The 55,961-nt window shown below is 57.4% G+C and carries 53 protein-coding genes, 1 tRNA gene and 3 pseudogenes (2 of these 57 cut by a window edge); 22 read left to right on the forward strand and 35 right to left on the reverse strand.

The features are described from left to right. The 10 genes and pseudogenes from ACR0I0_RS00530 to ACR0I0_RS00575 all read right to left on the reverse strand — a co-directional run. A protein-coding gene (locus ACR0I0_RS00530) for an AbrB family transcriptional regulator (protein WP_170449511.1) crosses the window boundary here: on the reverse strand, window positions 1–561 show its 5' portion. The gene continues 507 nt to the left of window position 1, outside the view; 561 of the gene's 1,068 nt are visible here — the first part of the coding sequence; its start codon is at window positions 559–561; its stop codon lies beyond the left edge, outside the window. A 9-nt stretch (window positions 562–570) separates the two neighbouring features. Continuing rightward, window positions 571–831 (reverse strand): annotated as a pseudogene (locus tag ACR0I0_RS00535) (hypothetical protein); the annotation flags it as partial. A 149-nt stretch (window positions 832–980) separates the two neighbouring features. Further along, a complete protein-coding gene (locus ACR0I0_RS00540; RefSeq protein WP_170449515.1) occupies window positions 981–1,808 on the reverse strand; it encodes a citryl-CoA lyase in 828 nt (275 codons plus the stop codon). Beyond that, window positions 1,805–3,001, reverse strand: a complete 1,197-nt coding sequence (locus ACR0I0_RS00545) for a CoA transferase (RefSeq protein ID WP_170449517.1) — start codon at window positions 2,999–3,001, stop codon at window positions 1,805–1,807. The genes ACR0I0_RS00540 and ACR0I0_RS00545 overlap by 4 nt, the downstream gene beginning before the upstream one ends. After that, the gene (locus ACR0I0_RS00550; protein ID WP_170449520.1) at window positions 3,001–4,446 is read right to left on the reverse strand and encodes an aldehyde dehydrogenase family protein; all 1,446 of its coding nucleotides are present in this window, start codon (window positions 4,444–4,446) and stop codon (window positions 3,001–3,003) included. The genes ACR0I0_RS00545 and ACR0I0_RS00550 overlap by 1 nt, the downstream gene beginning before the upstream one ends. Continuing rightward, window positions 4,443–5,138, reverse strand: coding sequence for a hypothetical protein (locus ACR0I0_RS00555; RefSeq protein WP_170449522.1), 696 nt, complete (start codon window positions 5,136–5,138; stop codon window positions 4,443–4,445). Before ACR0I0_RS00555 ends, ACR0I0_RS00550 begins: the two co-directional genes overlap by 4 nt. Then, window positions 5,135–6,145 carry an agmatinase family protein gene (locus tag ACR0I0_RS00560; RefSeq protein ID WP_170449524.1) on the reverse strand — a complete coding sequence of 337 codons (1,011 nt, stop codon included), beginning with the start codon at window positions 6,143–6,145 and terminating at the stop codon, window positions 5,135–5,137. The genes ACR0I0_RS00555 and ACR0I0_RS00560 overlap by 4 nt, the downstream gene beginning before the upstream one ends. Next, the gene (locus tag ACR0I0_RS00565) at window positions 6,142–7,017 is read right to left on the reverse strand and encodes an arginase family protein (RefSeq protein ID WP_170449527.1); all 876 of its coding nucleotides are present in this window, start codon (window positions 7,015–7,017) and stop codon (window positions 6,142–6,144) included. Before ACR0I0_RS00565 ends, ACR0I0_RS00560 begins: the two co-directional genes overlap by 4 nt. After that, window positions 7,017–7,691, reverse strand: a complete 675-nt coding sequence (locus ACR0I0_RS00570) for an arginase family protein (protein ID WP_170449529.1) — start codon at window positions 7,689–7,691, stop codon at window positions 7,017–7,019. Before ACR0I0_RS00570 ends, ACR0I0_RS00565 begins: the two co-directional genes overlap by 1 nt. Next, complete coding sequence (locus ACR0I0_RS00575; RefSeq protein ID WP_170449531.1) at window positions 7,684–8,433, reverse strand: arginase family protein; 750 nt, start codon at window positions 8,431–8,433, stop codon at window positions 7,684–7,686. The genes ACR0I0_RS00570 and ACR0I0_RS00575 overlap by 8 nt, the downstream gene beginning before the upstream one ends. Window positions 8,434–8,539: 106 nt before the next feature. Here ACR0I0_RS00575 and ACR0I0_RS00580 point away from each other — a divergent pair, with 106 nt between their 5' ends. After that, window positions 8,540–9,247, forward strand: coding sequence for an IclR family transcriptional regulator (locus ACR0I0_RS00580; protein WP_170449533.1), 708 nt, complete (start codon window positions 8,540–8,542; stop codon window positions 9,245–9,247). Window positions 9,248–9,255: 8 nt separating this feature from the next. On the opposite strand, the gene ACR0I0_RS00585 is transcribed toward ACR0I0_RS00580, so the two are convergent. The 9 genes and pseudogenes from ACR0I0_RS00585 to ACR0I0_RS00625 form a co-directional block, all read right to left on the reverse strand. Then, a complete protein-coding gene (locus tag ACR0I0_RS00585) occupies window positions 9,256–10,059 on the reverse strand; it encodes an ABC transporter permease (RefSeq protein ID WP_170449536.1) in 804 nt (267 codons plus the stop codon). A 10-nt stretch (window positions 10,060–10,069) separates the two neighbouring features. Then, window positions 10,070–10,972, reverse strand: coding sequence for an ABC transporter permease (locus ACR0I0_RS00590; protein WP_170449538.1), 903 nt, complete (start codon window positions 10,970–10,972; stop codon window positions 10,070–10,072). Then, entirely contained in the window at window positions 10,969–12,057 is a 1,089-nt protein-coding gene (locus ACR0I0_RS00595) for an ABC transporter ATP-binding protein (RefSeq protein WP_170449540.1), read from the reverse strand. The genes ACR0I0_RS00590 and ACR0I0_RS00595 overlap by 4 nt, the downstream gene beginning before the upstream one ends. 57 nt (window positions 12,058–12,114) lie before the next feature. Continuing rightward, window positions 12,115–13,173: an ABC transporter substrate-binding protein gene (locus ACR0I0_RS00600; protein WP_170449542.1), complete on the reverse strand. Its 1,059-nt coding sequence runs from the start codon at window positions 13,171–13,173 to the stop codon at window positions 12,115–12,117. A gap of 675 nt (window positions 13,174–13,848) precedes the next feature. Further along, on the reverse strand, window positions 13,849–14,421 hold the full coding sequence (locus ACR0I0_RS00605) for a zinc-binding dehydrogenase (protein WP_480471908.1): 573 nt from the start codon (window positions 14,419–14,421) through the stop codon (window positions 13,849–13,851). A 72-nt stretch (window positions 14,422–14,493) separates the two neighbouring features. Beyond that, window positions 14,494–14,883: pseudogene (locus ACR0I0_RS00610) on the reverse strand (alcohol dehydrogenase catalytic domain-containing protein); the annotation flags it as partial. A 127-nt stretch (window positions 14,884–15,010) separates the two neighbouring features. Continuing rightward, window positions 15,011–16,516, reverse strand: a complete 1,506-nt coding sequence (locus ACR0I0_RS00615) for a tripartite tricarboxylate transporter permease (protein ID WP_170449546.1) — start codon at window positions 16,514–16,516, stop codon at window positions 15,011–15,013. A gap of 3 nt (window positions 16,517–16,519) precedes the next feature. Then, window positions 16,520–17,008 (reverse strand): tripartite tricarboxylate transporter TctB family protein, encoded by a 489-nt coding sequence (locus ACR0I0_RS00620; RefSeq protein WP_170449549.1) that lies wholly within the window; start codon window positions 17,006–17,008, stop codon window positions 16,520–16,522. Continuing rightward, window positions 17,008–17,982 carry a Bug family tripartite tricarboxylate transporter substrate binding protein gene (locus ACR0I0_RS00625; protein ID WP_480470251.1) on the reverse strand — a complete coding sequence of 325 codons (975 nt, stop codon included), beginning with the start codon at window positions 17,980–17,982 and terminating at the stop codon, window positions 17,008–17,010. Before ACR0I0_RS00625 ends, ACR0I0_RS00620 begins: the two co-directional genes overlap by 1 nt. Window positions 17,983–18,074: 92 nt before the next feature. On the opposite strand from ACR0I0_RS00625, the gene ACR0I0_RS00630 reads away from it, so the two are divergent. Further along, complete coding sequence (locus ACR0I0_RS00630) at window positions 18,075–18,752, forward strand: IclR family transcriptional regulator (protein WP_170449553.1); 678 nt, start codon at window positions 18,075–18,077, stop codon at window positions 18,750–18,752. Between the two features lie 189 nt (window positions 18,753–18,941). On the opposite strand, the gene ACR0I0_RS00635 is transcribed toward ACR0I0_RS00630, so the two are convergent. After that, window positions 18,942–19,142, reverse strand: coding sequence for a hypothetical protein (locus tag ACR0I0_RS00635; protein WP_170449555.1), 201 nt, complete (start codon window positions 19,140–19,142; stop codon window positions 18,942–18,944). A gap of 2 nt (window positions 19,143–19,144) precedes the next feature. Next, window positions 19,145–19,357, reverse strand: a complete 213-nt coding sequence (locus ACR0I0_RS00640; protein WP_040103945.1) for a helix-turn-helix domain-containing protein — start codon at window positions 19,355–19,357, stop codon at window positions 19,145–19,147. A gap of 158 nt (window positions 19,358–19,515) precedes the next feature. Here ACR0I0_RS00640 and ACR0I0_RS00645 point away from each other — a divergent pair, with 158 nt between their 5' ends. Continuing rightward, window positions 19,516–20,157, forward strand: coding sequence for a hypothetical protein (locus ACR0I0_RS00645; RefSeq protein ID WP_170574424.1), 642 nt, complete (start codon window positions 19,516–19,518; stop codon window positions 20,155–20,157). Between the two features lie 2 nt (window positions 20,158–20,159). Here ACR0I0_RS00645 and ACR0I0_RS00650 read toward each other — a convergent pair whose 3' ends face one another. After that, on the reverse strand, window positions 20,160–20,474 hold the full coding sequence (locus ACR0I0_RS00650; RefSeq protein ID WP_040103946.1) for an Arc family DNA-binding protein: 315 nt from the start codon (window positions 20,472–20,474) through the stop codon (window positions 20,160–20,162). Between the two features lie 84 nt (window positions 20,475–20,558). On the opposite strand from ACR0I0_RS00650, the gene ACR0I0_RS00655 reads away from it, so the two are divergent. Genes ACR0I0_RS00655 through ACR0I0_RS00665 form a run of 3 tightly spaced genes read left to right on the forward strand, consistent with a single transcriptional unit; the run spans window position 20,559 to window position 21,997 of the window. Then, window positions 20,559–20,753 carry an Arc family DNA-binding protein gene (locus ACR0I0_RS00655; protein WP_024096636.1) on the forward strand — a complete coding sequence of 65 codons (195 nt, stop codon included), beginning with the start codon at window positions 20,559–20,561 and terminating at the stop codon, window positions 20,751–20,753. A 24-nt stretch (window positions 20,754–20,777) separates the two neighbouring features. Next, window positions 20,778–20,969 carry a hypothetical protein gene (locus tag ACR0I0_RS00660; RefSeq protein ID WP_024096637.1) on the forward strand — a complete coding sequence of 64 codons (192 nt, stop codon included), beginning with the start codon at window positions 20,778–20,780 and terminating at the stop codon, window positions 20,967–20,969. Then, on the forward strand, window positions 20,966–21,997 hold the full coding sequence (locus tag ACR0I0_RS00665) for a tyrosine-type recombinase/integrase (protein WP_170449559.1): 1,032 nt from the start codon (window positions 20,966–20,968) through the stop codon (window positions 21,995–21,997). The genes ACR0I0_RS00660 and ACR0I0_RS00665 overlap by 4 nt, the downstream gene beginning before the upstream one ends. Window positions 21,998–22,065: 68 nt before the next feature. On the opposite strand, the gene ACR0I0_RS00670 is transcribed toward ACR0I0_RS00665, so the two are convergent. Continuing rightward, a tRNA-Cys gene (locus ACR0I0_RS00670) sits at window positions 22,066–22,139 on the reverse strand. A gap of 225 nt (window positions 22,140–22,364) precedes the next feature. On the opposite strand from ACR0I0_RS00670, the gene ACR0I0_RS00675 reads away from it, so the two are divergent. From ACR0I0_RS00675 to ACR0I0_RS00685, 3 genes are all read left to right on the forward strand, one after another. Then, window positions 22,365–23,018, forward strand: coding sequence for a protein-L-isoaspartate O-methyltransferase family protein (locus ACR0I0_RS00675; protein WP_480489765.1), 654 nt, complete (start codon window positions 22,365–22,367; stop codon window positions 23,016–23,018). A gap of 95 nt (window positions 23,019–23,113) precedes the next feature. Beyond that, the gene (locus ACR0I0_RS00680) at window positions 23,114–24,532 is read left to right on the forward strand and encodes a TolC family outer membrane protein (protein WP_480489767.1); all 1,419 of its coding nucleotides are present in this window, start codon (window positions 23,114–23,116) and stop codon (window positions 24,530–24,532) included. A 73-nt stretch (window positions 24,533–24,605) separates the two neighbouring features. Further along, a complete protein-coding gene (locus ACR0I0_RS00685; protein ID WP_480489769.1) occupies window positions 24,606–25,379 on the forward strand; it encodes a hypothetical protein in 774 nt (257 codons plus the stop codon). A 3-nt stretch (window positions 25,380–25,382) separates the two neighbouring features. Here the strand turns inward: ACR0I0_RS00685 and ACR0I0_RS00690 are convergent, their stop codons facing one another. After that, window positions 25,383–26,840, reverse strand: coding sequence for a cobyric acid synthase (locus ACR0I0_RS00690; protein WP_480489771.1), 1,458 nt, complete (start codon window positions 26,838–26,840; stop codon window positions 25,383–25,385). A gap of 62 nt (window positions 26,841–26,902) precedes the next feature. On the opposite strand from ACR0I0_RS00690, the gene ACR0I0_RS00695 reads away from it, so the two are divergent. Continuing rightward, a complete protein-coding gene (locus ACR0I0_RS00695) occupies window positions 26,903–27,472 on the forward strand; it encodes a cobalamin biosynthesis protein CobQ (protein WP_480489773.1) in 570 nt (189 codons plus the stop codon). Between the two features lie 87 nt (window positions 27,473–27,559). Here the strand turns inward: ACR0I0_RS00695 and ACR0I0_RS00700 are convergent, their stop codons facing one another. Next, window positions 27,560–27,880 carry a DUF6280 family protein gene (locus tag ACR0I0_RS00700; protein ID WP_037310273.1) on the reverse strand — a complete coding sequence of 107 codons (321 nt, stop codon included), beginning with the start codon at window positions 27,878–27,880 and terminating at the stop codon, window positions 27,560–27,562. 218 nt (window positions 27,881–28,098) lie between these two features. On the opposite strand from ACR0I0_RS00700, the gene efp reads away from it, so the two are divergent. After that, on the forward strand, window positions 28,099–28,662 hold the full coding sequence (gene efp / locus ACR0I0_RS00705) for an elongation factor P (protein WP_170346480.1): 564 nt from the start codon (window positions 28,099–28,101) through the stop codon (window positions 28,660–28,662). Window positions 28,663–28,715: 53 nt separating this feature from the next. On the opposite strand, the gene ACR0I0_RS00710 is transcribed toward efp, so the two are convergent. After that, the gene (locus tag ACR0I0_RS00710; protein ID WP_480489775.1) at window positions 28,716–29,657 is read right to left on the reverse strand and encodes an ABC transporter transmembrane domain-containing protein; all 942 of its coding nucleotides are present in this window, start codon (window positions 29,655–29,657) and stop codon (window positions 28,716–28,718) included. 113 nt (window positions 29,658–29,770) lie between these two features. Next, the gene (gene ygfZ, locus ACR0I0_RS00715; RefSeq protein WP_480489777.1) at window positions 29,771–30,508 is read right to left on the reverse strand and encodes a CAF17-like 4Fe-4S cluster assembly/insertion protein YgfZ; all 738 of its coding nucleotides are present in this window, start codon (window positions 30,506–30,508) and stop codon (window positions 29,771–29,773) included. A 73-nt stretch (window positions 30,509–30,581) separates the two neighbouring features. Between ygfZ and ACR0I0_RS00720 the strand changes: the two genes are divergently transcribed. Continuing rightward, window positions 30,582–31,256 (forward strand): TIGR04283 family arsenosugar biosynthesis glycosyltransferase, encoded by a 675-nt coding sequence (locus tag ACR0I0_RS00720; protein WP_171633584.1) that lies wholly within the window; start codon window positions 30,582–30,584, stop codon window positions 31,254–31,256. A 7-nt stretch (window positions 31,257–31,263) separates the two neighbouring features. Here ACR0I0_RS00720 and ACR0I0_RS00725 read toward each other — a convergent pair. Next, window positions 31,264–32,019 (reverse strand): annotated as a pseudogene (locus tag ACR0I0_RS00725) (hypothetical protein); the annotation flags it as partial. Between the two features lie 103 nt (window positions 32,020–32,122). Between ACR0I0_RS00725 and ACR0I0_RS00730 the strand changes: the two are divergent. Continuing rightward, on the forward strand, window positions 32,123–32,893 hold the full coding sequence (locus ACR0I0_RS00730) for an alpha/beta hydrolase (protein ID WP_480489778.1): 771 nt from the start codon (window positions 32,123–32,125) through the stop codon (window positions 32,891–32,893). Between the two features lie 98 nt (window positions 32,894–32,991). Next, window positions 32,992–33,831 (forward strand): EamA family transporter, encoded by an 840-nt coding sequence (locus ACR0I0_RS00735; RefSeq protein ID WP_480489780.1) that lies wholly within the window; start codon window positions 32,992–32,994, stop codon window positions 33,829–33,831. A 39-nt stretch (window positions 33,832–33,870) separates the two neighbouring features. On the opposite strand, the gene ACR0I0_RS00740 is transcribed toward ACR0I0_RS00735, so the two are convergent. Further along, window positions 33,871–34,218 (reverse strand): hypothetical protein, encoded by a 348-nt coding sequence (locus ACR0I0_RS00740; RefSeq protein WP_480489782.1) that lies wholly within the window; start codon window positions 34,216–34,218, stop codon window positions 33,871–33,873. A gap of 144 nt (window positions 34,219–34,362) precedes the next feature. Between ACR0I0_RS00740 and ACR0I0_RS00745 the strand changes: the two genes are divergently transcribed. Beyond that, the gene (locus ACR0I0_RS00745) at window positions 34,363–34,974 is read left to right on the forward strand and encodes a hypothetical protein (RefSeq protein WP_171633575.1); all 612 of its coding nucleotides are present in this window, start codon (window positions 34,363–34,365) and stop codon (window positions 34,972–34,974) included. A gap of 83 nt (window positions 34,975–35,057) precedes the next feature. On the opposite strand, the gene ACR0I0_RS00750 is transcribed toward ACR0I0_RS00745, so the two are convergent. The 3 genes from ACR0I0_RS00750 to parE all read right to left on the reverse strand — a co-directional run bounded on the left by ACR0I0_RS00750 (window position 35,058) and on the right by parE (window position 39,148). Beyond that, window positions 35,058–36,026: a UDP-glucuronic acid decarboxylase family protein gene (locus ACR0I0_RS00750; protein WP_480489784.1), complete on the reverse strand. Its 969-nt coding sequence runs from the start codon at window positions 36,024–36,026 to the stop codon at window positions 35,058–35,060. 337 nt (window positions 36,027–36,363) lie between these two features. Continuing rightward, the gene (locus tag ACR0I0_RS00755) at window positions 36,364–37,185 is read right to left on the reverse strand and encodes a hypothetical protein (protein ID WP_480489785.1); all 822 of its coding nucleotides are present in this window, start codon (window positions 37,183–37,185) and stop codon (window positions 36,364–36,366) included. Between the two features lie 4 nt (window positions 37,186–37,189). After that, entirely contained in the window at window positions 37,190–39,148 is a 1,959-nt protein-coding gene (gene parE, locus ACR0I0_RS00760; protein WP_480489786.1) for a DNA topoisomerase IV subunit B, read from the reverse strand. Between the two features lie 354 nt (window positions 39,149–39,502). On the opposite strand from parE, the gene ACR0I0_RS00765 reads away from it, so the two are divergent. From ACR0I0_RS00765 to ACR0I0_RS00790, 6 genes are read left to right on the forward strand one after another with little or no spacing between them, the layout of a single operon-like run. Continuing rightward, window positions 39,503–40,246, forward strand: a complete 744-nt coding sequence (locus ACR0I0_RS00765; RefSeq protein ID WP_480489788.1) for a hypothetical protein — start codon at window positions 39,503–39,505, stop codon at window positions 40,244–40,246. Window positions 40,247–40,294: 48 nt separating this feature from the next. After that, window positions 40,295–44,524 (forward strand): PKD domain-containing protein, encoded by a 4,230-nt coding sequence (locus ACR0I0_RS00770; RefSeq protein WP_480489790.1) that lies wholly within the window; start codon window positions 40,295–40,297, stop codon window positions 44,522–44,524. 16 nt (window positions 44,525–44,540) lie between these two features. Further along, a complete protein-coding gene (locus ACR0I0_RS00775; RefSeq protein WP_209833547.1) occupies window positions 44,541–45,938 on the forward strand; it encodes a S8 family peptidase in 1,398 nt (465 codons plus the stop codon). Window positions 45,939–45,968: 30 nt separating this feature from the next. After that, the gene (locus ACR0I0_RS00780; RefSeq protein WP_171633556.1) at window positions 45,969–46,424 is read left to right on the forward strand and encodes a hypothetical protein; all 456 of its coding nucleotides are present in this window, start codon (window positions 45,969–45,971) and stop codon (window positions 46,422–46,424) included. Next, complete coding sequence (locus ACR0I0_RS00785) at window positions 46,417–47,391, forward strand: polyprenyl synthetase family protein (RefSeq protein ID WP_480489792.1); 975 nt, start codon at window positions 46,417–46,419, stop codon at window positions 47,389–47,391. Before ACR0I0_RS00780 ends, ACR0I0_RS00785 begins: the two co-directional genes overlap by 8 nt. Before the next feature lies 1 nt (window position 47,392). Next, window positions 47,393–49,615 carry a geranylgeranyl reductase family protein gene (locus ACR0I0_RS00790; protein WP_480489794.1) on the forward strand — a complete coding sequence of 741 codons (2,223 nt, stop codon included), beginning with the start codon at window positions 47,393–47,395 and terminating at the stop codon, window positions 49,613–49,615. 168 nt (window positions 49,616–49,783) lie between these two features. Here the strand turns inward: ACR0I0_RS00790 and ACR0I0_RS00795 are convergent, their stop codons facing one another. From ACR0I0_RS00795 to ACR0I0_RS00805, 3 genes are all read right to left on the reverse strand, one after another. Continuing rightward, window positions 49,784–54,073: a thiopeptide-type bacteriocin biosynthesis protein gene (locus ACR0I0_RS00795; protein ID WP_480489795.1), complete on the reverse strand. Its 4,290-nt coding sequence runs from the start codon at window positions 54,071–54,073 to the stop codon at window positions 49,784–49,786. 38 nt (window positions 54,074–54,111) lie between these two features. Continuing rightward, window positions 54,112–54,504 (reverse strand): hypothetical protein, encoded by a 393-nt coding sequence (locus ACR0I0_RS00800; RefSeq protein ID WP_171723560.1) that lies wholly within the window; start codon window positions 54,502–54,504, stop codon window positions 54,112–54,114. 253 nt (window positions 54,505–54,757) lie between these two features. After that, window positions 54,758–55,429 carry a GntR family transcriptional regulator gene (locus ACR0I0_RS00805; protein WP_171633543.1) on the reverse strand — a complete coding sequence of 224 codons (672 nt, stop codon included), beginning with the start codon at window positions 55,427–55,429 and terminating at the stop codon, window positions 54,758–54,760. A 128-nt stretch (window positions 55,430–55,557) separates the two neighbouring features. Between ACR0I0_RS00805 and ACR0I0_RS00810 the strand changes: the two genes are divergently transcribed. After that, on the forward strand, window positions 55,558–55,961 hold the 5' end (the start) of the coding sequence (locus tag ACR0I0_RS00810; protein WP_171723559.1) for a class II glutamine amidotransferase domain-containing protein. Its footprint extends 541 nt past the window's final position; only the first 404 of its 945 coding nucleotides appear in the window; it begins with the start codon at window positions 55,558–55,560; its stop codon lies beyond the right edge, outside the window.

The following is a 55,961-nucleotide window of genomic DNA, read 5'->3' on the forward strand; positions in this document are numbered from 1 at the left end:
ATAGCCTGCGCTCAGAGTATCCCCATCCGGGGTCATGCCCTGAGACAGGTCCAACCCCATCAGCGCTGCGAGCGCCGGAACTGCTAGTGTTAGCAGCAGTACCCGTACTGATTGTACAACAGTTACCTGCGTCAGATTTACGCCGTGAGTCTCGCCCAAGGCTATCACGAAACTTAGGTGGCCCGGTGCAGACGCCAAAACCGCACTGCGCTGATCAAATCCGAATCCATTCACCAACAAGGTGCGGCACAAGATCATGGCCAGAACCAGCATGATTGCCAATGCCACAAAGGCAAGCGGCCAACTCAGCATCGCAGCTGCCGCCTCTGCATTCACGCCGGCCCCAATACCAATTCCTATAAACAGGAATGCGATGTCGCGCAGCAGCGGCGCAATACCAAGGCGCATCCCGAACAGCGACAGGACCGAGACCAGCACCGCTGGTCCCGTCAGCATATAGAGCGGGAGATTAACCAAGTAGCCAACCAAAGCTCCGGCAGCACCAACCGCAAGCGATAGAACCGAGAGCCCGAGGGCTGGCAATGTTGGCAGTGTTAGCATGGCGTGTCCCTATCTATTTTTCCACTTCTTTTGGAAAGTGGAAAGCCTGCCAGCTGCGTCGGCGCATGTCGGGTTTGAAGTAGGTCCAAGGGTCCCCGTGGGCAACGGGCCTTTGTTCCGACTGCCTTGCTGGGTCTTCTCCCAGGCGTGTACCAGGATGCCCACTGACCGAGACTGGCAGAACAGCCCACGCGCGAGTTGGGCTTTAAAGCCAAGCTCGGCGTAAATTGCGGCGGTCGCGCCATCGATGTTCATAGCGATTACGCGACCTTTGATACCTGACAGGTGCCCCTCGATCTGCGGTGCGCAGCCTGGCACAGGCCACAACTTCAACCGCGTCATATTTTGCCAGTGTTTTAAAATAGATGTCGCTGATCCGACCGCAAACGATAACTGCGGTCTTCAGAGGTTTCATCGGTTTAGCTCTCCGATTTGACACCAATGTATTCCGGCAGATACCGCGGGGGCATTGGCCCTTTGTTCCGGCCGCCCTGCTGCATTTGTTCCCAGCCATGAGACAAGACGCCTACCGAGCGGGAGAGACAGAACAGACCGCGGGAGAGCGGGGGTGGAAAGCCCAGCTCGCAAAAGATAACAGCCGTGGCCCCATCTATATTCATTGCGATCTCAGTACCGCGCTTGCGTCCGATTTCCGCCTGAACCGCCTCACCGATGTCGGCAAACCGCCCATCCACCGTACCAGACTTCGCGGCCTCGCGTACCAGCTCCATCAACCTTGGTGCGCGGGGATCGACGGGTTTGTGGAACCGGTGGCCAAAGCCCGAGACAATTTTGCCATTTTCCTCACGCCAGACGGCGATACCGTCGCGGACGGCAGCGTCCTGTTCGGCGCCGTCATCGATCCGTTTGGCGACGTCGAGATAAAGTTCGGCGCATTGTTCACCAGCGCCGCCATGCACGTCACCCAACATGTTGACCCCGGTGGCCATGACGTTGTTGAGCCCAAGCCCGCAGGTCGCTGCCATGCGGGCGGCAGCTATCGAAGGCGCTTGCGGACCGTGATCCACGCCCGCCACCAGCGCACATTCAAAAAGTGCCGCCTGTTCTGACGTGGGCATATCGCCCCGCACCATGAGCCAGATCATCTGAGCAAAGCTGACATTTCCTATAAGGTCCTGGATCGGGTGGCCGCGAAAGGCGATCCGCCCTGGCGCCATGTCGATAATTGCGGTGCGCCACCAGTGGCGCATGTCATCGGCATCTTTGCGTCCTGCGGTGTCCGTCATATCGCGCCTTCCTTTGCCAGTTTTTCAATGTCTTCCGGTGAAAGCCCTAACTCACTCCAGATTTCAGTGTTGTGCTGCCCCAACGTGGGCGGTGGCGCATCGACGGTGGGCGCGCTGCCGTCCAGTTTGATGCCGGTCGTGGCGACCTGAATGTCTCGTCCGACGCCGGGTACATTTTCAAACTGGCCAAGAAATCCGCGGTCTGCAACCTGCGGCATTTCCAGTACCTCCGGCACTGTCAAAACCGCTCCCGAGGGCACGCCGATACTATTGAGCTCCTTGGCCCAGTCGCGCGGTGGTCGGGTCTTTAGCACGGCCTCAAGCTCCGTTTTCAGAGCCAGCCTGTGGCGTTTGCGATCCTCACGCGTGGCATATTCAGGACGTTCGCGCAACGCGGCCAAACCCAGGTGGTCAGTCAGAAGCTCCCATTGCTGGTCCTTGTTGGCGGCGATGTTGATCAACCCGCCCTTTGCCTCAAACGCGCCGGAAGGCGCCGAAGTGGGATTCTCATTGCCGTTGGCGGTCGGATTGACGCCTGCGATCAGATAGTTCGACACCACCCAGCCCATTGTCGCCAGCACCGATTCCAGCATCGAAACATCAATGAACGTACCGCGCGGATTGGCGTTTAGAGCAGATGAAATCGCGAATGCTGCGGTGATACCGCCCACCGTGTCTGCCACCGGATACCCAACGCGCAATGGCGCGCTTTCGCCACCGCCGGTGATCGACATCACACCCGAGGTGCCCTGGATGATCTGATCATAGGCCGGGCGGCGGATCCACGGGCCCTCCTGGCCAAAGCCCGAGATGGCACAGTAGACCAGCGTCGGATTGACCTCTTTTAGGGTCTCGTAGCCCACGCCAAGGCGCTTCATGACACCGGGCCGGAAGTTTTCCACCACAACATCTGCCGTTTCGACGAGTTTTAGAAAAATCTCTCGGCCCCGTGCGTTCTTCAGGTTGACTGTGACCGATTTCTTACCCGCGTTCTGGGCCAGAAAAGACACACCCATGTTGGCCTTGTTCAGCTCTGGGTCAGCCCCCAGTTGGCGGGCGAGATCGCCCCGCCCAGCGGCCTCAACCTTGATAACTTCGGCCCCCAAGTGCGCCAAGTGGTGGCAGCAGAACGGACCGGCCAGCACATTGGTCAGATCAAGAATGCGAATGCCCTTCAAAGGTGCCTGCGTCATTATCCGCGCCCTTCGTGTACAACTTTGGCTGCCGTGAAAAACTCGCGGCAATAGCTGCCTTTTTCCGGCGCGCCATAGGATGATCCTTTTCGGCCGGTAAATGGCGCGTGAAAATCCATGCCTGCTGTGGGCAGATTAACTTGTATCATGCCTGCCTCGGCGTTCTGTGTGAAATGTTCGATCTTGGCCGCATCCCGCGTGACGATGCCCGCTGACAAACCAAATTCGCAGTCGTTGGAGGTAGCAAGGGCAGCATCATAGTCCGACACGCGCAATACAGCGGCGATGGGTCCAAAGATTTCGTCCCGCGCCACGGCTGCCTGTGGTGACACACCCGTAAACAAGGCCGGAGCAAAGTAATGTCCGGGGGTTTTGGATCTGACTTCGCCGCCACCTGCGGCAAGCGTTGCGCCTTCATCCATGGCTTGAGAAACGTATCGTTTGTCGATAGCCAGCTGCGCCTCGCTGGCCACCGGGCCAATCTGGGTTTCTGGCCCGCGCGCATCACCGATCCTGAGATCTTTCATGGCCGCACAAAGACGGTCGACAAATGCGTCGTGAATTCCCTCAGTGACGATCAGGCGGGACGACGCCGTGCATCGTTGCCCGGTCGAGAAAAAGCTACCCTGTAAAGCGCAGTGAACCGCCAGGTCCAGATCCGCATCATTGAGGACAACCAGCGGGTTCTTGCCCCCCATTTCAAGCTGCATTTTGGCCCCGCGGGCGAACAGCGCAGCCCCCATATTGCGACCGACAGGTGTGGAGCCGGTGAACGTGACCCCAGAAACTTTGGGGTGTGAAACGATCGCCTCCCCGACCTCACGGCCTTTGCCCATTACAAGGTTGAACACACCCTCGGGCAGGCCCGCACGGGCAATGATGTCGGACAACATCCACGCAGAACCGGGCACCAGTTCGGCAGGTTTGAACACGACCGTATTGCCATAGGCCAGAGCGGGCGCAATTTTCCATGCCGGGATCGCCAGTGGGAAATTCCAGGGCGTAATCACGCCGACGACGCCGATCGGCTCGCGTACAACCTTAAGCGACACACCTTCGCGCAGAGATTGGTAAGCGTCGCCCGTAGCACGATACGCCTCAGACGCGAAATATTTGAACAAATGCCCGGCACGATGCGCTTCGGCCTTGGCCTCGGACAGGGTTTTGCCCTCTTCGCGGGCCAGCATGTCGCCCAGTTCGTCCACACGGGCAAGGATTTCCGACCCAATCCGGTCCAGTGCTTCGAACCGGACCAGAGGCGATGTCGCGCGCCATTTCGGAAAGGCGGCAGCCGCGGCTTCGATCGCTTCAACCGTCTGGTTGGCACTTGCCTGCGCGTAATTGCCAATCGTGTCATTCAGGTCAGATGGGTTGATGTTTGGAACAGCATCGCTGCCAGCGGCCCATGTTCCGGCGATATAGTTGGGAAAGGGGTCTACAGTCATTGCACTTCCTCAAGAACTGGTCGCCAACCGATATCTTCATGCCGGTGGTCTACAGTGTTCACATAAAAATAGGTCGGGCCGTGATAGCCCCGGCATACCCGCCCATCGGCACGGTTGGCGACAGGTTCGGCGGTCCAGCTGACCGCCCCGAACCAATTCCACAAACGGTTATGAGGTGAGGTCAGGTGATCCGGGCGAAGCGGGGCTGCACCATTGGCTGGGTCCGGTTGGGGCGCGTTTGACACGGCGGCACCGCCCACCAACGCATCCCATTCATTGGGCCCAGTCGCACCCTGATAGGGGTCATTTCGGGGCGTATCACCACCGGTCAGCAACCGGCATCGAAACGTAGTGCCATCGATGGACACCTCTGTGCCATAGACATACCCGGCATCGTCCAGATCCTGCCAGCTAACGCGGCTCATTAGCATCCGGTCGGCCACCAGATACCGGGTGCCTCCCTGTTGAAACACATGCCAGTTCAGGCGTTTGGTCGGGTCTTTTGGACTGTCAGTGAGCGCCCAGTTGTCCCAATCCGGGTCATGTTCAAATTCCGGGAGGTTACCGGGTTGCAGACCCTCGTAGGGGCAAAGCGCTGCAAGATCCGTGATCCAGGGTCGGGTTGCCGGGGCAAGGATTTGCCCTACATGTGATAGCCCACCCAGTTGACGGGTTCCGATATAGTCCATCATTGCTCTGTCACCAGCCCTTTCAAAGGTCGAGTGCGGAAGCGGCGCAGAACCCGGAACAGCATTTCCGCCGAAAGGAATTCCGTGCGCTGTGAGGGATCAAGCGGGGGTGAGACCTCGACAATGTCCAACCCGCCCAAGGGGGCCTCGGCCAGTCCATCCAGCAGATCGTAATACTGACGCGGTGTAATGCCGCTATGCACGATGGAGCCTGTGCCGGGAAGGTAGCCCGCGTCCATCGCGTCGATGTCGATGGACAGATAAAGCTCGTCACAGCCCTGCATGGCATGCGCAAAGGCCTGGCGCATCACCTCGGGCGCTCCGAGTTTTTGCACATCGCCAGCTGAAAACACCCGACCGCCCTGTTCTTCGATGAGCGCGAGATCACCGCCATCGACCCAGCCCGTGATGCCGATCCAGACCATATTGGACACATCAATGTTGGGCAGTTCAGAAATCCGGCGTGCATTGGTTGCGTGGTTGTGGCTGCCCCACGCGCCCAGCCGGTCGGAGAAATCCAGATGACCGTCGATCTGGATATAGCCAAAACGCGCGTTTGGTGCACGTTTAGCCAGCCCGCGGGAATAGCCCAGACAGGCCGGGAAGCTATTGTAGTGATCACCACCCAATGCCAGAGGGATCGCCCCTGCAACGGTCAGCGTTTCAGTCATTGTGGCGATGGCTTCGGTCGTTGCATCAACGTCTTGCGCTGTGATCTCTGCGTCGCCGCAATCGATCAGCCAGTCGGTCGCAGGCACGGTGCGGCGGCTTGTGTCTGGATCAAAGCTGGCTCCCTGCGGACGCAAAGATTGCAGAAGACTTGTCGCCCTGCGCAATGCTTCGGGGCCGAACCTTGTGCCAAGGCGGCTGGAATGTGTCCAGTCGCTCGGCATGCCCACCACGCCGATCTGATCCGCATTGACGTCGGTCACGTCACGCAAAGGCCCATCAAACAGCCGATATCCCGGTTGAGCCAGGGGCGGGTGGAATGTTGTATTAGCTGCAGTCATGTCAGTACATTTTCCTTGGAAGTTAGGCGACCCGGATGCTCAATCCCAAATCCGAGGCGCGCATAGATAAATGCCAGAAGAGCCGTAACCATCAGTCGTTGGCCAACCTTCACCACACCCATTCCGGGCCTGTTCGGGTTCAGACCGGTCAACATGATGGCACTGACCTCGTGCTGACCCAGAGCGCTGAGCCATTGCACCACCGTATCCAGATCAAGCCCCCCCAAACGGGGCCGATCACACAGCGCGCTGATCGACGTTTCAAACACCGAGAGATCAAACCGCACAAACAGCGGCTTTGATATATCCCGCCACCTTGAATACGCTGCAAGCTCCGCAGCAGTATCCAAGCTGCAGGTCATACCCGCCCCATTTGGCAAGGGTGCCACATGAAAGTCGCGCGCATTATCTGGCGTACCGCCAAGCTGCGCTGTCTGACAATGAGGCAGCGCGCTCTGCACTGTCTCGGACATGCGATCCGACCCACCCAGTATTATGGCGCAGGCACCATTGCGGCTGATCTGACGCGTTGCTGCTCTCAATGCCGCGTGGATCGCGTCCTCAGACCCTGCTGCTATATCTCCGAGGTCACAGAGCCGCTCGTGCAGACCGTCGGTACTGATGTCCTGACGTGCATCGACATCTACCGGGTGACTGAATTGTGGGTTTGCATGCCAACCGAAATAGACCGAGGTTTCGCGCAACGCACGCGGCGCCAGGGACTGCCCGGCATGCGGCGCGCTGGTGTCTTCAAACGGGACGCCCAGCACTGCCAGATCGCCGGGCCTGACTTCTCCGATTGCTTTGGTTTGTGCGCGCATGAACGACAGTTGCCCTGCCATGCGCGGCAATGGGGCCGATCGTAAAGGCATCAGCCAGCTCCTTTCTCAAGACGCTCTGTCACCGCCTGTAAGATCGCCAGCGCGGCGCAGGTTTCAGTTCTGCCACGATCGTCCAACGCCGGGGCAAGTCCGAAAACTGCTGCGGCGGTGACATTGCCTGGGGTAGTGTCAATTTGCGCGATCATCTGTGCAGGTGACATCCCGGTCAGGCGACGTGGGTGCGACACCCATTTGCCCGCAAGCTCTTGTAAATCCACAGAAAGGATGACCGGTTGAGCGTGAGACAATTGCCCCGCAACGCCCCCTGTGACCGGAATAACAGGAACATCCGCACCTGTGACTTTTTGTGTCGCGATGCTAAGCGCCTTCAGTCCGCTGGAATCTCCGCCAACCAGCACCATCCGCGCACCGGTTTCCAGAACCGCCTCGCATTGCGAGACAATTGCGGAAAAATGCTTATCCGGCTCAAGCGGAAATACATTCACGTCCCCCAGGTCAATGGCATTCGCGGGGGCCTTTCCGGGCCGGGAGGCGTATCGTAATTGCCTCGCGAGGTAGCGTTGCTCTGCCGCTGGTCGGTCGAGATTGTCACAAAAATATCCTGCTACCGCGACTTGCCCAGGCACGAGGTCTTCCAGATCGCCAACAGGCATGCCCAGAAAACTGGGGATCCCGTCAAACTGTATTTGCGCCGCATCACCCATGACGCAAAGCCGCGTTCAGGGTTTCAATGGCCGCCAATTCCGACATGCCACGCGTGTCGCGGGCAGGCGCAAGGCCAGTGATCACAATCGCCTGCCAGCGGCAGGACATTGCCCCAATGACGGAAACCAAGGTTTCGGGTTTCATTCCGCCGGGGTTAAGGCCGATAGCACCGGCTGCATGCCCCAGATCAACGACCGATATGTCGATCCAGAGAACAGTGCGCTCGGGCGTGTCAGAAAAGTCTGCGTGCCCTTCATCCAACCGCCGGGCGGTACGCCAATCCATCGTGCGCTGAGCGATCTGATCCCAAACATCGGCAGGTTGCCCGCCATTCAAACCCACCCAAATCGTGTTTGCTGGTCGTTCTGTAAGATCACGCCGAGCCAGTGGCATGGCCGCGACAACCGGCAGATCAGGCAAGGCCCCCAGTACAGCAGAGGCGACATCAGACGCGCCACCCAGAACGACGGGCACAATGCCGCGATCCACCATTTGCGCCACAAGCTGTTTCAATACGCCGGACCAATCGCCCGACAGGTCCAGATTACCCAGATCCCGGCCGTTTACAGGCAGGCTAGTTCCAAGCTGTCCGGTCATCTTGCGCAGCGCATCCGGTGCCAAGGAGGCGCCGGAACGTGGCCCGCTATCGACTTCGCTTGGAACACCCAAAAGCCCGACAGATCCTGCATCGCATTGCGAAATCTCGCCAAATGGCAGGCCAGCATAACCAGTTGTTATCATTTGTTTCTGCGCGCTATTCATTGCCAGATGCCTTCATTATTTGCGATTTCCAATTGCGTTCAAACCAGCTATAAAAAGTGACGGATTTGCGTCGAAAGGTCTGCCCATGCCCGACAAGCCCCGAACCCCCGACACGAATGGTGGTGTCGAAGCGGTCGAACGCGCATTGCGTGTGCTGGACAGCTTTGAGCCCGGCGATGCGGGGCTGTCTCTGAAAGAAGTTGCGGACCGTAGTGGCGTCAATAAAGCAACAATCTTGCGGCTGAGCGTCTCTCTTGAAAAGTTTGGCCATATCACGCGAGACGGCGAAGGCCTGTTTCACCTCGGCCCGTCTTTGTGGCGTCTTGGATCCGTATTTCGCCAGAACCTCCGCATGGGGCCTATTGTGCGCCCTGTGCTGGCGAACCTGGTGAATGCAACGGGGGAAAGCGCGTCGTTTTATGTGCAACGCGGCAACTCCGGCGTTTGCCTCTACAGAGTCAACTCGCCTAGGCTTGCGCGGGATCATATTCAGGAGGGCGAGGTCATTCCGCTGGGCATTGGCTCGTCGGGCCGAGTGCTGGATGCCTATTCTATCAGGCAAGGCAAACAGGCCGCCAACATTCGGAAGGCCGGCTATTATCTCAGCCTTGGTGAACGTGATCCGGACGTTGCTGGATTGTCGGTTCCGGTTCTTGGGCTTGAGGGCGAGCTGCTGGGTGCAGTCAGCCTGTCGGGCCTGCGCGTTCGCTTCGACGAAACCACTGTCGAAGGCTATCGCGCCGCGGTGCTCGATGCCGCCCGCCAGATCCGGGCCGAGATTGGTCAGATATAAAGAGCCCATCATTTGTCAGCATTCTTGCTGCGGCCAATCAACTGCACGCCGATGAGCGCCGAGATTGACACGATAATCAGGCAGGTCGAGATCGCTGCAATGGTCGGATCTAGCTGATCGCGCAGCGAATTGAACATGCGACGAGTGATTGTGGCCTTTTCGCCACCCGAGACCAGCATCGAAATCACCACCTCGTCCAGCGATGTGATGAAGGCCAGAAAGGCCCCGGTCTGGATCGAGAATTTGACCTGCGGCACAGTCACCGTCCACAACGCGTAGGCTCGGGATGCACCCAGGCTGCGCGCCGCCAGTTCCTGATTGAAATCGTAGTTCTGCAAACCCGACATCACGGTCACGATCACAAAGGGAAGCGCCAGCGCGGTATGGGCGATCACGATTCCGGTCAGCGTGTAGTTGAGGCCCAGCTTGGCATAAAGACTGAACACGCCGACGGCGATCAGGATCACCGGTACGACGATGGGCATGATCACGAGGATCTGCGCAGCGCTCCTGATCCGTGGGGCAGAGCAATGCAGGCCATATGCACAAAGTGAGCCCAAAGGTGTTGCGATCGCCGTGGTCAATACAGCCGCGATCAGTGAGGTCTTTGTGGCGCTCATCCATTCTGCGGAGGTGAAATAGGCCGTGTACCAGCGAAACGAAAATGACGTTGGTGGGAACTCCAGATATGAGGCCCCCGAAAACGACATCGGGATCACAATTAGCGTTGGCAGGATCAGAAAGAACAGTACCGCGATGCCGACCACAGTCAGCCACAGACCGTCGATTTTACGTTGTCCGACTTGTTCCATTTTCAGTTCCTCAGCGCATAAAGAGTTTGTCGAGCCCGAAGACACGGTTCATCAGCCAGATCATCGCCAGAGCCAGCAGCAGCAGGACAACGCCCAATGCGGATGCTGCACCCCAATTGGAATAGACCGTGATTGTGCTTTCGATGCGTTGCGCCAGCATCTGCACGCGGCCACCGCCCAGCAAAGCAGGTGTGACGAAGAACCCAAGTGACAGGATGAAGACCAGCACGATGCCGGCAAAAAGGCCCGGCAGGGACATCGGGAAAAACACCCGCCAGAATGCCCCGCGCGGGCTGGAGCCAAGCCCCACAGCGGCCCGAACCAGGTCGGTGTCAATGTTGCGCATGGTGGCGTAGAGCGGCAAAACCAGAAACGGCAGCATGATATGTACCATGCCAATGATTGATCCCGTGAGGTTGTGCGCCAGTTGCAGCGGTTCCTCGACGATGCCAAGCGACATCAGCGACGAATTGATGATGCCATTCCGCTGCAACAGCACCAGCCAGGCATATGTCCGCACCAGAACCGACGTCCAGAACGGGACCAGCACGAAAACCATCAAAATGGCAGCCGTTCTGTTCGGCATCCTGGTCAGCCAGTAACACAGCGGATATCCCAGAAGGACACAAATCACCGTCACAGCGATGCTGATCTGAAAGGTGACAACAAAGGTCCGACGGTACAAAGCGCTTTCAAAGATGCGCGCGTAGTTTTCCATGCTCAACTCGCCCGCCGCATTGTAAAACGAGAGCGAAGACAACCAGAAAATTGGCAGAAACACGACAACAAGAATCGTCACAACCGCGGGCATCGAAAGCCCAAAAAACGTCAATCTTTCGCGGCGTTCTTCAGTTTTGAGCGTGCTGGCGTTCTGAAGCGTCCCTGCACCTTCATAGACCTCGGCGATACTCATGCCACATGCTCCGGTACGATGATCGTGTCTTCGGGATGCAGGGCAAGGCCAATTTGCTCTCCTTTGGAAGGCAGCCCGGTTTGGCCAGCGCGATTGGCAGGGACACGCAAGTTGATCTCGCCTGCGCTGTCGTGCTGAACGATAACCAGCACACTGTCGCCTTGATAAATGATGTCTTTGACCCGGCCGGACAGATCATTGGCAGTTTCAGGTACTGCACCCGCGGTGACCTCCAGCAATTCGGGCCGGATCACCAGGCGGTGGCCACCCCGTCCCTGGGCGATGGGTGAATTGGATTTCAGCAAACGCCCACCAAGCTGCGCCGCATCATTGGCTACCTTCACCGGCGCCGAAATGGATTCGCCGATAAAATCCGCCACAAAGAAACTGTGTGGCTGGCGATACAGCCGCTCGGGTGTATCGATCTGCTCGATCCGACCGTGATTGACCACCGCAATCCTGTCTGACATCGTCAGCGCTTCGCGCTGGTCATGGGTTACGTAGACAACGGTCGCATCCAATTTTTCATGGAGCGCCTTCAGTTCAATCTGCATATGTTCGCGCAGCTTTTTGTCGAGCGCGGACAGGGGTTCATCCATGAGGATGATCTGCGGCTCGAAAACCATGGCGCGGGCAAGAGCCACACGCTGTCGCTGGCCGCCAGACAATTGAGTGATACGCCGATCTCCATAGCCGCCAAGCTGTACCGTATCCAGCGCACGTTCGGCTTGGGTCTTTTGATCGCTTTTGGAAACCCCGCGGATTTTCAGCGGATAGGCCACGTTTTCAGCCACCGTCATGAATGGGAACAACGCATAGCTTTGGAAAACCATGCCGAGGCCGCGCTTATGGGGCGGCGTCGCAATCATTTCCTGACCGCCAAAACGGAGCGATCCGCCATCTGGGCGTACAAAACCGGCCAGTGCCATCAAAAGCGTCGTTTTGCCCGAGCCCGATGGCCCAAGCAGTGTCAGGAATTCACCTGCAGAAATATTCAGCGATACGTCATCGAGCGCTTTGACCGCACCGTAGGCCTTGCAAAGGTTGGAAATGTCGATGGGAAGGGATTGGGCAGCAGGTGACATAGGGGCTCCTAACCTGACGAAAAAGGCGCAGCACGAGATGCACTGCGCCAAATTGGATTATTGCTGGATCAGCGTGTCGAACTCTTCGGTCAACTCACCCAACTGGCCGATATAGAAGTTCGGATCGACCAGAAGTTGCTTGCCGTAGTTGTCGGGATGGGTGTTGACCTTGACCGCCATCTCTTCCGAGATAATCCCGGCATCGAATGCACCCGTGTTGACCGGGCCCAGCGGCATTGTCACGGCCAGCCGCGCCTGCGCTTCGGCACTCAGCAATTCATTGATCAGGCGCATCGCATTTTCGACGTTCGGCGCGCCTTTGGGCACCAGCAAGCAATCGACATCCATCGTGCCACCATCGAATGCATATGCAACGTCAATGCCTGATGCGATCACACTTTCCACGCGGTTATGGCCCATGTGAATCACGTCTACTTCACCATCACGCAGCAATTGTGCGGATTGTGATCCGCCACGATACCAAACGGTAACTTCGGGTGCGATCTCACCCAACTTGGCCCAGGCGCGCTCCATGCCCTCGTCCGTGGCCAAAATGTCGTAGATTTCTGCCATAGGCACACCATCGGCCATAAGGGCGGCCTCAAGATTGTAGTTCACCTTGCCGTGCATGCCGCGCTTGCCGGGGAAGTTTTCCAGATCCCAGAACTCTGCCCAGTTGGACGGACCATTGTCGCCAAAGGCATCCTTGCGATAGGCAATCACCTTGGTGAAGTTGATGAAGCCGATGTAGTTTTCGTGGATCAGCTCCTCCGGGATACCCGTCGTGTCGACAACCGAATAATCAATCGGCTCAAGAGCACCTTCACGGCTGAGCGTCTCGCACGAGGGCAAGTCCTGCTCGGTCACATCCCAGGCGACGGCACCCGCTGTGATCTGTGCGCGCACGTCCTGGATGCCGTTTGTCGTATCTTCCTTGACCGTGACATTCAATGCGCTGGCTGCGGGTTCCAGCATGGCGGAACGCAAGGCATCCTGAAAGGAGCCTCCCCAGGATGAAAACACCACCTCGCCTTCGGCGAAGGCAGGCGCAGCCATTGCCAGACTGCTAACCACGAGACCCGCAGTAAGCGTCAATTTTCGGTTATCTTTAATCATGTCAGGCTCCTCCCTAACTGTTGGTTGGCTTGCGGGTCCGCGATATGAGCGACTCCGCATTTTATCCCTCAGCGTTTCACTCTTCAAAACGCTATTTCATTTTTACTAGAGCTGATGTTGGAATTGGTCAAGGATTCTTTTGACTCCGTAGGATTACCCCTCTCGTTTCCGGAGCCTCAGAGCCGAACAAAACGTCATATTTCGCGCTTATGAGCTGTGTTTATCTCGTTTCGATCTTGCGAAGATGGCATCGGAAACGATCTTTACCTGCCCCCAAGTTCATTGCCGCCGAGTGAAGCTTTGGGGGATTGAGCGGAACGCAATCTCTCACTTGCATACCGTTGATCCGCAAATGTGAATGGCAGCTTCTATAACAGTTAGCGCCACTTGAACCTTGCCGCAGCATTCGGCGCTTTGGGCTCTGAGCCGCCATGAAATCCCGCAGCGATCCGCGATGCCGTCGCATGCTGAGACCGGCCTTTCGCCAGGTCTCGGCGTTTTCCGGCGAAACATCGGCAAATGCACGGGTTTCCCGAATAGTCATGATGATCGTGGGACGTTCGCGATCTGGCGCCAGGCATCCCGGCAAGCAGCGGCGAATGCTGAGAAAGAGCTCATTACTGTATTCCATTTTCCTTGCTAAGAGTATTCAGCCTTGGCTTTTAACATTTTAGTTTATTTCAGAAAATTGGTGATAACTGCCGTTCCCGGAGGCGTAGGCCCCTTCATTGCGCGCAATTCCGTGCTTGCCTCTGAGAGCGCGATTTCTCTTGCGACCATTGGGCTGAGATCGACGCTCCCGCGTTCGATCATGCTAAGGAGGTTTGGATACTTCCATGATGGCATGCCGCGTGTCCCAAAAAGGGACAGCTGCTTAGAGTAGATCGACCGAACACTAATTTGCATTAGGCCATCGCCTGATGGCGCGCCGATTTGAACGTGCCGGCCTAACATCGCAAGGCATTCCAAAGATGCGTTTGTTGTGGCTTCAATTCCGAGGGCTTCGATTGAGACCTGCGCGCCGCCGCCCGTGATTTCCCGAATTGCCTCTGCGGCGTCGTTTTTGGCTGCGTTCACCACCGCGTCGGCACCGTGTTGCTTGGCAAATTTTAGTTTTTCTTCAACGATATCAACGACGACAACCTGCGCACCCAGCATTTTTGCCAGAAGCAAAGCCGAGAGGCCGATCCCGCCCGCTCCGTGGACCGCGACCCAGTCACCCGCCTGAACACCGGCGCGATCGGTCAACGCATGCCACGCGGTCGTGATGCGGCATCCCAATCCTGCGGCCAACGCGGGGGGTAAACTGTCCGGCAGGTAAACCAAATTGTGGTCAAGCGGCACAGCGACATATTCGGCATAGGCTCCCGGCGTCCCAAATCCGGGTACGATCTGATTTGCGCATGTGTTGGAAACGCCGGTGTTGCAGGCCAGGCATTTGCCACACCCAAGAATGAACGGTGCGATTAGCCGGTCGCCAACTTTGTATTGTGCCTGCGGGCCAGCCTCTACAACGGTTCCGCAGTATTCGTGTCCCAAGATAGATCCGTTCTGCACCTTGGGATGTCCGCCTGACCAACCGCGGTAATCTGATCGACAAACCCCGCAAGCCGCAACTTTCAGAATGACCCCGTTGTCTGGGCAGGCCGGGTCGTCAACCTTTTCGATAGAGAGATCTTCATTGAAATCTCGAACAACAGCTGCTCGCATTATCGTATCCTTGTTTCAAAGCCAAAGCAGATAGCTCTGTGGCCGCTGTTTCAAACCGGCCGTTCGCTTTTGACTGCGAGGGATCGTCAGGTTCCCAACAACCTGACGATGCCCGGTGATGTGATCCTCAGTCGGTGATCGCCTGCGGCTTTCGCAGAATGTTGCGCAGGAACATTGGCGCGATGAAGCCAGCAACCGCCGCCGCCCACAGCCCGATCGCAATCGGGGACGAGAACAGATAGGCCACGTCGCCGTCTGACAGGGTCATAGCGCGGCGCAAGGCGTCCTCCATATGGCCGCCCAGCAGGATGCCAAGGATCACGGGCACCGTTGGGATATCCAGTTTTCGCAGGATGTAGCCCAGCATCCCGAAGCCGACCAGCATCAGCAGATCAAAGTAGCTGCCAGTGAGTGCGAAGATCCCTGTGGTCGAGATCATTGTGACACCCGGCAGCAGGATCCACGCAGGCACTGAGAGGACCTTTACGAAGATTTTCACCATCGGCACGTTCATGATCAGCAACACAACGTTTGCGATCAACAGCGATGCGATCAGGCCCCAGACAACATCTGGGTTGTCACGAAACAACGTCGGTCCCGGTGTGATGTTCAATGTCATGAGCAACGCCAGCAGAACGGCCGTTGTGCCAGAGCCTGGTACGCCAAGCGTCAACATAGGCACCAGCGCTCCGCCCGCGGCCGAGTTGTTGCCTGCCTCGGGGGCGGCAATGCCCTTGGGCGCCCCGGTGCCAAAGCCGCCCTTTTCGCCGGCGATGGATTTTTCTGTCATGTAGGCCAGGAACGATCCCAATGAAGCACCGGCACCGGGCAAAACACCTGCGATGAAACCGACGCCAGATGAGCGCAGCATCGTCCATTTCGTGTCTCGGATGTATTTCCAAGGGATCGAGACTTTGTCCAAAACCACACCGATGGATGATCCTTTGCCATGGCTTTCGACAAAGAAAAACAACTCGGCAATGGCAAAAAGTCCGACGATGGCCACCAAGAAATCAACGCCGTCATAAAGGTGCAAGTTGCCGCCTGTCAGGCGCGGCAGGCCAGACGAGGAATCTACCCCGATCACCGCGATACCAAGGCCAATGCAAGCGGCGATGGCTGACTTTGCTTGGTTGTTCGAGGCCATACCACCCAGCGTGCAGAAGGCCAGCATATAAAGAGCAAAATATTCGGCCGGTCCGAACAGAAACGCTACTCGCGCCAGCACGGGGGCCAGGAGTATCAGGCCGACAGTGGCCAGAAATGCACCAACGAAAGAGGCCGCACCAGACAGAACCAGCGCGTTGCCAGCTTCGCCTCGCTTGGCCATCGGGTAGCCGTCCAGCGTTGTCATCAAAGCAGGTTCATCACCTGGAATATTCAGCAGAATGGAACTGATCCGCCCGCCATACATTGCGCCGTAGTAAACGGCGGTCATTAAGACCAAAGCTGCGGTCGCATCAAGACCAAGTGCAAAGGAAATCGGGATCAGAATGGCGACGCCATTCGATGGGCCCAGACCAGGCAGGGCGCCGATGATGGTACCAATAAAGCAACCGATCACGGCCAGCATCAAAGTGTAAGGCGACAGTGCCACCGAAAAGCCAAGGGCGAGATTTGCGAGGGTTTCCATGGATCAGTGCCCCACGAATGGAATAAGAATTGAGATTGCTTCCCATAGCTTTGCAGGCGTTGGGATGCGGTATGCGACGATGTTTCCCAGCATCAGAATGAACTTGAAGACAACGAACAGACCGAGCGACAGACCGATCCCAGCAAGGATGGCTTTCTTGCGGTTCGGTGAAATTTGGTAACTTAGGATTGTGGCCGCTACTGCTGTGGGCAGGATGAAACCAAGTGGTGACATCAGCACCGAATAGAAAGCCAACACAATCACTGCGACCAACAGGTTGCCCCATGTTCGGCCGTCGGGCCATTCGGGGTCTGGATCGGGTTTGAAGACCAAAACCAAAGAGGCAATTGCTGCGACACCGCCAATCAAGAGCGGGAACAGCTTGGGTAAAAACTCGCCCGAGAATGGGTTGGTCTGGATCTGAGTGGCAGCCGCGATATACGCGACCGCCGTGATCAGAGCGATCAGACCAAAAATCCGATCAGAGGCCATTACTGGATAACCCCCAGTTCTTTCGACATCTGGCGAATGTCGACGATCAGGTTATCGACATAGCCCTGGAAATCATCTCCAACCATGGTAAACGGTGCCAGGCCGTTAGCAGCCATGGCTTCGGCCCAATCAGGACTGTCAGCAACCTGCTGCAGCTTGCCAGCCCACATCTGGAACGTGTCGTCAGAAACACCGCGCGGAATGTAAAGCCCACGCCAGTTACCAGCAACGACGTCGTAGCCCTGTTCCTTGGCGGTCAGGATGTCCTCAAACCCCGGCACGCGCTCTTCGGTCAGCACCGCGATCACGCGGAGATCGCCATTGGCCAGGAAACCCACAACTTCGGACAAATCGCCGGTCATCACCTGCGTAAATCCGCCCACGGTCTGTGTGATGGCATCGGCGCCGCCGTCCATCCCGATATATTTCACCTTGGTGATGTCGGTAAAGCCGCCCTCCTTCAGGACCATCAGCGGTTTCATGTGGTCGAACCCGCCTGTGGATGAACCGCCGGCAAACGCGACCGAGCCTGGATCGGCTTTGACCGCCTCGACCAGATCACCCAGCGATTGGTACGGGCTGTCGGCGGCCACGGCCAGTATGCCCGGATCAATCCCGATAGCGCCGACAAATCGCACCTGATCGGCAGTCATGCCAGCATAGGCGTTCTGCGCCAGACGGGTGCTGGTCGCCGACGACGCTGCCACGATCAGGTCGGCATCATCGTTGCGGTCGGTGACCACATGGGTAAAGGCCAGGCCGCCGCCGCCACCGGGCATGTTGGTAACCTGTACAGGTTTATCGACCGCGCCGATGTCGTACAGGATCTTGCCGATCTGACGGCAGGTGAAATCCCAGCCGCCGCCGGGGTTGGCCCCTGCGACGCATTCCGTGGCCTGCGCCGGAACCGCGAAAGTCATCACGGCCGCGGTCGCCAGTGCAGCCTTTGCTGCGAATAGTTTGCTTAATTTCACTTCAGTTCCTCCCTAAAAGATGAGCCGGAGGGTAGACAAGTTGTTGCGATGCTGGCAACATTATATAAACGTAGTTGCGCAGAGTGGAACAAATGAAGCAGGCCCGCGTCGAGTCCGTCGAAAAGGCGTTGTCAATTCTCGAAGCTTTCTCGACAGAACGACAAATGTTGACGTTGACGGAAATCGCTTCGGAAACAGGGCTTCACAAAAGTAACATCAGCCGCCTTGCGGCGTCTCTGGAACGATATGGCTATCTGAAACGCGGTCCAGACAGGCGTTTTCGTCTTGGGCCAGCATTGTGGCGGCTTGGCGGATTGTACCGCCTGAATTTCGAACTCGGCGAATCCGTGCGCCCCGCCTTGCGCAAACTTGTTGGCGAAACCGGCGAGACGGCTTCGTTCCATGTTCCCGATCAAGATGAGCGGGTATGCCTGTATCGTGAGAATTCACCCGATCCGGTACGGCACCACCTTGAAGAGGGCACGCGCCTGACCATGCGTTCAGGAGCGTCAGCTCATATTTTGGCTGCCTACTATCTGGGCAACAGTGCCGCAAAAGCGCGTCTCGCGGCGGACGGAAGCTGTATTTCGCAAGGCGAGCGGAATCCCCATGTCTCGGCTGTCGCTGCTCCGGTCATAGACGCGACCGGACAGTTTTACGGGGCTCTCGCGGTGTCTGGGCCGCGCGAAAGGTTTGACTATGAAGCACTTACCAAGGCACGTGCCGCCGTTGTGTCGACTGCGAGAGCCTTGGGCCAAGCCCTGGCTTGAACAAGCCCCGATTTAGGGTGGCCTGAAAGGCAATTCAGCCATTTCCGTTGACGAATTCACCGTCAGAGGTGCGAGTGACCGTTATTCCTGCTGCAGCACAGCAAGGATCTTCGCTGTAATTTTATGACGAAAGTTCTGCGAGCGCGCACAGCGAGAGAACCGAATTCACAGGATGGCTCTTTCCGGGCGTTAGCTGCGTTTTGCACCAAGGTCCGGTTCAGCGGGGTGATCTGAGCGGTGTGGTGTTTTAGGATGGCCGCCATCGTATAACGCTGCCTGCGTCTCGCCGTTATCCCACTGATACAGCAGACCGATTTCTTCGCCAGTCTTGATACACGTAATGCGACCGATGGCTTCGGCCGTCGTGCGAACACTCTCAAGTTCGGGCAAAACTAGCCCCTCTCGTTAAACAGTTCCTTGGGAGCGATGTCGAGAGCATGGGCAATCCGCTCCAGAACATCGATCGATGCTGAGAATTTCGCGAGTTCGATCTCGCTGATGTAGCTACGATCCAGGTCGGCAGCTAATGCTAATTGTTCTTGGCTCAACCCTCTGGAATTTCTTAGATTCCGGATATTTAACCCTACTTGTTCCCGTAATTTCATGGCCTGTATTCGGCCAGATCACAAGAACCGCTCTACGGAATATATTCCACAAAACGCGCGCGAACATCATAAACCCTATGCTCGCATATGGTGTGAAGGTTGAGGTTGGAGCTAGTGTATCAATAATGCAGTAATGTAGTCAGAAGGCATTTATTGATATGTGGTGCAGACTTATCAGAAATTTGAGCGCCGGAGCTGTCGTGGCTCTTCTTTCAACCGTGGCCCCGCAGGCGGCAAAGGCCTATCAGGTCGATTGCGCCATTCTGCTTTGCCTGGCCGGTGGTTGGCCCGCGTCAGCAGAATGTGCCCACGCCCGAGCAGTGTTTATCCGCCGGATCACGCCCTGGCCGATTGAGCCGCCGTTGCAAATCTGGCGCTGCCCGATGGGGGTTTCTGAGCGCGCGCCGTTGCAAAGTATTGCCCCTAAAGTCTGGGAGGCCAGCAACCAATCAAGTCAGACGCTTGGCCAAGTCATCCTGGCTCAGGTGGTCGAAGACGGTGCCGATATCGACATCAGTGGTCTGGAATTCGATTTTGTGCGCTCGATCCGTGTTTGGGATGTTCGGCACTACAGCCATCGCGAACGTGGCCGCGACGATGATTGTTCTGAGAGTTATAACATGCGCCTCGGGACCTACGGCACACAAGGCGAATTTGGCTGGCAACGCACGACACCAACGGCCGCCCCGCAATGGGTTCTGCCGTCACGGCGCTGTTCGTCGTCAAGCTGGCGTCGCGGGGTCGGTGTCGAATGGGAAGATCACGAAGGCAACCATGGATATGAGTGGGTGGCCTACTAAGGCTATTCGCCGATGTCCTTCATACGTTCCGCGATATCGCCCGCAATGCGCTCATACAGGGCGGCTTGCTTATCTCTGGGAGTTCCGGGCTTCGGGTTCCTTCTGCGGATGCGTTTGGCGAGCCAAAACAACAGTCGCGCGGCGGGGTCGTCCAGTTTTTCCGGCACTGGGGCCGGATAGTTTTCTTCGAGTAGGGCAACGACCTCAGCATTCATACTGCGATGGTTGGCCTCGGCTGCGAGGCGTATTCGATCGCGCAGGCCGTCTGGCAGCCGCACGATGAATTTATCCTGATTTTGAGAGCTTTGTTCTGGCATGGTGGCACTGTGCCATAAAAAGCGATTGACGCAATAGTGGCTAAATGCCACTAGTTGAATATGGTTTCAACCTGGAGGCGTTTCATGAACAGTCGTAAACCAATGCAGCTTCGGCTTCCGCAAGAGCTCAAGGAGTGGATCAAAGCGGAGTCCGATCGCAATGGAAACTCCCAAAATTCAGAAGTGATCCGCGCCATTCGCGCGGCGAAAGACAGACGTTCTACGCGCGGAGCAATCGGAAATATCAATATGGATCAGGGTGATAATGCGCGTTGTTAACGAGGTGAGAGAGGTGTCGATAAGATGACCAAAGCTAGTGCACAGACAAAGGCGAAGCAGGCAGCCTCGGCCTTCATCCGTGAGGCGCGGGAGGCAGGCTGGCAGCGCGCGAAGTTCGAGATTAAGCCTGACGGCAGCGTCATCGTCGATGCCAACATGGTCGCGCCAGAGGCAGCCGACGACTTTCTCAATAGTGACTTGAGAATGGGCGAATGACCCGAAAGAGCCTGCCAAAATACGTCTATAATGACAGGGGCTACCTACGGTTCATGCGGCGTTCACGCGGTATCTCGGTCATGATGCACGAGGAAGCGGGCACGCCGGAATTTTGGGATCATTACAATCGCCTGCTGAAGGGAAAACCAGCGCCAGCGCCGGTGAAACGCAATTTTGAGGCGTTGATTCTTAGCTACTACGAGAGCGACGCCTACAAGAAGCTGAAGCCCCGTACGAGATCCGACTATCGGCGCTATATCAGCCACATTCGTGAGATCTGGGCCGACAAAGACCCGGCTAGGATCGAAACCCACCACATTTATGAACTGCACCGGGCAAATGCGGATCACTGGCGGCAAGCCAACTATCTTGTCCAGGTCATGGTCGTCTTGATGAATCACGCCCGGTTGATCGGCTTCATCAAGAAAGAGCACGGCAATCCGGCGAAGGGCATTCCGCTCTTCAAACAGCAGAGTGATGGCTGGGAACCTTGGCCAGATGATGTTCGTGAAGAGTTCGAAGTGCTGGCTTCAAAGCGGGCGCGGCTGGTCTATGAGCTTTGCGTTGGTACAGGCCAGCGTATCGGCGATGTAGTGAAAATGAAGTGGGCACACTTTTCCGACGCAGGGTTCGATTTCACTCAGGGTAAAACCGACAAGCCGCTGTGGATCCCGCTTACCGACCGGCTGAAGGCCCATCTCGACGGAATTGCGCGAACAGACGGCACTGTTGTGACCGACGCGAAGGGTCGACCAGTGAGCTACCGTATAGTCGCCGAGGAAATGCGTGCCATCAAAAAGAAGATGAAGCACGAGAAGGCGAGCTACTACAAAACGCACGGGCTCAGAAAAAACGCAACGATCGAGCTTTATCTGGCTGGATGCGATGACGAGATGGTCAAAGCTGTCACCGGTCATTCAGGCGTTGAGATGCTGAAAAAATATGGCGGGCCGATCCGGCAAAGAGAGCTGGCGAAGCGCGCCCAAGAGGCAAGAAATCAAATGGAACGAAGCAAGACCGAAACGTGAAAGTTTCAACGCTTGTTTCAAAAATGGCAGTGAAGGAGAAGGGGAATGACGCAAGTCATTGATTTTATTGGAGGCGAGTACCGGAATCGAACCGGTGTACACGGATTTGCAATCCGCTGCGTCACCACTCCGCCAACTCGCCTTTTCAAGTAAAATCAAATACTTGCCGTGGTGTGCGTGGGGTTTTAGCAGCTTTCCCAAGGGGCGTCCAGAGGATTGCGCGCATTTTTGACGACCAGATTGAAATTTGCCGAAGCCCGCAACCGCAAACGCACAGGTGCAAAGGGGTTGCGTCAACAGGGCCGTTGCTGGGCGTTTCAGGATGTGGCAAAAGCCGGGTAACTTTGGGAATGACTCGAGAGATCCTATGACAGATTTCGCTGCCCGGCGCCGCACTATGGTTGATACGCAAATCCGGCCTTCGGATGTTACTAAGTTCCCGATCATTGAGGCGATGTTGAACGTCCCGCGCGAAAACTTCGTGCCTGACGCACAGCGTGAGGCCGCCTATGCCGACAGTGTGATCGATCTGGGCAACGGGCGCTGTATGCTCGAACCGAGAACGCTTGCTAAAATGCTGGATGCGCTCAACATTTCGAACGACGAGATGATTCTCGATATCGGTCCGGCGACGGGGTATTCCACTGCGGTTGCCGCGCGTATGGCGCAGTTGGTTGTTGGTGTGGAAAGCGACGACTCGCTGGCGTCCGAGGCGCAAAGCCTATTGGCTGAGGCCGATGTGGACAATGCCATTATCCACGTCGGTCCTTTGGAGCAGGGTGCGGCTGAGCACGGCCCTTACGATGCGATCCTGGTGCAGGGCGGTGTTGAACGGATTCCCGACGCCCTGTTGGATCAGCTCAAGGAACATGGCCGGATTGCATGCCTGTTTGTTGAAGGCAATCTTGGAACTGTGCGGATCGGTCGAAAGACCGGAGGCCGGGTCAGCTGGAGGGATGCCTTCAACGCCAGTGCACCGATACTAGAGAGCTTTTCGGCGGAGTGTGCATTTTCGCTATAGTCCGCCGATAGATTTTTCTTCCGCCTTGATTAGTTGAAAACAAGGCCGCAAACTGCCTGCAGGGCAGTGTAATTTCGTTTTGAGAGGATTTCGGTATGCGTGGTTCGGCGACAGGCAGGCTGGTCAAGGCATTCGCAGTGACCGCAGGGCTTGCCATGAGCGTAATGCCAGGGCGTGCAGCGTGGGCTGATAACATAACAGACGCCTTCATCGGTGCATATAATACAAGCGGTCTGCTGGAGCAGAATCGGGCGCTTTTGCGGGCTGCGGATGAAGATGTGGCTATTGCGCTTTCAGCGTTGCGGCCAATCGTCAACTGGGCCGTGCAGGTAAGTCAAGACTACACCCGGTCGCGGGTCAACAACGTAGTCACGACGAACGAGCCGTCTAGGTTTTTTACCGGATTAACGCTTAGCCAATTAGTATATGATGGTGGGGCTTCGATTCTGGGCAAGCAATCTGCTCAGGAAACTGTTTTGGCGACCCGGCAAACCCTGATTGACATTGAACAAGAGGTCCTAATCCGTGCCGCGCGAGCGTATCTAAGCGTCTTGGAGCAGGAAGAAACAGTTGAAATTCGGCAGAATAACGTGAACGTTTCTGCGGAAGAACTCCGCGCTTCAAATGATCGGTTTGAAGTTGGCGAAGTCACCCGCACCGACGTGGCTTTGTCCGAAGCACAGCTAGCCAGTTCACAAGCGGATCTTGCGGTCGCTCGAGGCCAGTTGAGCATCGCTCAAGCCGAATACGTCAATGCGGTAGGCAACGCACCGGGTCGAACAGCGGGTCAGCCGAACCTGCCCAACCTGCCGCGTTCGGAGGCGGAAGCCGTTAGTTTGGCGCAACGCAACCATCCCGCGATTCTCTCAGCGCAGCATCAGGTGCGCGCGAGGGATCTAATCGTGGAGCAACAAAGGGCTAACTTGGGTCCGAATGTGTCGCTTGACGCTGATGCAGGTGTTACTGAACGCTATGATAACAGCGATTATGTCAACGATGCGAGCATCTCGTTGACTTTCCGGCAGCCGATCTATGCCGGTGGTCGCTTGGCAGCAAATGTACGGCGTGCGATGGCGGTACGTGATGCCGACCGCGCGAACCTACTAAACGTGCAGAAGAACATCACTCAAGGTGTCACTGACCGCTACGCAGCGTTTCAGGCGGCCAGCGCAAGCTTGAGAGCATCAACAGAACAAGTTCGTGCGTCACAGGTCGCTTTTGACGGGATCAGGGAAGAAGCCACCTTGGGTGCACGAACAACTCTAGATGTTCTGAACGCTCAGCAAGATCTTCTGGACGCGCAACTCACAGAAGTGAGATCCCGAACTGAACGGACTCGAGCAGCGTACGAACTGTTGCAGGCTCAGGGTCTGCTGACGGCTGAACGTCTGGGTTTGGCGGTGCAGATCTACGATCCGACCTTGTATTACAACCTGGTTAAAAAAGCGCCAGCACGGGTCAGCAAACAGAGCAAAGATCTGGATCGCGTCCTCAAAGCGTTGCGTCGGGACTGATCGACCATACTATTTGTTGTGAGGTTGAGATTGTTTGGCTACACTCGATCCAAGGATAGAGCGGTAGAGAACAATGACTGATAACGTCGTAAAAGCAGGGATCGAAGACGTTCTGTCTTCGGTCAAACGTCTGGTCAGTGAAGACAGTCGCGGTAAATCCTCTTCGGATCAACAGGGTGCTACGCGAAAGCCGGGGCGTTTGGTGCTGACGGACGCGCTGCGCATCAGCAAACCCGCTCAGCCCGAGATCATGCCCGCCAAGCCGTCTGCTGATGTTGCCGACTCGGCCAAGCCGATGCTGCTGCGTGCCTGCGACATCGTCAGGGCAGGTGATCCTGCCAACACTGCGGATGACGCGACCGAGGGACATTCCGCGGCAACCGGCTCAACCGATGATCCCGCGATCAGTCTGAGTGCCAAGATCGAAGCGCTGGAAGCGGCGATTGCGCAAACCGAGGATCAATGGGAGCCGGATGGCGACAGCGCAGACGCCTATTCCGGCACACCGACGCATTCCCTGCCGTGGAACGTCGAAGAGGAGTTTGCGGCCGCAAGGACCGTCGTTCTGACTGATCAGGAAGATACGGACGATCCGCAGCCCGAGTCCGCTTCGGTACAAAACGCAGAGTTCATCCGGGCGGGACGACCGGCTGAATCCGATCGTGCCACTGAAGTCGTTGAAAACGTTTCGGCAACGGATTTGGATGAAGAAACATTGCGTGAGCTGATCGCGGAAGTTGTCCGCCAGGAGTTGCAAGGCGCGATGGGCGAGCGGATCACGCGAAACGTGCGCAAAATGGTGCGGCGGGAAATCGCGCGCGCGCTCGCCGCGAAAGATCTGGGATAAGATTCAACCGCGCTGTGGTGGCTGGGCCAGGCTCAGCATCCGGTCAAGATTCATGTGGCGCTCCAGATGATCGGCCAGATCATCCAGCGCCTGCTCTACACCGTCTTCGTAGGCAATGTCCGACGTCACGCCCAGCGTTGACAAATAACGGGCACGAAATGCGTCTGACGAGAAAATTCCATGCAGATAGCTGCCCTTGACCCGACCGTTGCTGCTGGCGGCGCCTTCTGGTCTGCCTTCGAACTCAAGCCATGCGCGGGCGCGGTCCGGGCCGTCGGTATGGCCCATGTGGATTTCGTATCCGCTGACCGGTTCTCGGTCTGGCAGGGCATGGGCGGAACGCAGGATGACCTGTTTCTGCCCGCCCATTACGGTATCGACGTTCAGCAACCCCAATCCATCAACTTTGCCCGGCCGGCCGTCCACGCCATCAGGATCGGAAATGGTCTTGCCCAACATCTGATAGCCGCCGCACAACCCAAGGACATGTCCACCGCGGCGAACATGTGCATACAGGTCGATATCCCAGCCCTGTGCACGAAAATAGCTCAGATCTCCGATCGTGGACTTGCTGCCGGGAAGCAGAACCAGATCCGCATCGCCGGGCAGGGGACGTCCGCCTGGAATGACCTCGACGCTCACGCCGGGCTCGGCGGACAACGGATCGAGATCGTCGAAATTGGCCATACGCTCCAGTTGGGGCACAACGACCTTGCACACGCCGCCGGTATGGGAACGGATGTCCATCATGTCTTCGGCCGGCAGTTTCCAGGCGTCGTGAAACCAGGGCACGACCCCAAGGCAGGGCCAGCCTGTTCGGGCCGAGATGTCATCACGCCCTTCGTCAAACAGGGACACGTCGCCCTTGAAGCGGTTGATGGCAAAACCCCTGATCTGCGCCACGTCGCCTTCGTCCAGAACGGCCTGAGTACCGACGATCTGCGCAATCACTCCGCCACGATGAATGTCCCCGACCAGTACAACAGGGATGTCCGCTGCACGGGCAAATCCCATATTGGCGATGTCACCTTTGCGCAGGTTGGTCTCAGCCGGGCTGCCAGCGCCCTCGATCAGAACCAGATCAGCGTCGGCGCAAAGCCTGTCAAAGCTTTCCAGCGCTGCGCCCAGCAGCTTGGATTTGTCCTTGCGATAGTCACCGGCCTTCATCGTGCCAGCGCGCTGCCCCTGAACGATAATCTGCGCGCCGGTATCCGTCTCGGGTTTGAGCAGAATAGGGTTCATGTCCGTGTGTGTTGCCCGCTTTGCCGCACGGGCCTGAAGGGCTTGTGCGCGGCCAATTTCGCCACCGTTTTCGGTGACGGCTGCATTGTTCGACATGTTTTGTGGTTTGAACGGCGCGACCCGAAGGCCCCGGCGCGTGTAGGCGCGCGCCAGCCCCGCCACCAGAACCGATTTTCCGACATTGCTGCCGGTCCCTTGAATCATGATGGCGCGAACCATGCCTTGTCTCCTATAAGTCTGGGCGCAGATGATCTGATTTGAGCCGAAAGGGAAAGCCCCGGATGAATACGCCTGCGCATCTTTTGATCGGGGCTGCCGTGTTTGCCCGGCCGCCGCAAGGACGTATCCTCTGGGCTGCGCTGCTGGGAGCGTTGTTGCCGGATCTGTCCCTGTATGTCATGGCGGGCGTGTCCCTGTTTGTTCTGAGCATCCCTGAGCAGGTGGTCTTCGGGCAGCTTTACTTTTCCCCGGCGTGGCAGACCGTATTCGCCATAGACAATTCCTTTATCCTCTGGGGGCTGGCATTCCTGCTGGCAGTCTGGAGAGGTTGGCACGTTCTGGCTGTCGGTGCAGCGGCGGGTCTGTTGCATCTAGCGACAGATTTCCTGCTTCATGCGGGCGACGGACGGCCACAGTTCTGGCCCATCAGCGACTGGGTGTTCAGCAGCCCTGTCAGCTATTGGGACAGCGACCATCATGCTTTGTGGGTGGCTCCGGTGTCAGCCTTTGTCTGTCTGGCCGCATATGTTCTGCTTTGGCAGCGTGGATTGCCGGTCTGGGGCAAAGCCCTGTTCGCGACCATGCTGGCAGCTGAATTCTGGGTGGTGCAGCAATGGCTGTTGTTCTTTTGAGCCATTGGCTTCTTACCTGACGATCAGGCATAGAAAAACGCGCTCTGATAGGCAGAGCGCGTTTGTTCAATCCAAATCTACTTTGGTTCAGGCAGCTTCAGCCTGCTGTGCGGCGTTGCGACGCTCGCTTTCCTCGCGTGACAATGCGACTGAGGTGCGCACGCCACGGCCAACGAACTCCATCAGCCCGCTGACAACCCGTTCGTTCGGGTCAATGCCTGCGCAGGACAGAACTTCGCGCCCATCGCGCGAACGCGCCCAGCGGGCGATTTGTTCGGGGCCATTGCCGTATTTCTTGTCATCGGCGATAGCATCATCAAGCGCAGCCAGGACAACGGCCGCGAAAAGTTTGCGCGCACGATTGCCTTGCTCATTGTTAAAGGCAGTGCCGTCAACGAAATCTCTCATCTCGTCTTCCTTGTTGTTCTTGCTCTTGCATTTTCGGCGTGAGGGTCCTTATGACCGATTAGGTGCGATTCGGATACAGCTAAAATGCATAGTTGCGTTGCGTCACTTGCATGGCTTGCTGCACCTGCAGCACTAGGTGTCGTTGTCTTGTCAGGTGTGTTCCCGCCAGATATAGGGACCGCAACTGATGCATCAACCGTTTGTGAAGGATTTATGTAATGCCCAAGATAAATGGGAACGAAATTCGCCCCGGCAATGTGCTTGAGCATAACGGTGGCCTGTGGGCAGCGGTCAAAGTTGACCATGTAAAGCCGGGCAAAGGTGGGGCTTTTGCACAGGTGGAACTGCGCAACCTGCGCAATGGCTCGAAATTGAACGAACGCTTCCGCTCGGCGGACAAGGTCGAACGCGTGCGTCTGGAGCAGAAGGATCAGCAATTCCTGTACGAATCCGACGGGATGCTGGTGTTCATGGATTCAGAAACCTACGAACAGATTGAATTACCAGCAGAATTGCTGGGTGACCGTCGTCCGTTTCTGCAAGATGGCATGACCATTGTTGTCGAATTCTACGAAAGCGAGGCGCTGAACGCGACGCTGCCGCAGAAAGTGACCTGCAAGATCGTCGAGACCGAACCGGTCGTAAAGGGCCAGACGGCGGCAAACTCGTTCAAGCCCGCGCTGCTGGACAATGGCGTGAAAGTCATGGTTCCCCCCTTCATCGGCCAGGACGAAATGATCGTCGTGAACACGGAAACGATGGAATATTCCGAACGCGCGTGACGTTTCGTCACTTTTTATAAGAGACCGGGCAGGCATTCGCCGCACGGTCTTTTTTATGCGTTAGGGCGATAACGATACCGTGTTGGGTCTGGGCCAAACAATTCCAGCATCAGTTCATATTTGATGCGATTGGCACTGACCTGACGATAGAATGCGATCAAAAAGGCAGTGGGTCCTTGAATGCGGCTGAGCCCACTGGTGGCGGCCACCACGGTGCCCACATCCGTTTTGCCCTGCAAGACCAGATATCCCCCCAGCATCAGGATACCGACGGTGCCGGCCCCGTTGATCACGCTCAGCAGGAACTTTGCCGACAGTTTCCATAGAAACATCCGCCGCCGCGTGTCGTAAATGTCATCGAACATGGTGTTGATATCCCGCTCGACGGCTTCGATATCCTCGGTTGTCAGCCGGTCGGTGGCACCGCGCAGAATGCGAACCCGTTCCGCCACGAAAGTGTTCACTTTGCGCTGCGAGACCAGAACGATGATGATTTGCGGCACGATCATTGACAACGCAATCAGCCCCAGACCTGGTTGCGTGGACGAGATATAGCCGATCACACTGATCAGCGTTCCAATCTGAACGACCGGATCCGAAAAGGCTCCACCAGCAAACTTGCCCAACTCTTCGGCTTCGGCCGAAATGGCGGTGGTCATGGTGCCTTTGCGCAGGCCTTCGTCTGAATCCTTCAGGTCGGTCGAACGCCAAAGCAGGCGTTGGCGGATCAGCCGGATCATGTCTTCGCCCAAGGTTCCGGCGCGATAGCTTAGTACCCATTTCAGGGCGAGGCTCAGCAGGATGACGGCCATCATGCCGATGCCCAGCTGGATCAGTTTTTCAGTCCCGACATCGTCGGATGTCAGGTGGTTGACGATGTCGCGCTGAAACTCAAGCGGCACGGCGGCAAGGCCCGCAATTGCGACGGACAGTATGATGAGGATGATCTGCCGCCCCGCACTGGCGCGCCAGATCGCGGAATAAAGTCGAAACATGCGGGTATCCGGTTCGTCCTGTTTGCCTGCACTTTGGCAGTGCAGGACAACGGGTTCAAACTTTTCGATACAAGCTGATGCGCGGGTCGTGCCGATTTGGCAACAAGGTGGGCTCAGTCCTCCAGCCGCACCGTGGCGTCTGCGGCCTGCATCTCAGGGCCTGCGCGATCAAATCGCAGATACGCGATCCCGTTTCCGCCGGCCTGTGTGTACAATGTTCCGACAGGTTTGCCATTTGCACTGATCTCGGTCCCCACCGGGGTCGAGCCCTGGACAACGACGCGTCGCAGACCTTTGCGCAATTCGGTCTTGTGCTTCATGCGCGCGGTCACTTCCTGCCCGACATAACATCCTTTTTTGAAATCCACGCCATTCAGCGCTTCGAACCCGGATTCCAGGATGTAACTGTCCGGGGTCAGTTCAATGCCTGACTCGGGAATGCAGTGCCGGACGCGCAGTGCATCCCAGTCGGTTCCGTCATCGCCCTCGGGTTCGGGGGAGTAGTTGCGCCAGCCCATGTCCGGGTGGCGGGGATCGGGCAGAGCGGTTTCCGGCGCAGCCTTGGTGCCGCGTTGCAGGTTCAGATCGGTTCCCTCGATCGTCACATCCGCACGCAGCTTGTACATCGTCAGACGTTTGACCAGATCATCCGCAAGGTGTTCGGCCACATCCAGAAGAACTCCGTCGCCATCTCGTTTCAGAAAGAAATCCGCCAGGTACTTCCCCTGCGGAGTAAGCAAAGCGGCGTAGACCAGCCCGTTGTCCAACCCCTTAATGTCGTTGGTGATCAGATCCTGCAAAAAGCTTTCGGTATCCGAGCCGGACAGGCGCAGAATGCGGCGGGTGGGCATGGCTTGGTCCTCGTCATTTCCTCAGGCCTCGTGATATAGGAAGTTCCGATGCCAAGACCAGAGGTTATCAGACGTGCCCGCGCCTATTACCGTCGTGATCCCGACCCTCAACGCTGCCGACGCTTTGCCCGAATGTCTTGGGGCTTTGATGGAAGGGGTGCATGCCGGGTTGATCCGGGAATTGATCATCAGCGATGCCTGCTCAACCGATCACACGCCGGATATTGCGGAAGAGGCCGGTGCGATGGTCGTGACCGGCCCGCCATCCCGAGGCGGCCAGTTGCGCCGAGGGTGCGCGCAGGCCAAAGGGGATTGGCTGCTGATTCTTCATGCCGATACAGTGCTGCAAAAGGGGTGGAGCGAGACCGTCAGCGCCCACCTGCCGTCAGCCAAACCTGCCGCGTTTCAGCTGGCGTTCCGCGCGCGCGGGATCGCGCCGGCCTGGGTGGCTGGCTGGGCCAATCTGCGCAGCAGGATGCTGGGATTGCCCTACGGAGATCAGGGGTTGCTGGTTCCGCGTCACACCTATCAAGCGGCAGGCGGGTTTCCCGACCAGCCGTTGATGGAAGATGTGGCTTTGGTGCGCGCGTTGCCAAAGGTAACTGTTCTGAACACACGCGCCTTTACGAGTGCGGAGCGGTATGAGCGGGCGGGGTGGATTCGGCGCGGAGCTCGGAACCTGTGGACTCTTCTGCGTTACTTTCTTGGGGCTGACCCGCAAGTTTTGGCGCAGACGTATCGTCGCTGAGCGTGGTGCGCAGCTCGACCACGGATTTCCCCAGCCGAAACGGTGCCGCAAAACTGACAAGGCATAGGGCCACGATTTGCAGGACAAGAATATGAGCATTGTCCTGTAGGTATTCCCATTCTTCTTTCAGCTTCCCGACCTGCGCGATCAGGTCATCGTAGCTCTGCGCAAGTATCAGATAGTCGCCCGCAATCGCGGGAACCTTGCGACGCATATTGTCAATGGCGGTCTGTGTGCTTTCGTCCAGTGAAGTGAAGACAAGGAACTGGTCGATGTCAAAGGCATCGGCCTTGGCGGCCATGTCACGTATTTCGTCCATTTCGTCCCTGGACTGACCCCCAACCAGGAAGTGAAGCCCCTGTAGGGGGGCCACTTCGTTCGTGACCGCGATGAACAGGGGTAGTTCCGAGTTGCTGGCGGTCGAAGCAGAAAGGAATTCAACCTTTTCGCATAAAACGGCGGTATCCGGATCATAGGCCGGATCACAGAACCGCAGGCGGAACCGGGCCGCGTCCCTGTCAAATGCCAGCGTCGCGGCATAGGCCACGTCGATCTGTCGGTCCAGTCGCGAGCTGTCCGAGGTGTAAAGCCCGGCCAAAACAGCCACCAATGCCCCGATGCCACCCAGCACAACCCATACCAGATCAGCCAGTTTCCACGCCCGGTGCCCGGCCGGTTTGCGAAACAGAAAGGCAGTGCCGATAGAGCCGATGATAAAGAACAGGATCAGCAGGGGCAATTGATTGTCGGTCACAAAACTCATGGGTCCAATCTTAGGACCTGTGCTTCGACCTGCAACAGGGATCACGGGCAGTTGTAACGTCTTACCATATCCCCATACTGGAAACAGCGCAGGGGGGACTTCGATGACCAAAGAAATCGTTCTTATCCACGGAGCATTTGCCGGACCTTGGTGTATGCAGGATTACGCGGACTTCTTTCGGGACCGAGGTTGGACGGTTCACGTTCCTGCCTTGCGGTACCATGACGGTGATCCGAAAGCGGACCCCGACCCGGGTCTGACCGATACTAGTGTCATGGACTACACCAACGACATCGCCGATTTTGTAAAAGGACTGGATCGCAAACCTGTCATTTTGGGGCATGCCATTGCTGGGGTGGTGGCACAGCAAGTGGCGTCTTGTGGTTTGGCCAGTGCCATCGTTTTGATCAATCCCAATGCGCCTTGGGGCACCTTGCCCGAAACCGATGATGAACGCGCTGTACCGCGCACCTTGATGGAAGGCGGCCCATTCTGGAAGCAGCCGATGCGGGTCGGGTTCGATTTGATGGCCCCGTTTGCTCTGAACAAGATGGATGAGGCGCAACAACACGCTGTATTCGACCGATTGGGCGCAGAAAGCGGGCGCGTGATGTTTGAAATGTTCTTTTGGATGTTTGATGACCATCACGCAATCAAGGTTGATTTCGACAAGGTTGACTGCCCGGTTCTGGTGGTCTCGGGTGCCGAAGACAGGGCTGTTAACCCCGATACCTGCCGCGCACTGGCAGCGCGCTATGGGGATCGCGGAACCTTTTTGCTGGTCGAAGACCATGCGCATTTCCTGTTCATGGAGCCGGGTTGGGAAGGGCCGGCCTCGATGATCGAGACTTGGACGACAACCCAGGTGACCTGAAACGGGCTTGACAACAATCCACCCTTTGCGGACATGGCGCCAAGTGAATAGGGCAGTTGACCCTTTTGACGCGAAACCTCTGCGGGAAAGGTCCGGACATGACCCTGTTCGTTGTCCTTATTATTCTTTCGGCTGCTTTGCTGCACGCGGTGTGGAATGCAATCGTGAAGACAGCGGCTGATCGAACCACGATGCTGGGTTTGGTCGCTCTGGGTCAAGTGCTGCCTGCGGCGGTCATGGTGATGCTGCTGCCGCTGCCAAACCCAGAGAGCTTTATTTACATCCTGCTCTCGACCGTTGTGCATTTCGGTTATTATTTCATGCTGGGTAAAGCCTATCAGCACGGTGATCTGAGTGTGGTCTACCCCATCGCCCGTGGGATTGTCCCGGCGCTGGTTTCGCTTTGGGCAATGGTCCTGGTCGGAGAAGTGCTGCCTTTTCAGGCCTGGACAGGTATCGCCCTGATTGCCGTGGGCATCCAGCTGAGCAGTTGGAAAGCTCTGCGCTCGGGCGTTGGGCGCAATGCACTGATGTTTGCGCTGGGCACCGGGTTCTGCATTTCGATCTATTCGGTCGTTGACGGGATCGGTGTTCGGCTGTCGGGCAACACGCTCAGCTATTGGGTATGGGGGGCGTTTCTGCACCTGTTCATTGCCGGGTTTGTCGGAGTTCGGAAACGTGCGACCTTAAAAGACCTGCCGGCCAAAGTATGGATGATCGGCATTCTTGGCGGGCTGGTATCGATGACAGCTTATGGTCTGGTGCTGTACGCCAAGAATTTTGCACCGCTGGGCGCGGTTTCGGCGCTGCGGGAAACTTCGGTCATCTTTGCCGCACTGATCGGGTTCGTATTCCTCAAGGAAGGGAACTGGGCGCGACGGTTGGGTGCCGCGGTGCTCATGGCCATGGGTGTCGCTCTGATCGGAATGACAGTCTGATCCGGCGGAAAAGCCTCGGGCGACAGTGATACCTCTGGCTTAGCGGCCGACCTGAAACGTGCATTGTGGCTTGCAGTTCATGGTGCCCTTGTCGCTGCTTACGCATCGCAGCAAGCGTTCCTCGTGCGTGTTGATCGTTTCTGTGACGGTGTTGTGGCCAAAGATCACGATGAAGGAATCCGGGGAAAAAGCCAGCCCCTTGTAATAGCAAAACCGTGTTTCCGTTCCGTCCGGGATCGGAGATGCCAGGCTGAGCGTCTTTTGCGCCGGGGCCTGGGTCGCCAGCATAGCAAAGGCCAGCCCATAGGTCAGTGTTTTCAGGTCGTCCTCTCGTCCTGCAAATCTGTTGTCGATCAAAAAGGGTTTGGACGCCCGGACCTCAATCATGGTTTCTTGTTTCAGCAAGTTTGAACGAGATCAACGGGTTAGGCAACGAAAATCCTACGCGCTTAGCGACAAGCCAAGGGGACGATTTTTACGGTCGGTCACTTCTGTGGTAACATGGCCGCATTGTTTAAGGAGAATTGAGAGATGTTCAGACCCTCTGTGGAAGCGATTATGGATGTCATGTCCCAAAAGGATTACGTAGTTTTCGACACCCCAACTGTCGATTGGAACCTGAACATAGTGGGCATTCGCGCCCACCCGGTTTCACCCAAGAAATTCGATGATGTCATGACGGTGTTTCACCGGTTTCTTGGCGTTTGGGATATAGCGTATTACCCGATGACGGCCGATCCCAGCGATCACTACCTGAAGAACCCGATAAACCCGGATGGGACGGCCATTCTGGCGTCGGGGCAATATCGGTCCTGCTACAAGATCGATATTCATAAACGAGGCCGGCCCGGAGGCCACAAGGCGCTGTGTCAAAGGCTGGGAAACGTTACCGTGTTTCGGGACAACAACAGGGATGGAAACCTGAACCTTGTTAATCCTCAAAGCGGGATGTTCGGCATAAATCTGCACAAGGGGCCAAACAACGGTGACGATGACACGGCGAATACGATCTATTCCGCCGGGTGTCAGGTATTCGCCGATCAGCGTCACTTTGCCGAGTTTCTGCTGAAATGCGAAGCCGGGCGCGACGCGTTTGGCAACAAGTTCACCTATACGTTGCTGGATCAGGCAGATTTCGAATAAGGCGGTGCTTTGCGAAGGTTCTGCAAGCGCCGGGGCAGGACAGGGGCTGGGGGCGTGCCCGGATCTTAAACCGGGCCTTGGCCCTAGGTCTCGACTTCGGCCTGAAGGTCTCGGAAATACCGGATGGTTGCGTGCAATCCTTCTTTCAGTTGCACTTTGGGTTCCCAGCCCAGCAGGGTGCGCGCCAGTGTGATATCGGGCTGGCGCTGTTTCGGGTCATCCTCTGGCAACTCCTTGAAACTGACAGGGGTCTCGGCCCCCACAAGGGCCTGCACTTCGCGGGCAAGTTCGTTCATCGAGAATTCGTTGGGATTGCCCAGATTGACTGGGCCGGTCACGTCCGCGCCGGTCTCCATCAGGTGAATGAACCCTTCGATCAGATCATCCACGTAACAGAAAGACCGGGTCTGCGTACCGTCGCCAAAAATCGTGATCGGCTCGCCGGTCAGGGCCTGCATGATGAAGTTCGACACGACGCGCCCATCGGCGGGGTGCATTCTGGGCCCGTAGGTGTTGAAAATGCGGGCCACCTTGATCTCAAGCCCCATCTGCCGGTGGTAATCGAAGAACAAGGTCTCGGCGCAGCGCTTGCCCTCATCATAGCAGGATCGCGGGCCAACCGGGTTGACGTTGCCCCAATAATCTTCGGTCTGCGGATGGATCGTCGGGTCGCCATAGACCTCGGAGGTCGAGGCCTGAAAGATCTTGCATTTCAGACGTTTCGCCAGACCCAGCATGTTGATCGCGCCATGCACGCTGGTCTTGGTCGTCTGCACCGGATCGTGCTGATAATGCACGGGTGAGGCCGGGCAGGCGAGGTTATAGATCTCGTCCACTTCCACGAAAAGCGGGAAGGTCACATCGTGGCGCATGAACTCGAACCGCGGGTTGTTGTGCAGATGGTCGATATTGCGCTTGGTGCCGGTGAACAGGTTGTCGACGCACAGAACCTCGTGCCCCTGATCCAGAAGCCGGTCGCACAGATGCGAGCCCAAAAACCCGGCCCCACCGGTTACGAGAACACGTTTTCGACTGTCATAAAGGCGGGCCATTGCAAATCCTTAATCGTTAAATCCAAGCCAGCTTGTCACGGGGAAGCCGGGTCTTGGTTTGATTAGTAAACCGAAGGAATTTGAATTGCAGTAGATTTTGGTTTTTTGAGGGCGCGTGTGGGGTTGGTGTGTCTTCCTATCCATCCATTGCTTGAAGTAAAGCATCATGCACGCGCCCGCTCCGCTTCCTTGGTTTGGCGCGTTGAGTGTGAATAGTTTGGAGGGTGTTCATACCTATCTAAAAGCCAATGATGGGATGGGAGCGAGTACCCATCCTGAACTTGCCTTGGCCTGAACGAGATGGCCCGCAAACCTATTAAGCACTGTCCGAATCTAACTACTTAAAGAATAGAATTATGGCTTGAATGGCCGCAGCGATAGCAATCACCCAAGTCAATCGCCTGATTGCAGTATCATGGCCCCGCGCCTCTGCGGCTTTGTGCTGTGCTTCTTCAAAGTGAGACACACTTACAAGAGCCTTTCCGGTCAAACGATAACGGCCCGCAACCTTTTCCAAATCGTTCGAAGAAACTAGCGAATCCAGCACAAATTCTAGCTCTGTTAAATAGTAGTCATGGTCATCAAGACCCCAAAACCGACTAGTGAAGATGTGGTCGCCCAAGTCTATATGAGAAAACTCTTTCGCGAGGGCGTTAACACCACTCCTCTTGGAAATGCCTCGACGCCAGTTGATGGCTTTTCCAAGAATCTCCATACGTTTAGCTGAAAATTGAAAGTCCCTCTTGAACTTTCTTTGTGCTCGAGCCTCTTGAGTTTCATTAAACCAATTTACCAATACGTGTCGTTGAAGAACTTCGCTAACAACAAAAAACACTGGGTTGTTAAAGGAAAACTCGGTTCTCCCATAAACTCTTTGGATACGGTAGGACGCTCGTCCAACCAGCGAATACGGAAGGCAAGCGTCTGCCATTCTGCCATCTGGCCACAGAGCTTCTTCGGTTGGCGAGTAAGCCCCTACCATCCCATTCGCGAGGGATGGTGAAGTTGGCAGGAACCTTTTGTTTTTGTCGCAATCAAGATTAATCCAAAAATAAGTAAAATTGTTGTTTTGCTCAGATGGCGAGTACCTTTCGGGAACTTCTCGACAAGTTGCTAGACGCACTCCCAATCGAAGTGCCAAAAAAGTCAATAAATTCATTAAATTAAACGTCTAACTCCTCAACAAACCTCGCGTTTTCCTGAATATATTGGAATCGCAGTTCGGGCTTTTTGCCCATCAGACGCTCGACCAGATCACCGGTTTCGCCGGGCTCGTCCTCGTCAATAGTGACCCGGATCAATTTCCGGGATTTGGGGTCCATCGTGGTCTCTTTCAGGTCCTTGGCGTCCATCTCGCCCAGACCCTTGAAGCGCGAGACGTCGATCTTGCCTTTGCCGCCCAGACCTTTTTCAAGCCACTCGTCGCGCTCGGCCTCGTCCAGACAGTAAACGCGCTTGGCCCCTTGGGTCAGGCGGTACAGGGGCGGGCAGGCCAGGTACAGGTGGCCCGCGTCAATCATCGGACGCATCTGGGTGAAGAAGAACGTCATCAGCAGCGAGGCGATATGCGCCCCGTCCACATCCGCGTCGGTCATGATGATGACCTTGTCATAGCGCAGATCGTCGAGGTTGAACTTGCTGCCCAGCCCCACGCCCAGCGCCTGCGTCAGGTCGTTGATCTCGGCATTGGTGCCCAGTTTCGAACTGGCCGCGCCCAGCACGTTCAGGATCTTGCCGCGCAAGGGCAGCAGGGCCTGCGTTTTGCGGTCACGCCCCATTTTGGCCGAGCCGCCGGCAGAATCGCCCTCGACGATGAATAGTTCGGTGCCTTCGCGTGTTGAACTGGAACAGTCCACCAGCTTGCCGGGAAGACGAAGTTTTTTAGTGGCGGACTTGCGTTGTGTTTCCTTCTCGGCCCGTCGGCGCAGGCGTTCTTCGGCCCGCAGGATCAGGAAGTCGAGGATCGCGCCGGCGGATTTCGTATCGGCGGCCAGCCAGTTGTCGAAATGGTCGCGTACCGCGTTTTCCACCAGCCGCTGCGCCTCGACCGTGGCAAGGCGGTCTTTGGTCTGGCCGACGAATTCCGGTTCGCGGATGAAGCACGAGACCAGCGCGCAGCCCCCGGTCAGCAGGTCGTCGCGCGTGATCTGGGCGGCCTTCTTGTTGTTGATCAACTCGCCATAAGCCTTGATCCCCTTGAGGATCGCGGCCCAGAAACCGGCCACATGGGTGCCGCCTTCGGGGGTGGGAACGGTGTTACAATAGGACTGGATGAACCCGTCACGCGACGGTGTCCAGTTGATCGCCCATTCGACCTTGCCGGGGGTGCCGAATTTCTCGTTGAAATCGACGGTGCCCGCAAAAGGTTGCTCGGCATAGGTGGACGAGCCGTTCATCGTCTCTTTCAGGTAATCCGACAGGCCGCCGGGAAAGTGGAACGAGGCCTCGGTCGGGGTTTCACCGTCGTCGATGGCTGATTTCCAACGAATTTCCACACCCGAGAACAGGTAGGCCTTGGACCGGATCGATTTGAACAGGCGCGCCGGTTTGAACCGGTGGTGGCCAAATATTTCCTCATCCGCGTGGAAGGTTACGGTCGTGCCGCGCCGGTTGGGGGCGGCGCCGACTTTTTCCACAGGGCCCAGCGGAACACCGCGCGAGAACCGTTGTTCGAACAGCGTCTTGTCGCGCGCCACCTGTACGACCATCGAATCCGACAGCGCGTTCACCACCGAAGCGCCCACGCCGTGCAGACCACCCGAGGTCTGATACGCTTTGCCCGAGAACTTGCCGCCCGCGTGCAATGTGCACAGGATCACCTCGAGCGCGGATTTGTCCGGGAACTTGGGGTGCGGATCGATCGGGATGCCGCGCCCGTTGTCGCGTACGGTCAGGGCGTAATCGGCGTGCAGTTCCACCTCGATCCGGTTGGCATGGCCTGCCACGGCCTCGTCCATCGAGTTGTCGAGGATTTCGGCCACCATATGGTGCAAAGCGCGCTCATCCGTGCCGCCGATATACATGCCGGGTCGCTTGCGGACCGGTTCCAAACCTTCGAGCACCTCGATCGAGGAGGCGTCATAAGTTGTGGTCGCTTCTGGCGTCAACAGATCGTCGGGCATGGGTGCTGCTCTTGTTTTTGAGTTTCCCCCATTATGGCAGGTGATGTGGTCCGGGGGAAGAGGGGCGCGAGGTGTTGTGGACGGATAGAAGGCGCGGGGCCGCAGATTGCTTGGACAATTCGTCGAACGTCACGATTGGCGGTTTTGCTTGAAACCACCGCCCCTGGCCGTGGCGCGGGAAGGTCCCGTACTGCTGTTATCGATAGTTGGTCAGGGCCTGTATTCCAGGCCGCAAAATTCACGATAAACCCGTCCGATAAAACCAGCGACGCGACAAATAACGTTACGCGATCGGGTTGAAGTCAGCCTTGCTGCGTCTCCGGCTCATTGACGGAATCGCTTTAAAAATATATCGTGAAGGCAGACTCCCAAAGTATCTATCTATCAGTTCCAAGCGTTCAAGAGTTACGTTTATTTCGTAATTGGAAGGCTGCTATGGCTACGTTTCAGGACGTTCAAGCAGCAGTGCATGATATTGCTGCCCGTTTGAATGTCACCCCAGAGCTTGCTCGTGCTGCGCTGATTAACCCCGTGTTGGCGCTTGAGGAGCTTGGGTTCGAATTGGACCTGTCTGGCCGACTTGAGCTGGAGGACAGAGCGCGGTTTTCCAAGAAACAGATCGTTGAACGCAAAAGTTTGCGAAAAAAGATTTTCGCCGCGTCCGGGCATGAATTTGACCCCGGGCAAGAACACGATCTGGCTGTGGTCCTTTTCGACGAGTTGAAGCTGGTCGATGATACTTCGAAACGCCCTGACCTGTCTCCCTTGTCCTTGCCGATGCGAAAAGTGCGCTATTCCACCTCCAAAGTGAAGGTGGCCAAGGTCAAGGCATCTGAAATCGCGCGCCGGTTTCCCGGGAAAGCCAAAGGCAAATCCGTCGCCGGGATCGATCCAAGTTTGATTGAGCCCGTGAAGATTCCTGATCCGCTGGAAGCGCTGGGTAAGGCGCACAAAATCATCTCTCCGTTACTTGCCTACCGGCAACTTGATGCATCGACACCGCGTTTTGCGACTGAGGCGCTGTATCGTGCCGTGCGAACCGGGAAACGTAGGCTGGTCAATATCACGCCCCGCGCCGTTGTCACCGGCACTGCTTGAAGACACCCGGGCGCGATTTCCTCGCGCCGTCACACCGAGGACGTCAGGATGGCAAATACAAGAGGATACCAAGTTGTCGTCGAAGCCTCAGAAGAGGTCCTGCGAAAGGTCATTCGGGGGGCGTGGAAGTCCGCGGAATGCGACGATGATCCCGGCGATGAAGGCCGCATTCCCGAATTCATGGATGTTCCCGCAGGTGAAACCTTTGGCGGTTTTGTCGTCGCTGACGGGTCTGTTCAGATACCCGAAGACCAGTTGGACGCCAGCTTGCGTCCGGACATCACCGGTGCCGAAATTCGACTTGGTGTCCTGATCCAGATCGAAATCGAAAACCCCCCGGTTCCATCGGCGCAAATGCTGACGATGACGGCCGATCTTGCTGCGGCTGCGCCGATCGGTCTAATTCCCGGGCGTCAGGATGTGGGATGGCTGTTGGATGGCCTGCCTCGCAACCAGGTGTCCGCCACGCTGACCAGCGGCGATCCGATTGCGTCCAATATCGAGTTGTTCGCAAGTGAATTCGTGGACAAAGCCTATGAGAACGGTGGCCCCGGCGGACCGATCGATCCGGCCTTTCCCTCCATTCCCCATGTCATCGATGAGACCGAGCTGCAATTTGCCTTGGGAGCGTTGACGACGGATGTCCATGCGGAAATCTTCAACGACGCCTCGGACGCGGCGCACGATATTGAAACCACCGTGTCAGGCGGTGACATAACAATTTCGTTGCCGGTCTATCTGCGCATGTTCAACATTGTCGTTGGGCCGACGGTACAGCTTTTTTTCAATCCTCAGGATCCCATGGGGATCGAAACGCGGATCAACATCACGGCACCATTCAATCGGGTCGGTTCGGAATTCCGCACGGATTTAAACGCGGCCATCGTTACCGTGGACGCGATCAACCCCGCCGGTCCGGAATATGGGCCAGAGGGTGACAATTACATCGACAACCGTGATCAACTGGCGGCGATCCCGTTGGTCGCGATTGACCTCGACGCCCAGATATCCAACGAACTGGTGTCGCGGGGGCAGGAATTGGCCAGTGGGCTGGGCGAGATTTCAATTGCGGCCCCGACAGTAGCCGAGATCGAAGAATTCATCGGCGACTTTTTTCATCAGGATCTTGAGGCCCGCGATTTCGTTTACATCTGGGGGCCAGAGGCAACGGACGAAGAGTTTGAAGTCGACAGTATCACCGTCGGCGTGACAAACGAGTTTCTGGCGATCGCCTTGAACGATGATGGCGGTGGTGACGTAGGCGGGCTTGCCAATTTCATCCCTGCTGACAGGGATTTTGCAATTGCCATCAGCGCGGCCCAGGTTGAAGCATCGATTGAAACGGCGCGCATCGAAGCCGAATTGTCGGATGATGACCTTCCGAAGACCTTTACACCTGACGGGCGCGAAGTCCGGCTGACCGATCTGGACGTGAGCCTCAGGGCCGGGGCGATCAGAATATCGGGCAAGGTGACGGTCGTAGACGCGATCCTGGGCAGTATTGATGTGGATGCCGACTTTTTCAATGATGTCGGATTGCGCTGGCAGCCGAACGGTTCGCTGGGCCCAACCGGTGGGCAGCAAATGGATCACTTTGAAATCGACAGCGATGTCGATCCCGAAGAATCCGTGCTGCTTTGGGTGCTGACGGCAATCGCCGCGATATTGTCATTCGGCGCTTTCGGAATTCTGGGCGCATTGGTCGTTGTGATCGTGGCCCTTGTCGTCCGGGGAATTGCCGAAAGCATGGGCAGTGAAATCCTGTCAGATGAAGTTACCAATACGGTCACGGGTATCACCGGCTGGCCGGAGAACCTTGCCAGGATCGGGCGGGTCGAAGCGGTATTTTCGGACCCGATCGTGATTGATACCGACGGTCTTGAAATTGCCGGAGATTTCACTGTCATAAGCAGTTGCGAAGCCACGGATGTCGTCCCGGCGGATTCGGGTGGTGCACGGTCGGGTGCGGCCGCATCGGCCATGTCGCTTGCGGCTGCGAATGAACATCCTGACGCAGGGTACGAGTGGTTGCCGGGTGACGGAACACCGGCCGCGGTCTTGCCCTCGATTCAGCATGTCTATGCTGCAAGCGGTGTCTACACCGCAAAACATGCGCTGACGATCAACCAGCCGGGCGGCGCGCGTAGTCGCAGTTTCTCGCTTGTTACCGTCGAAAATGTGCCACCGACAGTGGATGCCGGCCCTGATCTGACGGTGCAGGAGGGCGAAGAGGTCACTCTGGTCGCACGGTTCCGAGATGTCGAATACCCCGACACCCACGAGTCCATGTGGTATTTCGGTGATCACCACGCGCCCAAACCCGGCGTTATTTCTGAAACCAATGCTCCTCCTGCGGCGACAGGCACGTCGACCGTGACCCATGCCTGGTGCGACAATGGCGAATACACCGTCACGGTGCGTATTCGCGACGTCAACGGGGGCGAGGCCATCGACACCTTGCGTGTCACCGTGACCAATGTTCCGCCCGAAGTCGAAGCTGGCCCGGACCTTTATGCATATGTCTGCACACCGATCACGCTTGTCGCCGATTTCGGGGATCCCGGCTGGTGCGACACGCATACGGCCAAGTGGGATTTCGGCGATTGCAGTGAACCCCGCACGGCCCTGATCGAGGAAACGAATGAACCACCGGCAGCCGAAGGCACGGCGACCGCCTCACATATCTATGAAAACTGTGGTGACTTCCGGGCCATCTGTACCGTCATGGATGACGATGGCGCCTTTGGTCAGGATGACCTGACCGTCCGGGTCGTGCATTTGCTGAACCCTGGTTTCGAAGATGGTTTCCGTTCGCTTCCAGCGGGCAATGTCGGTCGCTTCTGGACACCCTATGCATGGCTGACCGACTTGGCAGCCTTTCATGCCGGAAAGGGAAATCCCGTTCCGCAATTGGCCCCGATCCCCGCCGATGCCTTTGACTGCGAAGGTTGCATCGTCCGGACCGGGGACAGGTCCCAAAGGGTCATCGCGCAGCGCGGCCTTCGTGTCGGCCTGTGGCAATCGCTGGGTTCGAATCCGGGGTGGGATTATGAGTTCTCGTGTTGGTTCGCGAAGGAAGCCGGCGACGCAGGCGGCTATGCTCTAGGGTTGGATCCGCGCGGTGGTGATGATCCGCGGGCGCCCTGGGTGGAATGGTGGACCGGCAATCTAGACGGTGCCTGGCGGCAATTGCGGGGCCGCGTGACGGCGGAAGCCGGGGCCGTGACGGTGTTTCTGGAGTTCAGCGGAGATGATCCGCGCAACGATGCGCTTGGCTATATTGATGATTGCGCTTTCATCGCGATTCAGCCGCATTGTCCGGAGCAGCCGAAGCCCGATCCGGAAATTCCACCGCGTGAACGTTGCATTGATTTTCGCGGCCAGAAACTGCCTTCCCGCCATCCGGTATTGAACGTCGGCGGTGTGCGGTTCCTGCCGACCAAGGGCAGCCTTCTTCAGATCATTGGCGGGTTCCAGCCGCAAGGCACACCCAAACTGTTGCTTTCCATCGCCGGTGTCTTTGCCCATCTGCCGGTCGTTGCTGATTGGGCCCGCCTCAAGCTGAGCTTTGCTGGCGGAAAGCCCATAACGATCATCGCACTTGATGCGGCGGGCAATGTCCTGACGACCCAGACAGGAACGCAGCAGCAGGGGGTACAGATTATCGAAGTTCAGGCGAGCGGTATGGTGACCCTCGCCATGCGCGCGCAGGAAGCGGCGTTGATCGAACTGTGTTTCCGGCCGGAACACCCGCGCAGTACGCCCTCGGCAGAACCTGAACCGGGGCCTGGCATTGTCGTGAATCCGCGCTTCGACCGTGCCGTCGCACCGGCCATGTTCAGTGCAGGGACGACCACGGAGGACAGAACCTTGACCGAAACCAACAGCCCTCATCCGTTCGGCCTGTCCGAGGCGGCTTGGGGCAAGCTGGACACTCAGCTGCGATCGGAATTGGCGAAGGCTGCAACAGACGGCGATGATGGGAACTCGGTGCAGGTCATATTGCGCTTGGCGCCAGACACCGAAGGCAATGCGCCCTCTTTCCGGCGCGCCGAAACGAAGGCACGCGAAGAATATTTCCGCCGACGCACACGGCCCCTGGTCGGCACCCTGGAAAGCCTGGGCGGTGTCGGGATTACCGAACTGTGGCTGATCGACAGTGTTGCCGTTGAACTTTCGCCCGGGGCCATCGCGACAATGGCCAACGATCCTTCCGTGGTGATGATCACCCATTCCACCAAACGTCAGGCCATTCCTGAAAACCCCATAAGACCATGATCTAAAGGAGCACGAAATGTCCGAGTTAAGCCGGGAACACGTTGATCGCTTCGAAAGAGCGGAACGTCGTGAAATCGAGAAGCTTCGTGCCGAGTTTGGCAGCGAGTCCATCTTGAAGATGGACAGCATTATCTTGCGCGACCTCTTGGCCAACCGAAAAGAGGCGCGCCTGAACGCCCTGCTTGGCCAAACCGAAACCGCCCAGCTTCCCCGGCATCGCGTGCTGGTCTCGCTGCGCAGCGGCAGGGCATCGCCGGATCGCCCGCCCCGTGCGTTCGACCGGCGCCAGCGCCGCCGTTCGATCATGCAACACCGACGCCATGGTGAAGACGTGGTGGGCAAAATCGCCCGAAGCTTTGAAGAGCGGGGGATTGAGGTCGAACGGTCGTTTTGGCTGACTCACAGTCTGGTTGTCCTTGCCGATGATCAGCGCCTTACGGATATCGCGGGGCGCGCCGATGTCATGAAGATGGTTCATTGCAAAAACCAGATCCTGATCGACCTGGATAACAGTCGTCCGCTGATCAATGCCGATGTCGTGGAAGCCAGCGGGATCAACGGTGCCGAAGTGGATGTTGCCGTTCTGGATACGGGCGTGGACCAGACACATCCCGAACTTGCCGGAAATTTCGGCACCCAACAGGATTTTACCGGCGAGGGGTTGGGCGACCTGAACGGGCACGGTACTCATTGTGCGGGTGTTGTCGCCAGCAATGGCGCGACGTTCCGTGGTGTCGCCACGGGGGCGGTTATCCACGACTACAAGCTGCTGGATCAGTTTGGCAGTGGGAACGCTCCAAACTGCGTTTCGGCAATCCAACAGGCCGTCGCGGACGGGATGGATGTTCTTTCCAATTCCTGGGGCTTTTCGCACAGAAACGGCAATTGGGTCGATCCGGACGGAACATGCGTTTTGTGTGTCGCCGCTGATGCGGCTTCGACCGCCGGGGTGACCTTTGTGGTGGCCGCGGGCAACGAGGGCAATGACAGTTGCGGCACCTATGACACGCGCATTCGCTGTCCGGGTATTGCGCAGAGCGTGATCACCGTCGGCGCAAGCGATGACAGCGACAACATGGCCGGTTTCTCCAGTCCCGGACCAACGCCGGATGGACGCGACAAACCGGATGTCACCGCCCCCGGCGTGGATATCGTGGCATCGCGATCGGCGACCGGCAATGACATGAATGGCGGCGCGACGGTGATAGATCCGCTTCATCTCGAGGCCAGCGGCACCTCGATGGCCTGCCCCCATGTCGCCGGGGTCGCGGCGCTGATGTTGCAGCGAAACCCGACACTGCTGCCGGCTGACATCAAGGCAGTTCTCATGGCCACCGCCGTCGATATCGGCGCACCGACCACGCAGCAGGGCGCCGGGCGTGTGGATGCTCGGGCGGCGGTCGGCTCGGTCTGATTTGGAAATTCTGGAACGGAGGATACGAACGTGGCAGACTATGAACAGCGGATGCAGCCGGAAGAGGGTGCAAAGGCAGTCGAAAAACTGGCCGAAGATGCTTTGGCGGGTTTCAAGGCGGACGCCAAGAAGGAATATGCTGAACTGGTCAAGCAGTACGAGGGCGCCAGTGCAACGGTTGGTGTTTTTGGTATGGGGTCGGTCGAAGTTTCGGTGATGAGCGGTGAAGTTCACATCAACCCGAGCCAAAAGCGCAAAGGGAAAGGCCGGGGCGTCGGCGCGATCTCACCGGAAGCTCTCGTGGCCATTTCCGAAGGCAGGATGACCGTAATGGACGCTTTCCACCGTGGTGAGATTGTTGTTCGCGCCGAGTCCGCAGCACTGCACGAGGGCTACGACAGTTTCATCAGGAACTCTGAAGCGGCGCTCAGGTCGAAGCGTTTGCAGAAGACGCTGGCGCAGTTCCGCAAGATTGCGGATGTCTGACTGGTTGCAGGACGAACAGGTCCGGGCCACGATACCCCAGGTTGAAGCATTCATGTTGGATGCTGTCGCCTCGGACCAGCCGGGTTTCGAAGAGATAGCCCACTGGCTTATCGGCGCTGGCGGGAAACGGTTGCGGCCAATTCTTCTGCTGCTTACCGCGCGAAGCCTCGCCGACACAGAAGGCCGCAAGCGCGCAATTCAGGCGGCGGCGGCTGTCGAAATGATCCATGTGGCGTCGCTTTATCATGACGACGTCATGGACCGGGCCGAACTTCGGCGTGGAGCGGAAAGCGTGAACCGTCGCTGGTCTTCGCCCATCGCCAGCTTCGCCGGAACATTCATTCTGGCCCGTGCACTAAACCTGTTGGATTCCATCAGCCCCAAAGCCTCTGAGCTGGCTGGCAAACACTGTTCCGCGCTGTGTCTGGGGCAGTTGCGCGAAGCAGAAAACGCCTACAACGCCGATTGGACCATTGAAGAGCATCTTGAAATGCTCGAGGGCAAGACGGCCGAGCTGTTTGTTCTCGCCGCATCGCTGGGGGCGATGTTGGCAGACGTAAGTGATCAGGAACGAGACGCACTGATCACCTATTCAAAGTGCCTCGGCCTTGCATTTCAGCTGCGCGACGATGTTCTGGACTACATTGCAAGCAGCACCGAGCTTGGAAAAGGGTCCGCCTCTGATCTGCGCGAAGGGGCCTACACGATGCCGGTGCTCCTGTGCCTGGGTCAGAACGGTCAGGCCGCCGATGAATTGCGGGCCAGGTTGAGGCTGGCTGAAATGCAGGATGCAGACGTTTCGCGTGCTGTGGAAATCCTTCGCAATTCGGGTGCGGTTGAAGCCACGGAACAGCTGGCGCGGGACAAATCCGAGGCAGCCGTCACGGTCATCTCGGGGCTTGACGATCATGTGCTGCGCGCCTCGCTGGCAAACCTCGCCCGGCTTTCGGTCGAAAGGAGGGCCTGACATGGACGGTTACGGCCCTCTTGCCGAGGATCTGCCGCTTGCGACACCTGCGGAGGCCGCGGCCGAGACATGGGACGCCGTCATTGTCGGTGCGGGGCCCGGTGGCAGCGCTGCCGCCATTGAGCTGACGCGGAGAGGTCGAAAGGTCATTCTGATCGACCGTGAGGATTTCCCTCGGGACAAAAGCTGTGGAGACGGAATCACCCGGTCCGGTATCTCTCAGCTGAAACGCCTCGGCATCCTGTCCGCGCTTACAGATCAACAGGAGGTCGAAGGCGTGCGTGTCCATATGCGCAACAGGGGCCACCGGGATTTTCGATACGAGGGCGAAGACGACTATGGGCTGGTTGTACCCCGTTTGATACTGGATGACTGTCTTTTGCGTCAGGCCCGCGCGGAAGGAGCGGCTTTCTTGCCGAAATGCCGTGCCGACGATCTGGTAACGGATGAAAGCGGGACTGTCACAGGTGTCACCGCTCGGATGCAGGATGGCGCGACAGTGTTTCTGACCGGGTACATGGTCATCGCCGCAGACGGGGCCGCGTCTCGATTGGCGAAAGCAGCGGGATTGCGGGAAACACCGGAACAAGGCTATGGCACCGCGCTTCGCGGTTATGTCGATGGCTGCGGAGACACTCCGCCACTGCTGGAAATAATGCTGCCGTTGACTGATGTTACGGACCGGTACTTGTTGCCGTCCTATGGCTGGGCATTCCCAACGGGGAAGGGAACTGCAAATGTCGGTGTCGGGCTGTTCTGCAGGGCGTTTGACACCAATGTCAGAACATTGTTCGACCAATTTCTGGACGCGCTCCGAAAGGATTATCCGGAATATTCGGGCATTCAGTTGTCCGGTACGACCTTGGGGGCACCGCTGAGGTTCGATTTCGCACCGGAACGCGCCGCCCATTCAGGTCTGTTGCTGGTAGGGGACGCCGCCGGTCTTATCAGCCCGTTTACAGGCGAAGGAATTAGCTTTGCGCTGGAATCCGGTGTGCTTGCGGCGCAAACCACTGATCGATGTCTCCGCACAGGGGCAGGCCCTTGGGTGGCGGCAGACGACTATGCGCTTTTGTTGGGGGATCGCTTTGCCGGGTACTTCACGCTCGGGAACCGCGCAAGCCGCAGATACGAGTTCATCTGGCGCGTGTTGGACGATACGTTCGAAAGCGAAAAGCCGGTCCACAACATGCTGCGCCGCGCCGTTTTGGTGCCTGAAGGCACTGGTGGTGATGTGGAAAGCGCCATGTTGGATGACGTATCGCCCCTTGTGCGAGTGCCCGAGATGCCGCTTGGGGACGACCTGCGCGATGTGGGCGCACGCCTCAATCACATCGTGCGCACCGATTGGCCGTTTCTGACGCGCATGTCCTTCGCGGGCAAGCGGGCTGACATGGTTGCGTTTCGACCTTCGCTGTTGCTTTTGCTGACGTCCTATCTGGGTAATGTTGAGGCAAAAAGGCGTCGTGCCGCGGCCACGGCGATGGAACTTGCGTATCTGGGGTTTCTTGCCCAAAGCGGCATTCGAGGGATCGAGTCTGCGGCAGTAGCAGCCGACGCCAAGGCCAATTGGGGCGACAAGCTTGGGATACTCACAGGTGATTATCTTCTGGCGAAGGCGCATGAAGTCGGCGCACGGGACTGCCCGGATCTGGTGCCATCAATCCTGAGTACCATGGCCTCGGCCTGTGAAGGCCGGGTGTCCGAGCTTCGGACCGCATGGCAACCGGATCTGGCGGTCGAAAAGCGCATCGCGCAGATGCGGCAATGCATGGCTGCATTCTTCCGACTGCCTTGTGAACTCGGTGCGATGCTTGCCGAACAAAACGATCTGTCAGACGCCCTTCGCGACTATGGCGAGAATCTTGGCCTGGCTTACCTGCTGACCGAGGATGAACTGGCCCTGGACCGCCCCCCGGGCAGCACCCCATTTGCGTCAGACCTCTCGAGCGGCCTGTTCAGCGTGCCGGTTCTCGAGGCAGCCCACCGGCAAACCGGGGGCGCGGCAGTCCGTGCTTTCCTCAGTCACCGCGACCCTGCGCGGTTTTTGGCAGAGCTTTCTCCGGCCGCGCGCCATATCAAGAGGCAGAAATTGCCTGAAGAATACCGCGATCAGGCAATAGCAGCGCTAAGCCCCGTGCCACGGGGCGGCGTGGCAAAATCGCTTTCGGCGCTTGCAGGTTACGCGGTAAGTCGACAGGTCCCAAAACGCCGCGTGCTGTAAAAGTGCGATCCAGGTTCAGTGGTGTCCCGCTGTAGGTCAAAAGCGCAACCGTTCGCGTTGCCTTGCCCCATGCGCCGGGTGCTTCATTCGGGAGCAGGGGGTATGTGTGGACAGCCCATGTTTCGGGCGGACGGTTCAGGTTCCAACCCGCTGCCGTGAGCATGCCGCTTAGGACGATTTCCACCCGTGGCTCAATTTGGTTCGATAATGTCGACACAGCGCCTCGTGGATGACCGCCTCTTCCGCGGCGGTTCCCCAGTGGAGGATCCGGTTGATGGACATATGAGCGAGGCTTCCCAGAACGTCGGCCAAGCTGCTTCCCAACCGGCCATCCTGTTCTTCTCGCTGAAGGCGTCCAAGATCCGGATGAAGCCTGGCCGCACGTGCGTTCCAGCGCGATGGCCGCGAATGAATGCCTTTGCCCACCCCGAGCTCACTCAGAACAACACACGCACTTTTCCATTCCTTTCCAATAGCACGACGCGCAATCCGGCACGACGCCGGGCCGCCGCCGTAGTTTTGCGAACAGCGCTCGGAGATCGCCAGCCGAACACCTGTAGGCAATTCCAAATCTTCGAACAGGGCGTCGATACTGGCGGCTGACGCCATCCACCGTCTGGACCGGCTGATCTTCGGATCGTTGAGCACATCAAGCGCAGTGATCGAGTCGGCGCCGAATATCCTCTCGCATGCGCCGAGCCCCAGTTCTCCGCCGTAGCGCGCCGTTTCAGGCAGGTATTCGTCAACAAGAAACCTGTCCACCAATCCACCGGCCGTTTTCTGCAAGTGAACAAGCACCCGGTTCCTCAGAACTCTGTCATGATCGTTTGAAAACTTGATGCGGAGGCGCAGTTCAAGCTCCGGGTCTGCATATCTTACGAAGAACCAGTTCTCGATCAGATTGCGTTTCTGCCACAGCGCCAACCTGTTCGATTGCAGTTTCAGGAACTGTTCCAGCTTCATGGCATCCCCGAAAAGCCGCAGATACAACCATGACCCGGCCTCATCAGTACCGTGCCCCAGCGGTTGCCATGCGGTCGGGTTGGCATCGTATTCGACAAAGGGCGTATCAACTGGCTTTGCTGGGGCATAAACCAGTTCAGAGGCCAATCGACCATGCGGCGAGTCGATCCAACAATCCTTGGGCGTTGGAAGGTACTCGCAGATCGAAAGCGGCCCTTTTTTCAACGTCTTGATCAGGTTCGCAGTGGAAAAGGGGTTGTCCAGATCCCATGGCGTGGCCATGTCGCTGGCCTCATCCGTAGGGGCCACGTATCGCGGCAATTCCAGTTTTTGTCGGTTGGCTTCTAGCCAGAATTCCGCTTTGCCCGACCTGACCACCTGTGTCGGGATGCAAAGACGCCACCGTTGCGGCGCAAGGACCACATTTCCAGCACAGACCCTGGGCAGCCGGTTCCGATTGCTTTGCGATTGCCACGACCAGATCACCGACGGTTGCCGCATGTGCATGGCGATGTCGATGAGCAGAAGATAGACAGCCGGCGCCCCGGGAGGGCTTTGGTGGGCAGCGTGCAGTTGTGGAATGACCTCGACGCCTTGGCTGCCCCAGAACAGTCGGAACCGACTGCCATCGTGACGAATCCACAGATCGTGCAGCGGAATCCTCAGTTCGGGCGGTAACCCGCTGTCGCCGAGGATCTCGATGACATACCGGGAAAGGCTGGCGCGTCTGAGGATGTTTGATGACCGGGGGTCCGTGGCGCACAGGATGTCTGCTTCGACAATTGTCGAATCCTCTTCACGCGTGGGGCTGTGTTGCATCAACGCGTCTGCGATCAACTGATTTCGCCTTGAGAAACGGCCGAAAATCGCCTTGGGCCCGCCCGGGAAAATACCTTCGGGATAGGCCGTCCAGACGGGGTTGTGCCCGACACTGCGTCCTACTTTGCTTAGAAGAACGCCATCCTGGATGGCGAAAGGGGTCTGGTCCGTGTTGCGGGCATGCAGGATCTCGATATCCTGCGCGCAAAGCACCCACTTGCGCGCGTCCCAATCGGGTTCCAGCGGAAATTTCTGAAGGTTTTGCCTAGGGGCATCACTTGACGACCCCGTACCTGTAACGAAATCCATTCGCAGCGGCATGCCGAGATATGCAAGCCCGCTTTCGGCATCCACGGCCTGACCCAGCAACACGGCGCGGTCACCGTAACGGTCAAGGAAACGCCGTTCAAATTCCAAAAAACGGTTTGGCTTTGGCACGCGAAAGCCGATCTTTTCCAAAATGTTCCATGCGTCGGTCAGTGCCTGCACCGCGCGCAGTGGTGTTTCCAACGTGCCGACGCAATGCGCATCGACATGCAGAAAATCACCTCTCCAACCCGGGGCGAAAGAGTCAGCTGTTCGCCCTAGTTGCTTTAACGCGATCATCGAAGGGGTTTCACGCGCGGCATCAAGATCATACCGGAGTGCCGCCAAGCCTCTCTTTTGGCGGGCGGTCATATCTCTTTCCAGCCGCTTCAGGGTTCTGGCGGTTGCGTCATGCCCCAGAAGTATTGGGTCTTTCCGTGGTATCAGAGCCTCGGACCGACAGAGATCCGAGATCGTCACGGCAGATTTGAAAGAGCGGTCTTTAAGGGCCGTTTCCAGATCGGAAATCGGGACGGAATCGACATCAAAGATGAACTCTGCCAGATCGGAATCCGCCGCTGCAATGATCTGTTCGTGGTTCCAAGGGCCGTCGAGATCACCGTTCGTTATCCAGTGCAGAACATCCTGTTCCCACCAGGCCGATGGATTGCACCGCACCCTTGTGCTTTGCGTTTCGGCGAGTCCGGCGGCAATATGGGACAAAAACCCACAGTCCAGATCCATATCCAGATGGTGGTCGGCCACGGTGACGATGCCCTTGCCTGCAACAGGTACTGCCGTGCCCACTGCCGCGAATGCGCCGAACGGCGTCGGGCGAAAACACATTCTGTAAACAAACCGATACAATGTGCCGAGGACTGCGGGGGAGAGGCCTTCGCCTTTCTCGAGTTCCCGCATGACCTTCGAAAAGAAACCGGGTCGTGCAATGAACAACGACAAGGCAAAGGCCGGATCGCGAATTAAATCTGATGCACGCTTTTCCAGATCCTTTTTTCGGGTGCTTTTTGTGACTCCGCCAAGATCGTGCTGCGGTGAACGCGTACAAACACGAATTCCGAGGAACGGACGAGAGCTGTGCGGTTTCGGATGGGACGGGCAGTGGACATTCTGTTCAACATCCAGCCCCATGAACTTCAGATATCCGAGGTAACCCGTGTCCCTTAGGGCAAGCAGTGCCAACAAAACGCCGCTCGACCCGGTCAAAAGATCCGTCGATTGAAACGTCTTCCAGCCTGCGCCGATCGCGGGAAGCCCGTCCGGGCTCAATTCCCGTTCAACGAGGGACAAAAGCCGTCCGGCGTGCTTTTCGATCAGGGGATCGACGTCCGCGTTGGGAAAAAGCGATCGAATGGCAAGGGCCATCACGACAATTCCGGCATCGCCATGGCACAGCCCGCCGTCATTGATACCTGTCTCACGAATAGGTCTGTCGACGCAGGATACCAGAACCCGCGATGCGACATCGCGTATTTCGTCCTTCATACCCACCAGCCTCGCCGCCGCGAGCGCGGTGTATATGATACCTAGATCGCCATAACACCACGCAAGACGTGACGGTACCTCCCACGCATGACTGAGCGCTGACATGCAGGGAAAGCAGGATGACAGGCCGCTGTCTGAAAACGCGCCCCGGTGCGAAAGGAGAAACAGGACCGCGTCTTTGAGGTCTTCGATGTGTCGCGGTGTGAACGCGTGCCGCCGACCCAGGCGAGCCAGAGCCAGAACGGCGCCAGGAGAACCATGCGCCAGCCCCATGTTGACGAGGTACCGCGTTGTTTTCAGGGGGCCGGTCTCGTCTTCCGGAGAGGAAAAAGGTTCTGTCCACGCAAGCCCCCGTTCTGTGCGTGCCGAGTGCCTCCAAAGCTCCTCGGCTAAACGCAGGCACAGCGACTTTCCCCCAAGTCGGGCCGTCCGGGATTTCGGTTCGCACAAAAATACAGATATACCCGCAAGACCGGACACGTGATCGAAATGCCCCATCCAGGGGGCTTCGAGAAGGCGTTGCGCAACCGAACGCAGGGCACGGTCAAGCACCAGTTGCGCTTCGGGATCGTTTGGATTGGCGTCCAGAGCATGACAGGCCAGCAACCCAAGGCCGGCGCGGCCATCGAACAGTGAAACAGGGGCTCCGCGCAGGTCTCGGTCGCAAGCCCAGATGGTCGCAAGGCGACGTGACGCGGCGGATCGCACGCGATCATCCTTCAGAAACTTGTCTGCCGCCAGCAATGCCATCGCCTCTCCGGCGACGGCGCTTCCCAGTCCGATAGCATCAGTTCTGATCGGGGCCGCCACAATCGACCCTGCAATGGACTGTATTGCCGCTTCAATCCGCGTTGATGAAATAGACATTGAACAAAATAAATTCTCCACCACGCGAGATTTACCATTCAGCAAGCGTTTGGATGGCACCCTTTGCTGCTGGCACGGATGCTGCACCAATTCTTGCAGCAATTTTTGGCCCAGCTGAACGTGCGGCGCGTCGGGGCCCCAACGCTGCCGGCGTCAACGAAGCCGAAGGCAGGACCGGTGGACGTGGGATTGAAGCCAGAAGAATGATCCCCCAACTCGCCCAGGGATTCGATGGACGTCAAAAGCGCGTCCACGCGATGTTCGACGGTTTCCAGCCTGTCTTCCGGGCCTGGTTCCATGACGCGCATCAACTGGTCGAGGCGCTGCTCGATCGCGGTCAGCCTGTCATCGACAGACCGGCATTCCGGATCTGTCTTTTCGCTTTCGGTGTAATCGTGTTCTTTGCGATTGTCGTTTTCGTCAGCACTCATTTCTCTCTCCGGAATCTGAGGTGGTCGAATAGTCGACTTGGGACCGCCTGTGGAAAAATGTGTCGTCCAAATATCAACTCCGATGGAATCGGAGGGTCTTTGTAATGAGAGATTTCAATAATAGACGAAAATGACCGTTTTGTCATGAAGCCGTCAGAACAGCGCGCGGATACTTGGTGGCATTGCCCGCGATGCATGAGCCGGTTTCAGGCAGGCGAACCGGCGCGGTCCGCCCTGCCGACGGTTCCGTGCGTCAGCCGTTGTCCGCTTCTTTCAGCCCCTCGATCTGCAAATCGAACCCGGCCTGAATATGGGCGGTAAAGGTTTCCAGTGCTTCTGTCACGTCTCCGGTTTCAATCGCGTCGACAAGCGCCTGATGATCACCCAGAGACTGTGAGATATCGACATTTTCGATTGCGGAAAACAGGTGAAAGGCCATGGCCTTGCCCCAGATCATGTCGAACATGTCCAGCAGGAACTTGTTTCCCGCTTCAACCATGAAGGCGCGGTGAATGCGCCGGTTGGCAATGAAATAGTCGCGCGTCGTAGGATTGGTCAAGTTTTCTTCACGACGAATCAGCGCGCGCAAACCCTCCAGAACCGCGGGGTCTGCGTGGGCCGCAAGAATCCGGGCGGCCTGACCTTCGATTGCGGCGCGGGCCTGATACAGCTGCCGGACTTCGGCTTGATCCATGCGGGCCAGCCGGAAACCACCGCTTGCGGCGACTTCCAGAACACCTTCGGTTTCCAGCCGCATCAAAGCCTCGCGAACCGGGGTGCGGCTGATGTTCAGTTCCGCTGCCAGCTTTTCCTGAACCAATCGGTCTTCGGCAGAGATTTCGCGGCTCATTATGGCTTCGACCAACTGATCATAAACCTCGTCCGCCAGCCGTCTGCGCTGTGTTTTTATCTGTTTCAGAGCCACTCGGAGCCTCTCTTTCCGTGTTTTGTGAATTCTGTATTCAAAAAAGCATCTGGTGCCAAGGCGAATGGGCTTGCTATTGTCCGTGTACTGTATACAGTATACAAACACAGTTGAACAGGGAGCTCTTCATGTGTGGAATCGCTGGAAGGATTCTTACCGCACCCGGGCAGGTCGGGGCGGACCTGGTAGACCTGATGGATGCGCAGGAACACCGTGGCGCAGACAGCACCGGGTTTGCAGTTTATGGACCGCCACGAGACACCGGATATGTTTTACGAGGGATGGGATTTGACAAATCCCGGCAGGATGCTGACCTGAATGCGTTTGAGGCGGTGTTGAAGGATCACGGCTCTTGCTTTCTGTCCGATCCGAAGATCGTAACCGATGAGAACCGGCATTATTGCTTTCGCGCGGAAATCTCGGACCCGACTGATTTGCAGGCCTGGGTGCGGGATGCAGATGAGCTGACGGACCGGTTCGAAGTGCAGTCCTGCGGCCGCAGTCTTGAGATCATCAAGGACATCGGCGGCGC

The sequence above is a fragment of the Ruegeria sp. AG6 genome (genome assembly GCF_056541565.1).

Bases quoted from the DNA above. Each gene is read 5' to 3' on its own strand.
- ACR0I0_RS00710 (WP_480489775.1), bottom strand. From the start codon at position 29,657: ATGTTTCGACTTTATTCCGCGATCTGGCGCGCCAGTGCGGGGCGGCAG.
- ACR0I0_RS00640 (WP_040103945.1), bottom strand. From the start codon at position 19,357: ATGAAATTACGGGAACAAGTAGGGTTAAATATCCGGAATCTAAGAAAT.
- ACR0I0_RS00770 (WP_480489790.1), top strand. From the start codon at position 40,295: ATGGCAAATACAAGAGGATACCAAGTTGTCGTCGAAGCCTCAGAAGAG.
- ACR0I0_RS00775 (WP_209833547.1), top strand. From the start codon at position 44,541: ATGTCCGAGTTAAGCCGGGAACACGTTGATCGCTTCGAAAGAGCGGAA.
- parE (WP_480489786.1), bottom strand. From the start codon at position 39,148: ATGCCCGACGATCTGTTGACGCCAGAAGCGACCACAACTTATGACGCC.
- ACR0I0_RS00675 (WP_480489765.1), top strand. From the start codon at position 22,365: ATGACAGATTTCGCTGCCCGGCGCCGCACTATGGTTGATACGCAAATC.
- ACR0I0_RS00690 (WP_480489771.1), bottom strand. From the start codon at position 26,840: ATGGTTCGCGCCATCATGATTCAAGGGACCGGCAGCAATGTCGGAAAA.
- ACR0I0_RS00580 (WP_170449533.1), top strand. From the start codon at position 8,540: ATGCCCGACAAGCCCCGAACCCCCGACACGAATGGTGGTGTCGAAGCG.
- ACR0I0_RS00745 (WP_171633575.1), top strand. From the start codon at position 34,363: ATGTTCAGACCCTCTGTGGAAGCGATTATGGATGTCATGTCCCAAAAG.
- ACR0I0_RS00680 (WP_480489767.1), top strand. From the start codon at position 23,114: ATGCGTGGTTCGGCGACAGGCAGGCTGGTCAAGGCATTCGCAGTGACC.
- ACR0I0_RS00755 (WP_480489785.1), bottom strand. From the start codon at position 37,185: ATGAATTTATTGACTTTTTTGGCACTTCGATTGGGAGTGCGTCTAGCA.
- ACR0I0_RS00615 (WP_170449546.1), bottom strand. From the start codon at position 16,516: ATGGAAACCCTCGCAAATCTCGCCCTTGGCTTTTCGGTGGCACTGTCG.
- ACR0I0_RS00785 (WP_480489792.1), top strand. From the start codon at position 46,417: ATGTCTGACTGGTTGCAGGACGAACAGGTCCGGGCCACGATACCCCAG.
- ACR0I0_RS00750 (WP_480489784.1), bottom strand. From the start codon at position 36,026: ATGGCCCGCCTTTATGACAGTCGAAAACGTGTTCTCGTAACCGGTGGG.
- ACR0I0_RS00540 (WP_170449515.1), bottom strand. From the start codon at position 1,808: ATGACGGACACCGCAGGACGCAAAGATGCCGATGACATGCGCCACTGG.
- ACR0I0_RS00545 (WP_170449517.1), bottom strand. From the start codon at position 3,001: ATGACGCAGGCACCTTTGAAGGGCATTCGCATTCTTGATCTGACCAAT.
- ACR0I0_RS00585 (WP_170449536.1), bottom strand. From the start codon at position 10,059: ATGGAACAAGTCGGACAACGTAAAATCGACGGTCTGTGGCTGACTGTG.
- ACR0I0_RS00700 (WP_037310273.1), bottom strand. From the start codon at position 27,880: ATGAGAGATTTCGTTGACGGCACTGCCTTTAACAATGAGCAAGGCAAT.
- ACR0I0_RS00795 (WP_480489795.1), bottom strand. From the start codon at position 54,073: ATGTCTATTTCATCAACGCGGATTGAAGCGGCAATACAGTCCATTGCA.
- ACR0I0_RS00650 (WP_040103946.1), bottom strand. From the start codon at position 20,474: ATGCCAGAACAAAGCTCTCAAAATCAGGATAAATTCATCGTGCGGCTG.
- efp (WP_170346480.1), top strand. From the start codon at position 28,099: ATGCCCAAGATAAATGGGAACGAAATTCGCCCCGGCAATGTGCTTGAG.
- ACR0I0_RS00800 (WP_171723560.1), bottom strand. From the start codon at position 54,504: ATGAGTGCTGACGAAAACGACAATCGCAAAGAACACGATTACACCGAA.
- ygfZ (WP_480489777.1), bottom strand. From the start codon at position 30,508: ATGCCCACCCGCCGCATTCTGCGCCTGTCCGGCTCGGATACCGAAAGC.
- ACR0I0_RS00740 (WP_480489782.1), bottom strand. From the start codon at position 34,218: ATGATTGAGGTCCGGGCGTCCAAACCCTTTTTGATCGACAACAGATTT.
- ACR0I0_RS00790 (WP_480489794.1), top strand. From the start codon at position 47,393: ATGGACGGTTACGGCCCTCTTGCCGAGGATCTGCCGCTTGCGACACCT.
- ACR0I0_RS00735 (WP_480489780.1), top strand. From the start codon at position 32,992: ATGACCCTGTTCGTTGTCCTTATTATTCTTTCGGCTGCTTTGCTGCAC.
- ACR0I0_RS00685 (WP_480489769.1), top strand. From the start codon at position 24,606: ATGACTGATAACGTCGTAAAAGCAGGGATCGAAGACGTTCTGTCTTCG.
- ACR0I0_RS00630 (WP_170449553.1), top strand. From the start codon at position 18,075: ATGAAGCAGGCCCGCGTCGAGTCCGTCGAAAAGGCGTTGTCAATTCTC.
- ACR0I0_RS00560 (WP_170449524.1), bottom strand. From the start codon at position 6,145: ATGACTGCAGCTAATACAACATTCCACCCGCCCCTGGCTCAACCGGGA.
- ACR0I0_RS00620 (WP_170449549.1), bottom strand. From the start codon at position 17,008: ATGGCCTCTGATCGGATTTTTGGTCTGATCGCTCTGATCACGGCGGTC.
- ACR0I0_RS00655 (WP_024096636.1), top strand. From the start codon at position 20,559: ATGAACAGTCGTAAACCAATGCAGCTTCGGCTTCCGCAAGAGCTCAAG.
- ACR0I0_RS00595 (WP_170449540.1), bottom strand. From the start codon at position 12,057: ATGTCACCTGCTGCCCAATCCCTTCCCATCGACATTTCCAACCTTTGC.
- ACR0I0_RS00665 (WP_170449559.1), top strand. From the start codon at position 20,966: ATGACCCGAAAGAGCCTGCCAAAATACGTCTATAATGACAGGGGCTAC.
- ACR0I0_RS00645 (WP_170574424.1), top strand. From the start codon at position 19,516: ATGTGGTGCAGACTTATCAGAAATTTGAGCGCCGGAGCTGTCGTGGCT.
- ACR0I0_RS00590 (WP_170449538.1), bottom strand. From the start codon at position 10,972: ATGAGTATCGCCGAGGTCTATGAAGGTGCAGGGACGCTTCAGAACGCC.
- ACR0I0_RS00575 (WP_170449531.1), bottom strand. From the start codon at position 8,433: ATGATAACAACTGGTTATGCTGGCCTGCCATTTGGCGAGATTTCGCAA.
- ACR0I0_RS00730 (WP_480489778.1), top strand. From the start codon at position 32,123: ATGACCAAAGAAATCGTTCTTATCCACGGAGCATTTGCCGGACCTTGG.
- ACR0I0_RS00600 (WP_170449542.1), bottom strand. From the start codon at position 13,173: ATGATTAAAGATAACCGAAAATTGACGCTTACTGCGGGTCTCGTGGTT.
- ACR0I0_RS00570 (WP_170449529.1), bottom strand. From the start codon at position 7,691: ATGGGTGATGCGGCGCAAATACAGTTTGACGGGATCCCCAGTTTTCTG.
- ACR0I0_RS00660 (WP_024096637.1), top strand. From the start codon at position 20,778: ATGACCAAAGCTAGTGCACAGACAAAGGCGAAGCAGGCAGCCTCGGCC.
- ACR0I0_RS00565 (WP_170449527.1), bottom strand. From the start codon at position 7,017: ATGCCTTTACGATCGGCCCCATTGCCGCGCATGGCAGGGCAACTGTCG.
- ACR0I0_RS00695 (WP_480489773.1), top strand. From the start codon at position 26,903: ATGAATACGCCTGCGCATCTTTTGATCGGGGCTGCCGTGTTTGCCCGG.
- ACR0I0_RS00550 (WP_170449520.1), bottom strand. From the start codon at position 4,446: ATGACTGTAGACCCCTTTCCCAACTATATCGCCGGAACATGGGCCGCT.
- ACR0I0_RS00555 (WP_170449522.1), bottom strand. From the start codon at position 5,138: ATGATGGACTATATCGGAACCCGTCAACTGGGTGGGCTATCACATGTA.